Here is a 57,671-nt window from a genome sequence, read left to right as displayed (position 1 = left end):
TGTGTGATATGGAGAAGATTATTGGCTGTTAATTCAGGAAATGCGTAGCAGGATAACGTTGTTGATATGGATAAAGTTGCTGCTAGTGGGAAAGTGTGAAGCAGATAACAGGCCAGGGCAGCGGTTTATACCCGCTACCCTATGTGGAGAGTTAGCGAAGATCGGCGGCGGGCACCAATACGCGCGTTTTACCGTAGATAATGGTCAGAATCATCGGCACGCTGAAGGCGACGATAATGGCGAACACTTCATAGATAGCTTTGGATTCCGGTCCGCTGAACAGCCCCAGTTCAAAGACGTTAAGCACCGGCAGGAAGCTGTAGGTTTTGACCTCCAGCAGCCCGGTAATCGCGCCACCCAACGCCGCACCGATGCAGCCGAAGATAAACAGCATTCGATACTTCAGGTTAACGCCATATAGCGCAGGCTCGGTGATGCCGAAGAAGGCTGAGATAGATGCCGAAATTGCCAGCTGTTTGTCTTTAAGATTGCGGGCGATAAAGATGGCCCCAAATGCTGCGCCAAACTGCCCCATTACGGCGGACATAAACATCGCCATCACCGTATCGTAGCCGTTCACCTGCATGTTAATGAGCGCAATAGGGATAATGCCCCAGTGGACGCCGAAGACCACGAACAGCTGGCCGATCCCCGCCAGTAATGCGCCGGAGAGCATTGGGCTGAGGTTATAAAGCCAAGTATAACCATTAGCGATGCCGATGCCGATATAGTCGGCAATCGGGCCAATGACGGTAAACACCACAAACCCGCTAATAATCAGCGACAGGCAAGGCACAAACACCAGCGCTGCGATTTCCGGCACCCACTTTTTACACCAGCGTTCGACATAGCTCAGGAACCACACGGCAAAGATGGCCGGGATCACCGCACCGCCATATATTTTCAGCGGGAATGCGAGGCTGAAGATTTCGACATGGCTTGGCGTAGCGGCATCGGTCAGCGGGAAGATCATCGCGGCGGTCAGCGCCAGCGCGGTGAAGCGGCTGGTTTTGAATCGGTCGGCCGCGGTGACGGCGATAAACAGCGGCAGCATCACGAATACGCCGCTGGAAAGCGCGTTAAACACTACAAACAGCCAGGATTGGGTTGATATAAGCTCCATCGTTTGTAGCAGCACCACCAGCCCTTTCACCACCCCAACACCGGCCAGCACGCCAATGTACGGAGTGAAAATAGCGGAAAGGGTGGCCAGCAGGCGGTTGAACACAGACGCATTTTGCGTCTCAACCGATGCGCTTTCCTGCGCGCCCGGAAGCAGTTCGCTGAGTGCCGCGAAGATTTTCTCGACTTTTGGGCCGATAACTATCTGAAACTGACTGCCGTTGTTGACCAGCTTTACCACCTCAGAAATATCGTACAGCGCTTTTTCATCAACCTGCGCATCGTCTTTTAAATTCAAACGTAGGCGTGTCGCGCAGTGGGTTGCGTGGTCGATATTCTCCTGTCCGCCAACAGCGGTGAGGATCCTTTGTGCAACGGCTAAATATTGAGTCGCCATAACGAGGCACCTTTATCAGTAGGTAGGGTACAGGCTGTGGATCAGGCGTAATCGCCAGGTTTTGTTTTGCTTTTCACCGCGACGCCAAAATCGGTAAAGATCCGCTGCGGCAGGTTGTTGCCCTTCGCCTCGGCAATGTGATGGGCGAGGATCTGGAAGGGGATAACCATCAACAACGGCAGGACGGTTTCGGGTGTCTTCACATTCAACGCCAAGGTGTGCGGGTCGTTACTGGCTTCAGGGGTCACGGTATAGACGTATTGCGTGTGGCGCTGTTCGTATTCACGCAGCAGCGCGAGCCGCTCGCGGGCAACGCTCGGGATGTCGAGAAAGAACAGGCGATGCTGCGGATTAATTTCAAAGTACGGGCCGTGCATAAAGACTTCCATCTCGATGCCCTGCGAAGGCACCCGTACCGTTTCGGTAAACTTGGTCGCCATTTCCATACACACGCCGATAGCCGGGCCGTAGCCGATGCTGGTGAAGCGCGGAGACGCGGTTAACTCAGCCTGCCAGCGGCTAAAGAAGGCTTCCGTGGAATCGATGATTGAGCCAATCGCATTCACCGCTTCACGCAGAATTGCCAGCTCTTTTTGCTCGCGAGCATCGTCGATGGCGTTGACCGCGCGAGCGTGACGCAGGCCCATCAGCATTAATGTCAGGATGGTCGCCACATAGCCTTTGGTTACGTAGCCCACGCGCTCTTCGCCGATATCCAGCAGCACAAAGCGGTCAGCGGTAGTGGCCAGTTCACTGCGTGGCTTGCTGGTCACCCCAACCGTTTGCAGTGAAAAACGCGCTTTCAGCGTTTCCAGCGCGTGTAGCGTCGAGGTGCTTTCTCCGCTCTGGGAGATGGCAATCACCGTTTTGATAGCGGGATTATGTTTTTCAAAATGCTGATAGTGGAAAGGTTCAGCCAGCGTCAGGCGCACCGCGGAAAGGCTTTCGATGTAGTACTTGGCGCTGACGGCGGCGTTGGCGCTGGAGCCGGTTGCCAGCAGCAGCCACTCACTGTCGTCGTCAATGGCAGGAATATTCTGCGGGTAGTTATCCAGAATACGGGCAAGTGTCGCCTGCTCTTCGTGGATATAGGTCATCATGGTCGGTTTCATTACTGCCTCTCATTGCTAAAAACTGAAAACGTTTTCAGGAAAATATTATGAGAGAAGATGGGGCGTCAATTTCATGAACGGGGATCTGTGATTGAGATCTGAATATTTAATGCGCAGCTGGCCCGGCGGCCAGCCGGGAGATTAGGCCGATTCGCCGGTAATAAGCAGCGGGGTGATAGGGGAAACAGTGGGCAGCATATCCTGCAAAAGCATCATCATGTGCTGAATAACTTGTTGACCAATCTCATTATTTTTATGATCGACGGTTGTTATCCGCGGAATGAAATACTCACTGCCAGGGAAATACTCGCAGCTGGCGACGGCAATATCATCGGGCACCGACAGACCATTATCTTTCAGCGCACGGATGGCGCCCATCGCGACACGATCGTTAATCGCAAGGATTGCCTCGGGCAGCGGACGCCCGGATTTCAGCAGCTGCACCGCCGCTTCATAGCCGTGCTCTGGGTAGAAGTTGGTTGCAAAAATGGCAGCTTGTTGCTCATCAATACCGGCGGCTTTTAGCGTTTGCAGGAAGGTATTGACGCGCTGGCCGGTCATGTAAACGTGCGATGAACCGCCGACAAACGCGATGTCGCGATAGCCTTTTTCCAGCAGATGGCGGGTGATCATCGCCACGCAGTTGACCTGGTCACGCTCAAGGCAGGCGTAGTCATAGCGGGCGAGTTTACGTCCGACGACGATAACCGGCAGAGAGGTAATGAGCTTTTTGAGGCCTTGCAGGTAGCTATCCGGAACCTTCAGGTAGTCGATATTGCCGCCCAAAATGATGACGCCGTCGAGCTGGCTGTCGATGATAGTGCTGAAGATCTGGTCTTCGGCAATCACCTGGGTGGAGCCGGTGCGCTTATTCGCCGACTGGGTATCGAAGAGGATAATTTTGTATCCAGCCTGCAGACAGGCTTTCTCAATTTGCTCGACGAGCGTGGCGAAGTAGGGGTTAGTGATATCGGAAACCACCACGGCAAGCGTCATACTCTTGCGCGAAATCATGCTGCGCGCCATCAGATTCGGGCTGAAATGGTGCTCGTCGATGACCTTTTGGACTTTGGTTCGGGTTTTATCCGAGACCCAACTGTTGTTGTTGAGCACCCTTGAAACGGTGGCGATAGAGACGTTTGCCAGTTCAGCAATGTCTTTGATAGTGAGGTTTTTTTTCATCGGCCACCCAGGTCCTTTTGTCGACGGTAACGCTGGAATGGTACATCAGTTTGGCGGGAGGGTGAACGCTCTGTACCCAAGACGAGTACAGAGCGAGGACAGAAATTAGTGCGCTTTTACGGTTTTCACGCTTTTCTGTTTAAACATATAGCCGATGCCGAGGATGACGATCCACACCGGAATCAGCCATACAGAGATGGCCATACCCGGCGTCATCACCATGATGACCAGCACTGCCGCCATGAACACCAGGCAGACCCAGTTCCCCAACGGATAGAATATTGCCGGGAAACGCGTGGTAACGCCCTGTTGTTGTTTGGCTTTGCGGAATTTCATGTGCGCAAGGCTAATCATCGCCCAGTTGATGACCAGAGCGGAAACCACCAGCGCCATCAGCAGACCGAATGCAGATTCCGGAGCCAGATAGTTAATCAGCACGCACAGCGCGGTAACCACGGCGGAAACCAGAATGGTATTCACCGGTACGCCGCGTTTGTCGACGTTAAGCAGCGCTTTCGGCGCGTTCCCTTGTTGTGCCAGACCGAACAGCATACGGCTGTTGCAGTAAACGCAGCTGTTGTACACGGAGAGTGCTGCGGTCAGAACGACGATGTTCAGGGCGTTTGCAACAAAGGAGTCGCCCAGTTCATGGAAGATCAGCACGAACGGGCTAACGTCGGCGGTAACACGGGTCCACGGCATCAGGGAAAGCAGGATGGCCAGTGAGCCCACATAGAAAATCAGAATACGGTAGATAACCTGATTGGTGGCTTTTGGAATGCTCTGCTCTGGGTTATCCGCTTCTGCCGCGGTGATCCCGACCAGCTCCAAGCCGCCGAAGGAGAACATGATGATAGCCATCATCATCACTAGTCCGGTCCAGCCATGTGGCAGGAAGCCGCCCTGTTCCCACAGGTTACGCACGGTGGCCTGTGGCCCCGCGGTATCGCTGAACAGCAGCCACGCGCCGAACAGGATCATCGCGATAACGGCGATAACCTTGATGATGGCAAACCAGAACTCCATCTCACCGAACACTTTGACGTTGGTCAGGTTAATCGCATTGATGGCGACGAAGAAGATGGCCGCTGATGCCCAGGTTGGAATTTCCGGCCACCAGAACTGGATGTATTTACCGACCGCGGTCAGCTCAGCCATGGCAACCAGGACGTACAGCACCCAGTAGTTCCAGCCTGATGCGAAGCCTGCAAAGTTGCCCCAGTATTTATAGGCGAAGTGGCTAAAGGAGCCTGCTACCGGCTCTTCAACCACCATTTCGCCCAATTGGCGCATGATCATAAAGGCAATAAAACCGGCGATAGCGTAGCCCAGAATAATCCCTGGACCTGCCGATTGGATAACGGAGGCGCTGCCGAGAAACAGGCCTGTGCCGATAGCGCCGCCCAGAGCGATCAGCTGTATATGGCGGTTCTTAAGGCCGCGCTTAAGCTGTGCGCCTTGCTGTTGACCTTCCATTGTGAAACCTCGTGTGTGGTTATTATTGTGACGCTGTTGTGCGTATGTACTTAAGAAATTCCATTTTCCGTATTGTTTTGTTTACGAATAGCTTTTCTTAAAAAGAGGTAAGGCTCTTTCGTCATTTGCAGAATAGTGGTAAGCGCGAAGGAATGCACCTGCTTTATGAAGGGATGAAGACAGGTTGGATAAAAAGCCAACAGCTGTCACGGCGGTGTGCAAATGTTACATTAACGCCACAATGAATTATTAATCACATAAATGAATTTATATTCATTTATAGCGGAATTGAAACGCTTCAGTTTGCTTATTTTTGTTTTTATTTAGTTAATTGTACTTCTTTGTAGGTAACGTTGTTTTTTGTGCAAGGTTACAATTCTGAAACATCATTTCTGTAATGTTGTTAAAAAGTGCCGGGTTTACTGATTTCAATCAAAACCTGTATGGACAGAAGGTGAATACTTTGTTACTTTAGCGTCAAGAACATGAAATTGGTAAGACCAATTGACTTCGGGCAAATGGCTTAAGACAGGAAATCATGGCCTACAGCAAAATCCGCCAACCAAAACTCTCCGATGTGATTGAGCAGCAGCTGGAGTTTTTAATTCTTGAGGGGACATTACGCCCCGGAGAAAAACTCCCACCGGAACGCGAGCTGGCAAAACAGTTCGATGTTTCCCGTCCCTCTCTGCGTGAGGCGATTCAACGCCTCGAAGCGAAGGGCTTATTGCTGCGTCGCCAAGGTGGTGGCACTTTTGTTCAGAGCAGCCTGTGGCAGAGTTTTAGCGACCCACTGGTAGAGCTGCTCTCCGACCATCCTGAATCCCAATTTGACCTGCTTGAAACACGCCATGCGCTGGAAGGTATTGCCGCGTATTACGCTGCATTACGCAGCACGGATGAAGACAAAGTGCGTATCCGTGAACTCCACCATGCCATCGAGCTTGCCCAACAGTCTGGCGATCTTGACGGTGAATCTGATGCGGTTCTTCAGTATCAAGTTGCTGTCACCGAAGCGGCGCATAATGTGGTGTTGCTCCATCTACTAAGGTGTATGGAGCCGATGCTGGCGCAGAACGTTCGTCAAAACTTTGAATTGTTGTACGCGCGCCGCGAGATGCTGCCGCTAGTCAGCAGTCACCGTACGCGTATTTTTGAAGCGATAATCGCCGGTAAGCCTGAAGAAGCGCGTGAAGCGTCGCACAGTCACCTGGCGTTTATCGAAGAGATTCTCCTGGATCGTAGTCGTGAGGAAAGCCGTCGTGAACGCGCCTTACGCCGCCTGGAGCAACGCAAGAATTAATGATTTTTCTGGTAGAAATTTAACCAGAAGATGTTGTAAATCAAGCGCTATTTAACGCGCGGCAACTAAACGCAGAACCTGTCTTATTGTGCTCTTTCGCAAGAACACAATGGGACAGGTTCCAGATAACTCAACGTATTAGATAGATAAGGAATACCCCCATGTCAGAACGTTTACCAAATGACGTGGATCCGATCGAAACTCGCGACTGGCTACAGGCGATCGAATCGGTCATCCGTGAAGAAGGTGTTGAGCGTGCTCAGTATCTGGTCGACCAACTGCTTTCCGAAGCGCGCAAAGGCGGCGTTAAGGTAGCGGCGGGTGCAGGAGCGAGCGGTTACGTCAACACTATTGCCGTTGAAGATGAACCGGAATACCCGGGCAATCTGGAGCTGGAACGTCGTATTCGTTCTGCTATCCGCTGGAATGCCATCATGACCGTGCTGCGTGCGTCTAAAAAAGACCTCGAGCTGGGCGGCCACATGGCTTCCTTCCAGTCTTCAGCCACATTCTATGAAGTGTGCTTCAACCACTTCTTCCGCGCACGCAACGAGCAAGATGGCGGCGACCTGGTGTACTTCCAGGGTCACATCTCCCCGGGCGTATACGCACGTGCATTCTTGGAAGGCCGTCTGACCGAAGAGCAGATGAACAACTTCCGTCAGGAAGTTCACGGCAAAGGCCTGTCTTCCTATCCGCACCCGAAACTGATGCCAACCTTCTGGCAGTTCCCGACCGTTTCCATGGGTCTGGGTCCAATCGGTGCGATCTATCAGGCTAAGTTCCTGAAATATCTGGAACACCGTGGTCTGAAAGACACCTCTAAACAAACCGTTTACGCCTTCCTGGGCGATGGCGAGATGGACGAACCAGAATCCAAAGGTGCGATCACCATCGCGACCCGTGAAAAACTGGACAACCTGGTCTTCGTTATCAACTGTAACCTGCAGCGTCTGGACGGCCCGGTCACCGGTAACGGTAAGATCATTAACGAACTGGAAGGCATCTTCGCGGGCGCTGGCTGGAACGTTATCAAGGTCATCTGGGGCGGTCGTTGGGATGAGCTGCTGCGTAAAGATACCAGCGGTAAACTGATCCAACTGATGAACGAAACCGTTGACGGCGACTATCAGACCTTCAAATCCAAAGACGGCGCTTACGTTCGTGAGCACTTCTTCGGTAAATACCCAGAAACCGCTGCACTGGTTGCTGACTGGAGCGACGAGCAGATCTGGGCACTGAACCGTGGTGGTCACGATCCGAAGAAAGTCTTTGCAGCACTGAAAAAAGCACAAGATACCAAAGGCAAAGCAACCGTCATCCTGGCCCATACCATCAAAGGTTACGGCATGGGTGATACCGCTGAAGGTAAAAACATCGCTCACCAGGTTAAGAAAATGAACATGGACGGCGTACGCTACGTCCGCGATCGTTTCAATGTGCCGGTTACCGATGAGCAAGTTGAAAAACTGTCCTACATTACCTTCCCAGAAGGTTCTGAAGAACACACCTATCTGCACGCTCAGCGTCAGAAACTGCACGGTTACCTGCCGAGCCGCCAGCCGAACTTCTCTGAGAAATTAGAGATGCCAACTCTGGAAGATTTCGGCCCGCTGCTGGAAGAGCAGAACAAAGAAATTTCTACCACTATCGCGTTCGTACGTGCTCTGAACGTGATGCTGAAGAACAAGTCCATCAAAGACCGTCTGGTGCCAATCATCGCCGATGAAGCGCGTACCTTTGGTATGGAAGGTCTGTTCCGTCAGATTGGTATTTACAGCCCGAACGGCCAGCAGTACACCCCGCAGGACCGTGAGCAGGTTGCATACTACAAAGAAGACGAAAAAGGTCAGATCCTGCAGGAAGGCATCAACGAACTGGGTGCTGGCGCATCTTGGTTGGCGGCTGCGACCTCCTACAGCACCAACGATCTGCCAATGATCCCGTTCTACATCTACTACTCCATGTTCGGGTTCCAGCGTATCGGCGACCTGTGCTGGCAGGCAGGCGATCAGCAGGCTCGTGGCTTCCTGGTCGGCGGGACTTCCGGTCGTACTACCCTGAACGGTGAAGGTCTGCAGCACGAAGATGGTCACAGCCATATTCAGTCTCTGACTATCCCGAACTGTATCTCTTACGATCCGTCTTACGCGTACGAAGTTGCGGTCATCATGCATGATGGTCTGGTACGTATGTACGGTGAAGCGCAAGAGAACGTTTACTACTACATCACCACGCTGAACGAAAACTACCACATGCCGGCAATGCCAGCAGGTGCCGAGGAAGGTATCCGTAAAGGTATCTACAAACTCGAAACCGTCGCCGGTAGCAAAGGCAAAGTTCAGCTGTTGGGTTCCGGTTCTATCCTGCGTCACGTCCGTGAAGCAGCGCAGATCTTGGCGAACGACTACGGCGTGGGCTCTGACGTGTACTCCGTCACCTCCTTCACCGAACTGGCGCGTGATGGTCAAGACTGTGAGCGCTGGAACATGCTGCACCCAATGGAAACCCCGCGCGTTCCGTACATCGCTCAGGTGATGAACGACGCTCCAGCGGTAGCTTCCACTGACTACATGAAACTGTTTGCTGAGCAGGTTCGTACTTATGTACCGGCAGATGACTACCGCGTACTGGGTACCGACGGCTTTGGCCGCTCTGACAGCCGTGAAAACCTGCGTCACCACTTCGAAGTTGATGCTTCTTACGTGGTTGTAGCGGCACTGGGCGAACTGGCTAAACGTGGCGAAATCGATAAGAAAGTGGTTGCGGAAGCCATCACTAAATTCAATATCGATGCAGAAAAAGTTAACCCGCGTCTGGCGTAAGAGGTAAAAGAAACATGGCTATCGAAATCAATGTACCGGACATCGGGGCTGATGAAGTTGAAATCACCGAGATCCTGGTCAAAGTAGGCGACACCGTTTCCGCTGAACAGTCGCTGATCACCGTAGAAGGCGACAAAGCCTCTATGGAAGTTCCGTCTCCTCAGGCTGGCGTCGTTAAAGAGATCAAAGTCTCTGTCGGCGACAAAACCGAGACCGGCAAACTGATCATGATTTTCGATTCCGCCGACGGTGCAGCAGCTGCTGCACCTGCCAAGGCAGAAGAGAAGAAAGAAGCGGCTCCGGCAGCAGCACCTGCTGCGGCAGCGGCGAAAGAAGTTAACGTGCCGGACATCGGCGGTGACGAAGTTGAAGTCACTGAGATCATGGTTAAAGTTGGCGATACCGTTGCTGAAGAACAGTCCCTGATCACTGTAGAAGGCGATAAAGCCTCTATGGAAGTTCCGGCACCGTTTGCGGGCGTGGTTAAAGAGATCAAAATCAACACCGGCGACAAAGTGTCTACCGGCTCGCTGATCATGGTCTTCGAAGTAGCAGGCGCTGCGCCTGCTGCGGCACCAGCTCAGGCTGCGGCTCCTGCACCAGCAGCTGCTGGCGGCGCGAAAGACGTTAACGTTCCGGATATCGGCGGCGATGAAGTTGAAGTGACCGAAGTGATGGTGAAAGTGGGCGACAAAGTTGCCGCTGAACAGTCACTGATCACCGTCGAAGGCGACAAAGCTTCTATGGAAGTTCCGGCACCGTTCGCGGGCACCGTAAAAGAGATCAAAATCAGCACCGGCGACAAAGTGTCTACCGGCTCTCTGATCATGGTCTTCGAAGTAGAAGGCGCTGCACCTGCTGCGGCTCCGGCTGCTGCACCGGCACCTGCTGCTAGCGCACCGGCTCCAGCCGCGAAAGCTGCAGCTCCTGCTCCGGCGGCTAAAGCGGAAGGTAAATCTGAGTTCGCTGAGAACGACGCTTATGTTCACGCGACTCCGCTGATCCGCCGTCTGGCGCGCGAATTCGGTGTGAACCTGGCGAAAGTGAAAGGTTCCGGCCGTAAAGGCCGTATCCTGCGCGAAGACGTTCAGGCTTACGTGAAAGACGCTATCAAGCGTGCTGAAACTGCACCAACCGCAGCCGCTGGCGGCGGTCTGCCAGGCATGCTGCCATGGCCGAAAGTGGACTTCAGCAAGTTTGGTGAAATCGAAGAAGTGGAACTGGGTCGTATCCAGAAAATCTCTGGTGCTAACCTGAGCCGTAACTGGGTGATGATCCCGCACGTTACCCACTTCGACAAAACCGATATCACCGATCTGGAAGCGTTCCGTAAAGCTCAGAACGACGAAGCGGCTAAGCGTAAACTGGACGTGAAATTCACCCCAGTGGTCTTCATCATGAAAGCCGTTGCTGCAGCCCTTGAGCAGATGCCACGCTTCAACAGCTCCCTGTCTGAAGATGCACAGCGTCTGACGCTGAAGAAATACATCAACATCGGTGTTGCGGTTGATACGCCAAATGGTCTGGTTGTTCCAGTCTTCAAAGACGTGAACAAGAAGAGCATTACCGAGCTGTCTCGTGAACTGATGGCGATCTCTAAGAAAGCGCGTGATGGCAAGCTGACCGCGGGCGAAATGCAGGGCGGTTGCTTCACTATCTCTAGCCTCGGTGGTATCGGGACGACTCACTTCGCGCCAATCGTTAACGCGCCAGAAGTGGCTATCCTCGGTGTTTCCAAGTCTGCGATGGAGCCAGTGTGGAACGGTAAAGAGTTCACTCCGCGTCTGATGATGCCGATGTCTCTCTCCTTCGACCACCGCGTAATCGACGGTGCTGATGGTGCGCGTTTCATCACCATCATCAACAACATGTTGAGCGACATTCGCCGTCTGGTGATGTAACAAAAAAGCCGGCCTGACGGCCGGCTTTTTTCTGGTAACCTTGAGCTTGTTTCGGGTTATCAGCAACAAAGGACAAAATCGTTTGCCGTTTGTTGTTTAAAAATTGTTAACAATTTTGTAAAATACACGCGGATAGAACGTCCCGGTGGACATGGGCGTAATAACATAAGCGTCAGACCCGCCGGATATAAATGATAGAGGTCATGATGAGTACTGAAATTAAAACTCAGGTCGTGGTACTTGGGGCAGGTCCTGCGGGCTACTCTGCTGCATTCCGTTGCGCTGATTTAGGTCTGGAAACCGTAATCGTAGAACGTTACAGCACCCTCGGTGGTGTTTGTCTGAACGTTGGCTGTATCCCTTCTAAAGCACTGTTGCACGTTGCAAAAGTTATCGAAGAAGCCAAATCACTGGCTGACCACGGTATCGTCTTCGGCGAGCCGAAAACCGATATCGACAAAATTCGTACCTGGAAAGAGAAAGTTATCACTCAGCTGACCGGTGGTCTGGCGGGTATGGCCAAAGGCCGTAAAGTGAAAGTGGTAAACGGTCTGGGTAAATTCACCGGGGCAAACACCCTGGAAGTGGAAGGCGAGAACGGTAAAACCGTGATCAACTTCGACAACGCTATCATCGCGGCGGGTTCCCGTCCGATTGAACTGCCATTCATTCCGCATGAAGATCCACGCGTATGGGACTCCACAGACGCACTGGAACTCAAAGAAGTGCCAAAACGCCTGCTGGTTATGGGCGGTGGCATTATCGGTCTGGAAATGGGTACCGTGTACCATGCGCTGGGTTCAGAGATTGACGTGGTTGAAATGTTCGACCAGGTTATCCCGGCTGCAGACAAAGACATCGTTAAAGTCTTCACCAAACGTATCAGCAAGAAATTCAACCTGATGCTGGAAACCAAAGTGACCGCTGTTGAAGCAAAAGCAGACGGTATCTATGTTTCTATGGAAGGCAAAAAAGCGCCAGTTGAAGCACAGCGTTACGACGCGGTACTGGTCGCGATTGGTCGTGTGCCAAACGGTAAAAACCTCGATGCAGGCAAAGCCGGCGTTGAAGTTGACGACCGTGGCTTCATCCACGTCGACAAACAGCTGCGTACCAACGTACCGCACATCTTTGCTATCGGCGATATCGTCGGTCAGCCAATGCTGGCGCACAAAGGTGTTCACGAAGGTCACGTTGCTGCTGAAGTTATCGCAGGCCAGAAACACTACTTTGATCCGAAAGTGATTCCATCCATTGCGTATACCGATCCAGAAGTTGCCTGGGTTGGTCTGACCGAGAAAGAAGCGAAAGAGAAAGGCATTAGCTACGAAACCGCCACCTTCCCGTGGGCTGCTTCTGGCCGTGCTATCGCTTCCGACTGTGCAGATGGCGTCACCAAACTGATCTTCGACAAAGAATCTCACCGTGTTATCGGTGGTGCGATTGTCGGCACCAACGGCGGCGAGCTGCTGGGTGAAATCGGTCTGGCTATCGAAATGGGCTGTGATGCTGAAGATATCGCGCTGACCATCCACGCTCACCCGACTCTGCACGAGTCTGTGGGCCTGGCAGCAGAAATCTTTGAAGGTAGCATTACCGACCTGCCGAACGCGAAAGCGAAGAAGAAGTAATTCTGCGCAACGTTGCCGGATGGCGACGCAAGCGTCTTATCCGGCCTACAAATATCGAGTAGGCCTGATAAGCAAAGCGCCATCAGGCAAATAAAAAGCGGCTAGTCAGCCGCTTTTTTTACGCCCTCTATTCCGCGAGTTGCCACGGTGCTTGCGCGTCAAAGCGGGTCATTGCCGCGATTTTGTCCGTCGTTTGCTCACCGAAATCGGCCTGGTAGACCTTATCATTCTGGCTGACCATAAAACTCATCACCCCCGTTTGCCCCCATTCAACCGGCCATGCCAGCAGGGCCACTTCACCTTTATCGCCGTTGGTGATAATACGGAAATGGTAACCATGGTAGCCTTCACCTGGTACGGCTGGAGCGAAGTTTGGCCCCAGTGGACTTGGCGCTTCACCCGGTACGATGGGCCAGTAGAGACCGTCTTTTTGGCCCTCGGTGCTGATGATTTTCTGCGCCCAGCGGTGGTTTAGCTGGTAATAATCCTGCTGTGCGTCAACGTACGCGTGCATGGCTTGAATGGCGGAGAGCTCATTGCGGCCAATGGCGCGGGTCTGAATTTCATCCTCCCCGGCGGCGATATTGAACGCCCAGCCTGTGCTGCTTCGTTCCATTGGGATTGGCAACCGCCAGTTATCGTTGCCAACATCCAGCCAGGCGGTATCGGACTGTTTCACGATGCGGTGGCCAAGCTGCCAGTCGCGTAGGAAGCGAGCTACCGCCTCTGGGTCGACCCCATCGGGGGGCAAAAACTGCTGCCAGTTTTCGCCTAAAAGATTATTCAGCGCGGCATCGTCTTTGTGGCTAATGGCATTCGCCAACTCGCTGGCTGCTTGTTCTGGACTAGAGAATGTTTGCTGCGCCAGTGCCATCAGTGGCGACATCGCCAGCGCCAGCAGGGCCATCTGTATCTGCTTTTTCATTCGAATATTCCTTAGCGTCGACGTAGCTCATGGTGTCCGGAGCGTTCGCCATCAAGGCCTGAGGCATGGCGGCTTTGTAACCCACGAGACTGCTGTGCCTGCCATGACGGTGCCCGGCTTTCATTACCGCTGAAGGCATTATTGCGTTGTCCTCTCTCGCGGTTTAGCTGCGCACCGCGCTGGTCCGTTATCTTCTGCTTCAGGTGTGGCGTTTGCGCATGGTCACGATGCTGCGTTGTGGCCGAATGTGACTGCTGCCGAACCTGCTGTGCTGCGGCGTGAGCTTGTGCAGTGTGTGCAGGGGTGTCGTAACCGCGGAAGTTATCCCGCTGCACGGTTTTGTTGAGCTGCTGTGAAGCCGCGTGGCGCTGGGCGTCACGCGAACCTAACGCGCTGGCATTACCGCCGTTTTGCGTGCGCTGATGAAGCTTATCCATTGCCGCCTGCCGCTGGCTATCGCGGTTTGGCTGTGAGTGAGCGGCTGCGCTTAATCCTCCCGCGACATCGGTGGGATGCGCGCCAGCAAGCGTCGGCGCAGAGTGTGTCGCGCTTAATCCCCCTGCAACATCGGTCCGGTGATAGCGCTGCGCAACGTTGTTATTAGGGTAAGGCACATTGCCGCGATAGGCGGGGTTATGCTGCCAATCCAGCGTCTTACCGCTGATATTTTGTCGCGTTATCTGGTTGAAATTATTTACATTAATGTTGATGTTATCGCCATTGTGCTGGTAGCCGTTGCCATGATAATCGTCATCGTGGTGGTGATGATCGTCATCATCCCAATCGATATTGCTGAAAATGGCGTAGGTTGTCGCCACGCCTAGGCTGTAGCCGAAGCCGCGCACGAAGCTATCGGCAAACTGTTGCCCCGGTGGAGGCGGAAGGTAGACCGGTGGTGCGGCGGTGTACGGCCAACTGTTGCCGTAAACGACCGACGGGTTGTAGTTAGGAACATAGACCACTTCCGGGGTTGCAGGCTCGATCTTAATGACCGTGGGCGCGCTACTGGTGCTGGAGACTGAACCCGCTTCCGCGGTGCGTTTAGTGGTCGTTACCGTTTGCTGGGGCGTGGATTTCAGCGAGCCGGTTTTCTGCGCCAACTGACGCAGATTTTGCACCGCATCCATCACATCCTGCGGCTGCGCTAGGAAGGCGTTACCCAGATTTTCTACCCATTGCGGATCTTCGCCCATCATTCCGGTGAGCTGCGGGAAAGCCACCAGCGATTTCACGCTGGCATCCCAAGGTTGATCGGCCACCGCTTTGATCGCTGCATCCCCTTGCTGCGTTGGATTATCCTTTGACCATTGCACCGCCTGGGCGACGCTGGCGGGGTAGGTTGACGCCATCAGCACCTGTGACAGCAGTGGGTCAGGGTAAAGGGCAATGGGAGCAACCCACTGGGTGATTTGCGCGGTGGTGTAAGTGGGCGCGGCAACGACTGGCGGCGCTGCTGGCACAGATACCGGCGCGGGAGCCGCAACGGCTGCCGCCACTTCTGCTACTGCTGGCTCGCGGCTTTTGACATACAGCGTGCCTGCGGCCGCCAGCAGCCCGGCGCTGCATAGCAACGCGATATAGTGAGGCTTAATAGGCAAATTCATGGTGGATCTCCAAGAACAATACAGTCCGTATCAGAGAGTCGGATTTCCGCGAGTATAAAGAGGCTGTTGTCTATTTTTTGATTAAAGCAGGGAATTGACGACTTGTAGGACATTCTTACCGCTGCTTACACACGAGCGGGGGAGGGCGATAGTAGCGGAATCTGCTGGAACTTGCGCGATGCGCGCCCGCTTGCTCGTAATACTTTCATAACAAAATGCGGATTTCCCTTGCTGGTGTCTGGTTTAATTCCGCCGTTAAAAGGCTTTTTTTAAACTGATATATCAACATTAACGATTCAGCAAATATTTAATGTTGCTTTTTTGTAAACGGATTAACACCCTCCAGAAATCCTGCTATGCTGGCCCTCGCGGCATCGGGCTTTTACCCTACAAACTGCTGTCTCACAGGAGCGTGAAGAGATCGCCGACCGCATATGACAATGAGAGCGAGGAGATACCGTCGTGCTAAAAGAATATCGTGAGCACGTAGCTGAGCGTGCCGCCGAAGGGATTGTTGCCAAACCCCTAGATGCAACCCAAATGGCCGGCTTGGTTGAGCTGCTGAAGAATCCGCCTGCTGGCGAAGAAGAATTCCTGTTAGACCTGTTAATCAATCGCGTACCGCCGGGCGTTGACGAAGCCGCCTATGTTAAAGCGGGCTTCCTCGCTGCCGTCGCGAAAGGCGAAGCTACCTCCCCGTTGGTCTCTCCAGAAAAAGCCGTTGAACTGTTAGGCACTATGCAGGGTGGTTACAACATCCATCCGCTGATTGACGCTCTGGACGATGCCAAACTGGCACCAATTGCTGCGAAAGCGCTGTCTCAGACGCTGCTGATGTTTGACAACTTCTATGACGTAGAAGAGAAAGCCAAAGCGGGCAACACCTTTGCCAAACAGGTTATCCAATCCTGGGCCGATGCTGAATGGTTCCTGAACCGTCCTGCGCTGGCGGAAAAAATTACCGTTACCGTCTTCAAAGTCACCGGTGAAACCAACACCGATGACCTGTCTCCGGCGCCTGATGCGTGGTCTCGTCCGGATATCCCACTGCACGCGCTGGCGATGCTGAAAAACGCCCGTGAAGGCATTGACCCGGATCAGCCGGGCGTTGTGGGTCCAATTAAGCAGATCGAGGCGTTGCAGCAAAAAGGTTTCCCGCTGGCCTACGTGGGCGACGTTGTGGGGACCGGTTCTTCCCGTAAGTCCGCGACGAACTCCGTACTGTGGTTCATGGGCGACGATATTCCTCACGTGCCAAACAAACGCGGCGGCGGCCTGTGTCTCGGTGGTAAAATTGCACCTATCTTCTTCAACACCATGGAAGATGCGGGCGCATTGCCAATCGAAGTTGACGTGAACAAGCTGAACATGGGCGACGTGATTGACGTTTACCCGTTCAAGGGCGAAGTGCGTAATCACGGAACCAACGAACTGCTGGCGACCTTCGAACTCAAAACCGACGTGCTGATCGACGAAGTGCGCGCCGGTGGCCGTATTCCGCTGATTATCGGCCGTGGCCTGACCACCAAAGCGCGCGAAGCGCTGGGTCTGCCGCACAGTGAGGTATTCCGTCAGGCGAAAGACGTGGCGGAAAGCAGCCGCGGCTTCTCTCTGGCACAAAAAATGGTTGGCCGCGCGTGCGGCGTAACCGGTATTCGTCCGGGCGCTTACTGCGAACCGAAGATGACCTCCGTAGGTTCTCAGGATACCACCGGTCCAATGACCCGTGACGAACTGAAAGACCTGGCGTGTCTGGGCTTCTCTTCAGATTTGGTCATGCAGTCATTCTGTCACACTGCCGCCTATCCGAAGCCGGTTGACGTCACCACGCACCACACGCTGCCAGACTTCATTATGAACCGTGGCGGCGTCTCGCTGCGTCCGGGTGATGGCGTTATCCACTCTTGGCTGAACCGCATGCTGCTGCCGGATACCGTGGGTACCGGTGGTGACTCCCATACCCGTTTCCCAATCGGCATTTCCTTCCCGGCGGGTTCTGGTCTGGTGGCGTTTGCTGCGGCGACCGGCGTTATGCCGCTCGACATGCCGGAATCCGTACTGGTGCGCTTTAAAGGCAAAATGCAGCCGGGTATCACCCTGCGTGACTTGGTCCATGCGATCCCGCTGTACGCGATTCGCCAAGGCCTGCTGACCGTTGAGAAGAAAGGTAAGAAAAACATCTTCTCCGGCCGTATCTTGGAAATTGAAGGTCTGCCGGATCTGAAAGTAGAGCAGGCGTTTGAACTGACCGACGCCTCCGCCGAACGTTCTGCGGCAGGCTGCACCATCAAGCTGAACCAGGCGCCTATCACCGAGTACCTAACCTCTAACATCGTTCTGCTGAAGTGGATGATTGCCGAAGGTTACGGCGATCGTCGTACGCTGGAACGTCGCGTGCAGGGCATGGAAAAATGGCTGGCGGATCCGCAGTTGCTGGAAGCCGACGCTGACGCAGAGTATGCGGCGGTGATCGACATCGATCTAGCGGATATCAAAGAGCCAATTCTGTGTGCGCCAAACGATCCGGACGACGCACGTCTGCTCTCTGATGTACAGGGCGAGAAGATCGACGAAGTCTTTATCGGTTCTTGCATGACCAACATCGGTCACTTCCGTGCTGCCGGTAAACTGCTGGATACCCATAAAGGCCAGCTGCCAACGCGTCTGTGGGTGGCTCCGCCAACCCGTATGGATGCCACGCAGCTGACCGAAGAAGGCTACTACAGCATCTTTGGTAAAAGCGGTGCGCGTATTGAAATCCCTGGCTGTTCCCTGTGTATGGGTAACCAGGCGCGCGTTGCTGACGGTGCGACGGTGGTTTCCACCTCAACCCGTAACTTCCCGAACCGTTTAGGTACCGGTGCGAACGTCTTCCTGGCTTCAGCCGAACTGGCTGCGGTTGCCGCGCTTATTGGCAAACTGCCGACGCCGGATGAGTACCAGACCTTTGTTGCTCAAGTGGATAAGACCGCAGTAGATACCTACCGTTATCTGAACTTCGACCAGCTGACTCAGTACACTGAGAAAGCGGACGGCGTGATTTTCCAGACCGCGGTATAACCAATGCCACCCTCTCCCTGCGGGAGAGGGGCTGGTAGCATAAAGGGTGAGAGTGAAGACTCTCACCCTTTTTATTTTCCATTCCTCCCGCCGCTACGCTTTTTTTATTCCCCCATACTGCGATAATTACCTATAGGTACAATGCAGCGGTGACGCATTGCCTTTGTTGAGGAATAGATCATGGAATACGAATTTCTGCGCGACGTTACCGGAGGGGTAAAAGTACGAATGTCGATGGGCCACGAGGTGGTCGGTCACTGGTTTAATGAAGAGGTCAAAGACAACCTCTCACTACTGGATGAAGTAGAGCAGGCTGCAGGTACCGTAAAAGGCAGCGAACGTTCATGGCAGCGCACCGGGCATGAATATACCCTGTGGCTGGATGGCGAAGAAGTGATGGTTCGCGCTAATCAGCTGGAGTTTACCGGCGATGAAATGGAAGACGGAATGAACTACTACGACGAAGAGAGCTTAGCGCTCTGCGGCGTGGAGGACTTCTTACAGGTGATTGCGGCGTATCGCGAATTTTTGCAACAGCGGTAATGGATGCGGAGCCTTGGGGCTCCGCACTGCGCTTTATTTCACGTAGGCCAGCAGGCTTAACGAATCGCGCGCCAGCGCTTTACATTTCTTCGCCGTCGGGATGCCAATACCGCTGAGATCGCGGTAGCTGTCTTCACCGAGAGACTTCATGTTAAATGTATCGTAGTTGCTGAGATCCCACTGATTTTGCTGAGCAAAAAAGACCAGTGCACGACGAATTTGGGTGTTGGGTAAATTCTGGTAGCCACAGTCGTTTTTCAGGAACACAAATACCGCCGTTAAATCGGCCATATCTTCCGCTTCAGACTCGCTTAATGCATAACTCGAGCTGGACATCGCCAACAGCGATCCAAGCAGCACCGTTCGGAAAAACATCTTCATTTCTTCTACCTTACATCGTCGATATTCAACGTTAACATACTTCCCAACGGGACGGGGAGCATTATTCACCGCTTTATGCTTGACCTTCCTGCAGGGGTAGGGTTTAAGCTCAATTAATCACCAGAAGCCGAAAAGGATGTAACGATGCATCGTCGTGATTTTATCAAATTAGGTGCCGCCATCGGCGTCGCCAGCGCCTTGCCTCTGTGGAGTCGAGCGGTATTCGCCGCCGAGCGTCCCAGCTTACTGATTCCACCATTGCTCACCGCTGATGCGAATAACCAAATCCTGCTCAACGTACAGGCCGGAAAGACCGCGTTTGCCGGGAAAATGGCAACCACTTGGGGATATAACGGTAATCTGCTCGGTCCGGCGATTCGTCTGCAACAATGGAAGCAGACCACGGTAAAAATTCAAAACAACCTTGCGGAAGAGACCACCGTGCACTGGCATGGCCTAGAAGTGCCGGGCGATGTTGATGGCGGGCCACAGGGCGTGATTAAACCCGGCGACAGCCGCACGGTCACCTTCACACCCACCCAGCGTGCCGCAACATGCTGGTTCCATCCGCATCAGCACGGCAAAACCGGGCGACAGGTGGCGATGGGGCTTGCAGGGCTAGTGCTGATTGATGACGAAGACAGCCTCAAAATGATGCTGCCAAAGCAGTGGGGTATCGACGATATTCCGGTGATTATGCAGGATAAAAAATTCACCCCGGCGGGAGAAATTGATTATCAGCTCGACATCATGAGCGCGGCAGTGGGTTGGTTTGGCGATACGTTGCTGACCAATGGCACGCCGTACCCGCAGCATGCTCCGCCGCGCGGCTGGCTGCGCCTGCGTTTGCTGAACGGCTGTAACGCGCGTTCGCTGACGCTGGCCGCTAGCGATAAACGCTCGCTGTATGTTGTCGCCAGCGATGGGGGTTTCTTACCGCAGCCGGTTGAGGTCAACGAACTGCCGATGCTAATGGGCGAACGTTTTGAAGTGCTGGTGGATGTGCGTGATGGCAAACCGTTTGATCTGATAACGCTGCCGGTGACCCAGATGGGCATGGCAATTGCGCCATTCGATAAGGCTGTGCCGGTGCTGCGCGTCCAGCCGGTTGGCGTTCCGGGTTCTGGTACGCTGCCGGACTCGCTGGTCTCCATGCCTGCGCTGCCGTCGCTGGACGGGCTGACCGAGCGTAAGCTGCAGCTGTCGATGGATCCGATGCTCGACATGATGGGCATGCAGGCGTTGATGAAGAAATACGGCAAACAGGCGATGGGCGGCATGATGGATCATGGTGGAATGATGGACCACGGTGGGATGAATATGGACCACGGCGCGATGGACAATATGCATCATGGCGGCGGGGCGTTTGATTTCCATAATGCCAACCGTATCAACGGCAAAGCGTTCGACATGGACGTGCCGATGTTTGCTGCTGCGAAAGGCCAGTATGAACGCTGGGTGATTTCCGGTGAGGGCGACATGATGCTGCATCCGTTCCATATTCACGGTACCCAGTTCCGCATATTGCGTGAAAATGGTCAGGCACCGGCGGCACATCGTTCAGGCTGGAAGGACACGGTACGGGTTGAAGGCGGTATCAGTGAAGTGCTGGTGAAGTTTGACCACGAGGCGTCGAAAGAGCAGGCCTATATGGCGCACTGCCATCTGTTGGAGCATGAAGACACCGGCATGATGCTTGGGTTTACGGTATAAAAATGCCGGATGGCGCTACGCTTATCCAGCCTACAGATCGACACCCGTAGGCCGGATAAGGCGCTAGCCGCCATCCGGCACATAACATCGCAACACCGGTAGGCCGGATAAGGCGCTAGCCGCCATCCGGCGCATCACCTTACTTCGCGTCGTCCGGCAACGCGTAGGCCACGATATAGTCGCCCATTTTGGTACCAAACGAACCATGACCGCCTGCGGAAATGACCACATACTGCTTGCCATTCACTTCATAGGTCATCGGCGTTGCCTGGCCACCGGCCGGTAGACGTCCCTGCCACAGTTTCTCACCGTTGCTCATGTTGAACGCACGCAGATAGTTATCCGCAGTGCCCGCGATGAACAGCACGTTACCGGCAGTAGAAATTGGGCCACCCAACATCGGCATCCCCATATTGAACGGCAGCGGAATCGGCATTGGGAATGGCAGGCTATCCTGCGGGGTACCCAGACGTTTTTTCCACACCACTTCGTTGGTTTTCAGATCCAGCGCGGAAATGTAACCCCAGGCCGGCTGTTTGCACGGCAGGCCAAACGGTGACAGGAAGGCGTTCAGCGTGACGCCGAACGGCACACCGTACTGGGGTTGAATGCCGGACTCAGTGCCGCTGGATTTCGCGTCTTTCGGCGGTTCCATCGGGTTGCCTGGGCCACGAGGGATCAGCTTCGACACAAACGGCAGCGCCATTGGGTTGGCGATCGCCACCTGACGGTTAGGGTCAACCGAGATGCCGCCCCATTCAAACATCCCCAAGTTACCCGGGAACACCAGCGTGCCTTTCTCAGACGGCGGTGTGAAGATGCCTTCATAGCGCATCTGGTGGAACATCACGCGGCACACCAGTTGGTCAAACATGGTGGCGCCCCACATGTCCGCGCCGGTTAAATCTTTCTTCGGACGGAAGCTCAGGTCAGAGAACGGCTGGGTTTTGCTGACGTAGTCGCCTTTCGCCGCACCCTGTGGAACGGGTTTTTCTGGAGCCGGAACCACCAGCTCGCCGTTACGACGATCCAGCACGAAAATGTTGCCGGTTTTCGCCGGGGCATAGACCACCGGTACGGTTTTACCGTCAACGGTGATATCCGCCAGGGTCGGCTGAGACGGCATATCCATATCCCACAGGTCGTGGTGAACGGTCTGATAGCTCCACACCAGCTTACCGGTCGTCGCATTCAGCGCCACAATCGAACTGGCGTAGCGTTCCTGCTCCGGTGTGCGATTGCCACCCCAGATATCCGGCGTGGTCACGCCCATCGGCAGATAGACCAGATCCAGTTTCGCATCATAGGCAGCAGGTGCCCACGAGTTCGGTGAGTTCAGGCTGTAATGGTGCTCGTCACCCGGAATAAGATTTGGGTCTTTAGCACCGGGATCGAATGCCCACAGCAGCTTCCCGGTGTTGATATCAAAACCACGAATCACGCCAGACGGCTCGCGGGTTGAGAAGTTGTCGGTAACCGCACCGGCAATCACAATCACCTTATCAGTGACGATAGGCGGTGAGGTTGGCTCGTACATACCCGGCGTCGTGACCGGCATATTGGTTTGCAGATTGAGGATGCCTTTGTTAGCAAAGGACTCGCACGGCTTACCGGTATCGGCGTTCAGCGCAAACAGACGACCATCGTTCACCGGCAGAATGATGCGGCGTGGACAATCGGCTACCACGTCCGGTGACGCGGTCTCCGCCGTGGCTTCATGGTAAGACACGCCGCGACAGGTTACATGCTGGAAGCTAGGGTCTGTGCCCAGTTGCGGGTCAAAGTGCCATTTCTCTTTACCGGTCGCCGCATCGAGCGCAAATACGCGCTGGTGGGCGGTACACAGGTAAAGCATATTGCCGATCTTGATCGGCGTAACCTCGTTGGTGATTTCGCCCGGATCGTTCGGCTGCTTCAGGTCGCCGGTGCGGAACACCCACGCTTCCTTCAGGTTGTGAACGTTATCGGCGTTGATTTGCTTGAGCGGGGAGAAGCGCTGGCCTTCTTGGTTACGCCCATACGCCGGCCAGTCCTGATCGGCGACTGGCGAAATAGGCTCAGCAGGCGTCGCATCGGCGCTCAGCGTGCCGTTAACCTCCTGTGGGTCGTTGAATCCGGCCCAGGTGAGGATACCGGCGCTTATCACCAGTGCGACCAGCAGAGCAGCAACGGCGCCGCTGGAAGGCACAGCTAGGCGCTGCCAGACGAACGGCAAAATCAGCCACACGCCGAAGATGACCAGCACGTCGCTACGCGGCGTGAGCGCCCAGAAGTCGAAGCCGACTTCCCACACGCCCCAGATCATCGTGACCAGCAGCAGTGCGGCATATAGCCACAGCGCCGAGCGTTTAGCGCGCCACAGCATCGTGGTAATGCCCAGCATCACCAGACCGGCGATAGGGTAGTACCAAGAGCCACCGATGGCGACCAGCCAGATGCCGCCGATTAACAAATACAGCCCGCAGAATGCCGCGAAGAGGGCCGTTAGCCTCACGAGTAAACGTGATTGTTGATGTTTTGTTTCAGCCATAGAAAGGGTGCCCGTTAGTTTGTTAATTATTGCTTTCATTTCATTATAGGATTTAACAAGTGTGATCGAAATCACAAAATGAGCTTTATTATCGAATTAGCCGCCCGATCCGTTTTGCTGGTATACTTTCTCGCTTGCTGATCAACCCGTTAGCTCTGGGTTAACGGGTTGAGTGATTTACATTTAAAATCATGTGGTTAGTTAAATGAAACATACTGTTGAAGTGATGATCCCGGAAGCGGAGATCAAAGCGCGTATCGCCGAATTAGGTCGTCTGATTAACGAGCGCTATCAAGATAGCGGCAGTGAAATGGTGTTAGTGGGTTTGCTGCGCGGCTCGTTCATGTTCATGGCTGACCTGTGCCGTGAAGTGCAAGTTCCACACGAAGTCGATTTTATGACGGCATCTAGCTATGGCAGCGGTATGTCCACTACCCGCGACGTGAAAATCCTCAAGGATCTCGACGAAGACATTCGTGGCAAAGACGTGCTGATCGTTGAAGACATTATCGACTCGGGCAACACCCTGTCGAAAGTGCGTGAAATTCTGGGTCTGCGTGAGCCGAAGTCGCTGGCAATCTGCACGCTGCTCGATAAACCGTCCCGCCGTGAAGTTGATGTGCCGGTTGAGTTTATCGGCTTCTCCATTCCTGACGAGTTTGTGGTCGGTTATGGTATCGACTATGCACAGCGTTATCGTCATTTGCCGTACGTGGGCAAAGTGGTTCTGTTAGACGAGTAAGGTGCTGGAGCGCCTGATGGCGCATGCTTGTAGGCCGGGTAAGGCGTAGCCGCCACCCGGCAATGCCTTTGCTACTTATGATTGACGTGTTTTAACTTGAGGTTGGAAATCCCGTGGCGGTAACGTTGCTCCAGGGTTTCTCGGCTGGTGGCGGTCACATCGAGATCGCGCAGTAGGCCGTCGTGAATACCGTAAGCCCAACCGTGAATCATCACCTTCTGGCCGCGCTTCCACGCTGATTGCATGATGGTGGAGTGGCCCAAGTTATATACCTGTTCCATCACGTTCAATTCGCAAAGCGTATCAAGGCGACGTTCTGGCGGCATCTCGCCAAGCAATGAGCTATGTTTGAACCAGATATCGCGAATATGCAGCAGCCAGTTATCGATTAACCCGAGTTCAGGATTTTCTATCGCTGCTTGAACACCGCCACAGCCGTAGTGGCCGCAAATAATAATGTGTTCAACTTCCAGCACATCAACGGCATACTGCACCACGGAAAGGCAGTTGAGGTCGGTGTGGATAACCAGGTTTGCCACATTACGGTGAACAAACAGTTCACCAGGTTCAAGACCGGTCAAACGTTCGGCGGGAACGCGGCTGTCAGAACACCCAATCCATAAAAAGCGCGGTTTTTGCGCTTGCGACAGCTTCTCAAAAAATCCGGGATCCTCTTCTATCAGCATCTTTGACCATAGTGCGTTGTTGCTGATAAGTGTATCTATGTCGTTCATGGAGGCTGTAACCCAGTAAATTGCGTTGGGCTAATATAGGGCAACTCCTGATTTATTAAAACCTAATATCAAGTATCAGAATGTAAGGTAAGCAAAAATCTATGACCATTGCACTGGAATTAGAGCAACTGACAAAGACCTACCCCGGCGGCGTTCAGGCGCTGCGTGGGATAGATTTAAAAGTTGAAGCCGGCGATTTTTATGCGCTTTTGGGGCCAAACGGCGCGGGTAAATCGACCACCATCGGCATTATCAGCTCGCTGGTAAATAAATCCTCAGGACGCGTGAGCGTCTTTGGCTATGACCTACAAAAAGATGTGGTTAACGCCAAACGCCAGCTCGGGCTCGTGCCGCAGGAATTTAACTTCAACCCGTTTGAAACCGTGCAACAAATCGTGGTCAATCAGGCGGGTTATTACGGCGTTGAATATAAAGAAGCGATGATTCGCAGCGAAAAGTACCTCAAACAGCTCGATTTGTGGGAAAAACGCAACGAACGCGCGCGGATGCTGTCCGGTGGGATGAAGCGCCGTCTGATGATTGCCCGTGCGCTGATGCACGAGCCAAAATTGCTGATCCTCGATGAGCCGACGGCGGGCGTCGACATTGAACTGCGCCGTTCAATGTGGGGCTTCCTCAAAGATCTCAACGATAAAGGCACCACCATTATCCTCACCACCCACTATCTGGAAGAGGCAGAAATGCTGTGCCGCAATATCGGCATCATCCAGCGCGGTGAGCTGGTGGAAAACACCTCAATGAAGAACCTGCTTTCCAAACTGAAGTCAGAGACCTTTATTCTCGACTTGGCGCCGAAAAGCCCGCTGCCGCAGTTGGAAGGCTACCGGTACAGTCTGGTGGATACCTCAACGTTGGAAGTGGAAGTGCTGCGCGAGCAGGGGATTAATAGCGTCTTCTCCCAACTGAGCGCACAGGGCGTTCAGGTGCTGAGTATGCGTAACAAAGCGAACCGTCTGGAAGAGCTGTTTGTTTCGCTGGTTAATGAAAAAGGAGATCGCGCATGACGCATCTTTACTGGGTCGCGCTGAAAAGCATCTGGGCGAAAGAGATCCACCGGTTTATGCGTATCTGGATCCAGACGCTGGTGCCGCCTGTCATCACCATGACGCTGTATTTTATTATTTTCGGTAACCTGATTGGCTCCCGTATCGGGGAAATGCACGGCTTTACCTACATGCAGTTTATCGTGCCGGGTCTGATCATGATGGCGGTGATTACCAACGCCTATGCCAACGTGGCATCGTCGTTTTTCAGCGCTAAGTTCCAGCGCAATATTGAAGAGCTGCTGGTGGCACCGGTGCCGACGCACGTGATCATCGCCGGGTTTGTTGGCGGCGGTGTGGCTCGTGGGCTGTGTGTTGGCGTGCTGGTTACCGCCATCTCGTTGTTCTTTGTGCCATTTCAGGTACATTCGTGGGTGTTTGTTGCGCTGACACTGGTACTGACGGCAGTGTTGTTCTCATTGGCGGGGCTGTTGAATGCGGTCTTCGCCAAGACCTTTGATGACATCAGCCTGATCCCGACCTTCGTGTTGACGCCGCTGACCTACCTTGGCGGCGTGTTCTATTCGCTGACCCTGTTGCCGCCGTTCTGGCAGGCGCTGTCGCATCTGAACCCGATTGTCTACATGATCAGTGGATTCCGTTACGGTTTCCTTGGCATTAGCGATGTGCCGCTGCTGACGACCGTCGGCGTGCTGGTGGTGTTTATCGCGGCCTTCTATCTGCTTTGCTGGTACTTAATTCAGCGTGGACGCGGACTGCGTAGCTAAATCTGCTGCATTTCCCGGCAGGTGAAATCTGCCGGGAAGCATTTTATGACAGTCATCACTCCCCTCAATAGATTGCTCCGCTAAACTACTTGCCTGCTAAGGAGGCAAGCTATGTTGGGTTGGGTCATTTCCTGCCACGACGACCAAGCACAGGAATTGCTGGATCGTCTGGAAAAAAAGTATGGACCGCTGCCGCAGTGTCGGGCGGTTAACTATTGGCGTGGACTGAGCGCAAACATGCTCAGCCGTATGATGTGCGAAGCATTACACCAGACTGACTCTGGTGACGGCGTTATCTTTCTTACCGATAGCGCGGGCGCTGCCCCCTACCGCGTGGCATCGTTGATGAGCCACAAACAAAGCGGCTGTGAAGTCATCGCCGGTATCCATTATTCATTGATTGAGCAAATGGTTCCGTTGCGGGAATCCATGAGCAGCAGCGAGTTTCGCCAACGAATTGTTGAGCTGGGAACCCCCGGAGTGACCAGTCTTTGGCATCAGCAGCAGAAAAATCCGCCCTTCGTACTACTCCATGATTTGTATGAGAATTAAACGTTGGTATTGATGCGGCTTTTGTTAGAATAGTCTTGTCGGTTCCCGCTTTGGTTATTGCTCATGGCTATACGCGCTGTTGTTTTGTTTTTGTTGTTCCTCTCCGGCGGTGCCGTTGCCGCTTTGCCTATGCATTACATGCAAACCACCGAAGATGCGACGGTCTGGGCGCGCATTGGCAATAAAACCATGACGGTGGGAAATCTGCGCGCCGGGCAAATCATCGCCATTGAGCCCGACGTGGAGGATTATTACACCTTCAACTTTGGTTTCGGCAAAGGCTTTATCGATAAAGGCCACCTTGAGCCGGTACAGGGCCGTCAGCGGGTAGAAGATGGGCTGGGCGACTTGAATAAGCCGCTCAGCAATCAGAACTTAATCACCTGGAAAGATACGCCGGTTTATAACGCACCGGACATTAGCAGCGCGCCGTTTGGCACGTTGGCGGAAAACCTGCGCTACCCGGTGTTAAACCGCCTCAAAGACCACCTCAACCAAACTTGGTATCAAATCCGAATTGGCGATCGGCTGGCCTATATCAGCGCGCTGGACGCTCAGCCGGATAACGGCATCCCGATATTGACCTACCATCATATTCTGCGTGATGAAGAAAATACCCGTTTTCGGCATACCTCCACGACCACTTCGGTGCGCGCTTTCAGCAACCAGATGACCTGGCTACGTGATATGGGCTACACCACGTTGACCATGTATCAGTTGGAGGATTATCTACACAACCGCACCAACCTACCGGCGCGCGCGGTGGTGATTACCTTCGACGACGGTTTGAAATCGGTGAGTCGCTATGCTTGGCCGATACTAAAGCAGTACGGAATGAAGGCGACGGCGTTTATTATTTCGTCACGTATCAAGCGCCATCCGCAAAAGTGGGCGCCAAAATCGCTGCAGTTTATGAGTATTTCTGAACTGGAAGAGATTAAAGATGTATTCGACTTCCAGTCGCATACCCACTTCCTGCATCGGGTCGATGGCTACCGTCGCCCCATTTTGTTAAGCCGCAGCTACCACAATATTTTGTTTGATTTTGAACGCTCGCGAAGGGCATTGGCGCAGTTTAATCCGCATGTGCTGTATCTTTCTTATCCCTTTGGTGGTTATAACGCCACGGCGGTGAAAGCGGCGGGGGATGCCGGTTTTCATCTGGCGGTGACCACGGTAAAAGGGAAAGTGAAGCCGGGTGATAATCCGATGCTGCTCAAACGGTTGTATATTCTGAGGACGGATTCGCTGGAGACGATGGCGCGGTTAGTCAGTAACCAGCCGCAGGGGTAGAAGCTGGCGCTCGGCTATGCCAAGCGCCAGTGGGTATCAGGCAACCTGAACCGGAATGGCTTTCGCAGTACGTTTCATTTCGTTGTCGCCTTCAAAGTAGGCAACGTTCGGGCGCCAGCTGCGTGCTTCTTCGTCAGACATGGTGACGAAGCTGGCGATGATAACGATATCACCGACATCAGCGTTGTGTGCTGCTGCACCGTTGACGGAGATGATTTTAGAACCACGTTCCGCCGCAATGGCGTAGGTTGAGAAGCGTTTGCCGTTGTTAACGTTCCAGATATCAATGGCTTCGTTTTCCAGGATCCCCGCGGCGTCAAGGAAGTCCTGATCGATGGCGCAGGAACCTTCATAGTGCAGGTCAGACTGCGTGACCTTAACGCGGTGGAGTTTGCCCTGCAGCATAGTGCGAATCATAGCGTCTACCTTTAATTCTTAACGGAAACAAAGCAGTCAGCGACTGCCTTGAGAAATTTCGCAGGCAGTATTGCCCGATTTAAACGAGGTGTCCATCTGCGATTTTGCCAGCTGGCGAGAATTGCGTATCGTCACGCATATCGCTCTGCAAACGCTGTCGGCTGATGGCACCGGCGTTAGAGTTCTACGCTTTGATTATCAATCAAACGCGCCTTACCAAGCCAAGCGGCCATCAGGATAACCGCACGTTTGCTGTTTTCCGTCAGGTCGAGCAGGGTATCTGCATCGCGAATTTGGATGTCGTCCGCGCGGAAGCCTTTTTCGTTCAGCGCCTGTGCTGCCAAGGTAATCATTTCATCTTGGTCGCGCTCGCCGGCCTTCAGCTTCTCCGCCACGCTGTTCAGCACTTTATACAACCCCGGCGCGATCTTGCGTTGTTCTGCCGTCAAATAGCCGTTACGTGAGCTTAGCGCCAGACCGTCTTTGGCCCGAATAATCGGCACGCCGACGATCTCGATGTCATAGCCCATATCAGCGACCATCTTGCGCAGCAACGCTAATTGCTGGAAGTCTTTTTCACCAAAGCAGGCAATGTCGGGTTGGATCAGGTTGAAGAGCTTACTGACAATCGTGGAGACGCCACGGAAGTGACCCGGGCGGCTGGCGCCCTCCAGCATGGTCGAAAGACCCGGAACATCCACGAAGGTGTGGCTTTCGGTACCCTGCGGATAAATTTCGGCAACGGACGGCGCGAAGACGTAATCGACCTTACGCTTATTGAGCTTTTCACAGTCTTCTTGCAGCGTTCGCGGATAGTTAGCTAAATCCTCGGCGCGGTCGAACTGCATCGGGTTAACGAAAATACTCACGACCACGACGTCAGCGCGGGTCTTCGCTTCTTCAACCAGCGTCATATGACCGTCGTGCAGGTTGCCCATGGTCGGAACCAGCGCGACGCGCTTGCCTTCCTGACGCAGACGACGAATATGCTGACGCAGCAGCGGTAGGGTTTCGATAATTAACACAACAAGACTCCTTCAATACGATGCCTGATGGCGCTTCGCTTATCAGGCCTACGCGAGCGGTTTGTAGGCCGGATAAGACGCGTAGCGTCGCCATCCGGCGTAATGATGTACAGGCGAATAAATTAATGGAAACTGTGTTCTTCGCCCGGATATGCACCGGACTCGACTTCCGCCATATACTGCCGCACTGCGGCACGCATGTCGCCCGCTTCGGCGAGGAAATTTTTGGCGAATTTAGGAATGTGACCACCGGTGATGCCGAAAGCGTCGTGCATCACGAGGATCTGCCCATCGGTGACGTTGCCGGCACCGATACCAATCACCGGAATCGACAGCGCTTCAGTGACGCGTTTTGCCAACTCAACCGGCACACACTCCAGCACCAGCAGCTGTGCGCCAGCCGCTTCTAACGCCAGCGCATCATCCAGCAGCACTTGGCCCGCATCGCCGCGTCCCTGAACTTTGTAACCGCCAAAAATATTGACCGATTGCGGCGTTAGCCCCAGATGACCACATACCGGGACGGCGCGGTCGGTCAGCATTTTCACCGTATCAACCAGCCAAGCACCACCTTCAATTTTGACCATGTTGGCACCCGCACGCATCACCGCTGCCGCGTTTTCAAACGCCTGCTCTGGCGTGGCGTAAGCCATAAACGGAAGATCGGACAGCAGCAAGCAGAGAGGTGCCCCGCGGCGTACGGCGTGGGTGTGGTAGGCGATGTCTTCAACGGTCACCGGCAACGTGGAATCGTGTCCTTGGACGGTCATGCCCAGCGAGTCACCCACTAACATGACATTAATGCCTTCATCGGCAAACAGCTTCGCAAAGCTATAGTCATAAGCGGTAATGGTCGCAAAGCGCTTCTTTTCCTGCTTACATTTTTGTAGTAAGGCGATGGTAGTTGGTTTCATCGGGACCCCTGATTAGACAATAAGAATTTCCGCATTGTAGGGGATGATGACCGCGGGTGTTAGTGCTTTATGGCGAAGTAGGGCAGGGATTACCCCTGCCCAGTTGCATCAAGGGTAAGTGATGGTAAAGGTGCCGGTAGCCATAAATTCGCCTGCAACAATCGGTTGCTCACCGTCTTGCTTCATTCGGGCTTTGAAATCAAGTTTATGTACTGCACCATTTTGAATAATCGCCGAGAGCGTTGCTTCTGAATAGGATGGGCTATCGGCCTGCATTAAATCCTGATAGGCAGCCCCGCCGGGCACCATAAGCGTATTGCCGCTGATAATGTTGCTTTGGCCTGTTATCTGCACGCCCACGCCGCTGGCGAGTGCCTGCCCCTCAGTGGTTAACTTATTGGCTAACAAACTTTTGTCGGAGATGCCGACGTTGCTGGATGAGAGCTTCACCGCGATAAATTTGGTTTGCATGCAGCCGGTGAGCAAAATAGCGAAAGGAACGTTAGCGACGTTATCATTTATTAGCTGACCGGTGGTGTATCTGCCCATATCAATGGTATTCGGCGCGCCGCTGGTGCCAGTGACAACGGAGCCATAGCAGGTCGGGGGGGAAATATAGAGTTTGGAGCTGATGTTAATCGTCCAGTAACTGCCGTCTCCACTTGCGTTTTCCAGTCGAATGCCAGCGTCAGAGAAGGGGGCGTTTGGCAGCACGCCCGACGTCGCAAAAGTTACCGGCGCGGTAATTGAGTGCTCGTTAAAACTAAACGTATTGTCGGTGTAAAAATTGACCTGAATCTGAAAAATCATCCCGCCGATAAGCCTATTAAAACCATTGCCACAATAGGCCCATTGGGTGTCGCCAACAATATCCTGTTTTCCTGAGGGAAGATAAAATGAATTAGGAGCAAAGGTGGTATAGGCACCTCTTACACTGACGATATTGACATCGAAATATAACCCCTGATGGCTGGTTTTATAGAGCTGGTGGCCGCTATACGTCGGGCCAGCCACCAGGTTATGGGTGAAACGTAGGGTCTCGCCAATGGTGCCGCTTGGGCCATTTTTACAATAGAGACCACCTTGAGAGTCAAAATTAATCGGCGGCAGGTTAACGCCGGTACTGGCGAGCGAAGTATTGGTTCGGAACACCATATTTGTGCTCTGAAAAGGCATCAGCAGCAAGCTGAATGATGCGGGGTTGTTGGCGTTGCTGCCATCCAGCGCACCCAGCATCAGATAGATTGCCTGCGCGGAAAACGAGGTCATCACGGTCGCCAGCATGGTCAGGCTCAGAAGCAGTTTTTTCAGTTTATTCATAGGAAACATCCACAATCACTTTGCTCTGGATTAGCCCAGGGGTCACGGCGCTGCCGCTGCTGATTTTTTGCATTCGCGAATAGAAGCGCCACTCCGAGCCATCCAGCGTGCTGGCATCAATGGGGAAGATTGCGCGGGATGCGCCATGACTATCCAGAACATTGAAGCGCTCGGCGTCATCTTGGGCGGAAAAAATGACGACGCCTACGTTTTTCGCGCCATAACTCTGATTGACAATATCGTTGGCGAAAACCTGTTGGTTATCGGCGGGGAGTTGGCCGCTACTTGGGTGAAAATCCATTTTTAGCTGTGATTTCGCGTTACCGTCTGATGCGCACTCAACAACACGGATAGCAAAAGTCACGCCGCCAGGATAATCATCATTGGCGGTGACGGTATCGGAAAAATAATCCAGTTTTTGGGTGCCGAGATTAACAAATGCATTGCTGATTTCGGTTTTGCAGGTGTTATTGATAATGGTTGCAGTCATATCAACATCGGTATCGGCGCAAAGTACCGCAGAAAACAACCACGCCACGCTACCCGCAGCAATGGAAGAGGAAATGTTTCGCCGTCTCATTATCTTTCATCCTTAAAGATTATTCGTAGGTGATGTTGAAGGTTGCCGGGGACTTAAACTGGCCCGCGACGACTTGTGTGCGTTGTTTACCGGGTGTTACGACTAGGCGGGCGCTCAGTGGGTAATCGACTGTGGCCGTGCCGCTGGCCGTGGAGATGTTCACTTGTTGCGTATTGCGATTGGCACAATTGAATTGCACGCTACCGCCACTTTGCGGCGTGTTCGTCGTCCAGACCTCAACGGCGACATTCGCTGCCGCAATATCCTGTTCTAAACTGGGGATAAAACCGTTGGCAAAGTCTGGGGAGTTCCCCGTGGTGCCCGCACAACCGATTCCTTTTGGCAACAGCGTGATGTTCGCTTTGCGGCCCGGTACGCCTACGCAATCGGTAAATTGCAGCTTAAACGTTTTGACTTTATTACCTAGCTCAGAGGTGTAGACGTCGCCGAAAGCGACTTCGGAGATAATACTGTTTCCGCTATCACGTAACGTTGCCGTACAGGTGCCGACGGTGATATCGCTGGTGACGTTAAGCGTTATGTGGGGAGTCGCTTTCATCTCCGCATGTGATGAGAAGCTCAGCCCCTCTACAATCCACATTGCGCATAGCGCCAGGCGAGCGATTGTTTGATTCATTCGATTCATCCCTGATCACTGATAGATGAAGTTAAATATCACTTGCGCGTCGAAGGAACCCGCTGACCCGCTGCCGGGTGTGGTTTCACGCAAGGCCGCGGTCATTTCGAGCCCGGAGGTGAACTCTTCGCTTGTCCATGTTAGGGCGGTCGTATTATCGGGTTTGATAAATCCGCTATCGTCGCTGCCGCGGCGTTTAAATCCGATGCCGATATTTGCCGCAGGCGTCCCACGAGTTGAGGTGTTGTTGACCAGATTTCCAGAAACTGACGCAGCCTGGATTTTGGTTATGATGCCAGTGGTATAGCTGCTGCATTCATCATGTACAAACTTAAAGTCGGCTTGTGCGGCGGCATCGCCTTTGATAATTTTATCCAGCCCGACGCTGGGAATCGTTAATGTGTATGTGTCATCAGAACCGCCTGTTAACTGCGAACCGTTCAGTGATTGCAGCGTAATAAGACATGTGTTTTCCACAATCTGGGCTTTAAAATCGATATCAATATTTTGCGCAATGCCCATGTGCGGGAATAACAGATATAACGAGCCCCAAAAAACGCTAAAGACTCTTAGTTTCATTGTGCCCCCTGGCCGGATGTCGATTTACAGATCACATTGTTGAGCAGCAGCATTTTGCTTTGGCCGATGGTCAACGGCGTTTCAGGGAAACGGTACTCTGCTCGGCACTGTTTTTGTTGGCTCTTCTCATTCCAGCGCAGCGTCAGTTCCCCCTGCGGACCAATGCCGCGGACAAATGCCTGCCCGCCTTGCCCTACGGTGCCAATTGACTGCCCGTTTTCGGACACGTCGGCGGCAAAAGGTAGCGGCAAGCCATCGTCGCGCGTGATATTGATAACGGCGGCGAGGCGCTGATCGGTTTCAAAGTTGCTAAAGATAACGGCGCCATTGCCCGGAATAACGGTGGTGCTGGTGCTCTTTAGCTCCACATCGTCTTCCATATTATCTATATTGAGCGACACCTGATTTTCATGGTAAGCACTGAGCGCAGAGGCGGCGCCATATCCCCAGCGATCAATGGTGTTATTGCCATAGTTAATGCGTGCGCCTTTCGCTCCAGGGGCTTTGACCAGTACCAGCGTATCGTTATCGCTAAAGTTGTCATTCGTGAAGGTCAAACCGCCACGATGCAAAATAAATCCGCCATCGGTACTCAAAGAGTACTGCCGGTTTTGCTCGTTATTGGCCGATGCCGAGCCTGAAAGACTTCCCCATGGGGATTCATAGCTGGCGTAGCCACCGACGGAACTCAGGTTTTTATCCTGATTTTGGATGGCATAACTGGTGTTCAGGCTGTAGCTCACCGTATTGTCTTCACTTCCACCATTGCTACTGAGATTAAATTGGTGATTGCCTTTCATATCGCTATTCATCTGGGCATCAACGGAGCGGAATCCCGAGCGAGGAGTTGCGCCGCCAGTGAAATTATTCAACGGGATGCTGAAGCTCAGGTAAACCGCGTCGTCCTTTTGGCCTGACTCATTCCAAGTACGTTGAACGCTAACGGTATAACTTCCCCAAGACACGCCTTTGCTGTAGCCCATGCTGTAGTCGCTACGGCTATGGTCATCCTGCCAGTAATCTGACCAACTACCTGATAAATAAAAAGAACCGTAATCTGTGTTATCAATTTTCAGCGGTTGGTTGATACTGACCGTAAACTGGTTTCTCAGGCGAGAGTAGTTGTTCATCGTATTTTTCGATGACCCGTTGGAAGTGTTGCGTGCATCGTCAATCAGCGTGAGCGCATCATTTAAGCCGAGGTAATCTTGTGTTGAATAGCGGTAGGCCGCCAAGTTTAGCGACGTATCGGTTGGGCCAAATAATTTGTTCCAGCTTAAGCGATAGCTTTGCCCCTGATAGGTTTTATCGTCCGGAATATCGGTTTTCGAATGGGTAACATCCAGTGCAAACGCTCCCATTGGCGTATTCAGACCGACACCGAGTAAACCTGCCAGGTAATTATCGTCCGTCATCTGAATACCGGTGTAGCCGGTCAGGAAGTTGTTAAGACCATAATAAAACGAGCCCTGGATGAGATTAGGTTCATGGCGCAGCTGATTGTTAACCACCTTTCCCGCTGAAATATCCCAACGGCCAATGCCCGGACGCTGCATCTGGATAACGGAGGAGAAGGGCTGGGTGAAGGTATGCTTTGAATGATCGGCTTCTTCCACGGTGACGACCAGGTCGTTGCCGTAGCCTGAAGGCGTCAGATCATCAATCACAAATGCGCCAGGCGGCACCGTTGCTTCATAGATTTTGTAGCCGCCCTGCGTCACGGTCACTTTGGCATTGGTATTCGCCACGCCGCGGATAATCGGCGAAAAACCGGCCAGCGCTGAGGGGAGCATACGCGCATCACTATACAGACGCGCACCCCTGATACTAACGGAGTCGAACGTTTCCCCGGTAGTGTAAGATTCGCCAAGTATCAGCTGTGAGCGCAGTGTGGAAAGATCACGCTGCAGGTAGCGGTTTTGAAAATCGAACGCGCTTTGACCGTCGCTATTCCAGCTATAGTTACCGCGAGCGCGCAGACGCCAGGCACCTAGGTTGATCCCTGCATTTAGCCCGGAATAGATGCTATCCGAATGACTCTCTCCTGTATTGCTATGGTAGGCGTTGGCACTGTAAGAGAGCAGTGCGGCGTTAATGCCTTCATCCCAAAGCGAGGGATCGATATCGTCATGATATTTTTTAACTAACCAAGCCTGTGGTACCTGAATGTTTAATTGTTGATCGCCATTATTGTAACTTAGCGTGGCGCCTTCAATAAGACGTGGAAGATTAAGGCAATCCTCATTTTCGCCATCACGCTTAAGTAAGATGGCGTTTTCATCAATGTGCTCAGGAAGACGAATATGCAGCTGCGCCAGATTTTTACGCGTCAGGCAGGCATGCGCTGTTTTTCCTCCGGTATCAACAAAAGGGATGCTCAGACCCGCCGCAGAGGCGTCATTAACGGTGGTATTAACGTCGTATATCCCTGCTGGTGTTGGGTTACCCTCAGAAAATCTGCTGATATCGATGCTCGATGCCGCGCCTCCCATCAGGAATGAGCTGTCGTATTCAATATTTTCGGCCGCACTCACCCCTTGCCCCCAGATGCAGGTAATTAATGCTGCACCAAGCGTTGTCCTTGGAAAAATCGATTCTTTAGGCGACATAAGCATCCTTGCTTGAATAGAAACCATAAAAATTAATTAATGCGGGCCTCTCCATGGCTGATGCCGCCGTAATCATTAATGGTGGAATAAACTATTTTTGCACCTGCTGGGGTTCCGGACAGGCCCTGGATGTTAAACGTCGTGTTTACGCCGGGTGCGGCCATTGTGGCAGCAATGGCATAGCTCCGGCCGTTTGCTTGCAGCTTCGCGTCATTGAAAGAAACGTGATAAACGGTTGGGTTGGTGACTCGCACAATGGTATGACCCTGACTATTTTCCAGTTTCCATTTTAGTTTAGCGGGAGCCTCAGCCGGGTTTCCCGGCAGCCCCTGTGGGCGCCAGAACAACTTAATGCGTGTGCGAAAAGCGAGTTGCAGTAAATTTTGATTTTTTTCGTTGTCTTTGATTTTTGGTGGTACTTCGAGCACGTTGAACCAAAATACGCTTTCTTTGTCATTAGGTAGCGTGGTGCTGCCGGTAAACATAATTTTTACCGTCTGACCCTGTTTAGATTCTATCCTTGAGACCGGCGGTGTAGAGATAAAAGGAACTTTGATGGTTCCTGGGTCAGCGTTGTCATCACCCGTATCCAGCCAGTTTTGTACCAGCAGTGGGCTGGCCCCTTTATTTTCAAGGCGAACGCTAACGTTTTTCTGCCCTTCCGGATAAATAACGCGAGTGCCAGAAATTACGATATCTGCGTGCGCGAATGGGCTAATCAACCCCAAAATGAACGGTAAGATAGAAAATCCATTTTCCAAATATTTTTTCATATGCACTCCGATGCATTCTAAAATAAAACTTTTTCTCTCTAAGTATTAAAATTCAACACGATAAAAAATTGGGCTTGTAGTATTTGCTATCTAAGCATGATGGGGGCAGGTAAAGTGTGTTAATATATTAAGTATCCACCTCTGGCAAATTTCTGCCAGAAGCAGATACCTGATAATGTGATGTGTAACTTTATCTCAATGAGTAGATACTGCAGCTAAAAATTTTAGCTAATGAAATAAAGCATTAATGATGTTACTCGTAAGATAAAGAATAAACGGCATTAGAGGAAACAAAGCCTGCCTTAACCGCGTCTGAGCTATTCGCTTTTACATAAGAAACCTGGAAATTATAGGTTGCTATTTTGCTAGTAGTATCGAGCGTTTGGGTATGTACATCGGCTGGGTTGTTCAGTTTAACCTGAACCGGTGTACCTAAAGTCACATCGTGAATGGCAAGGTTGACGCCTTTAGCCGCTTCAATACCCGCTGATACAACATTCTCGTTGTTATCCAGCGTTCCTTTGCTGTTAGCGTAGGAAGGTGAGCCCATAACCAGATTAACTTTGGTATCTTCGCCAGTCGCTTTACTACAATCAACAAGAATAGAAAAATCGGCCGGCTTTGCACCGACAGCAGCAGCCTGAACCTCAGAAGTGATATCATCGACTTTAGCTTTATCCAAGGTAACGACAGACGTACCGGATACGGTGGCAGCACCATTAGACTTCAGCGTGGTTGCGCAAGTGCCCGCTTCTACCATGCCTTGAAAATCAATCTGGCCACCGTCTTCAAAAGCCATAACCGATCCAGAAGCCAAAACAAGACTAGCGGCGAGAAGTGTTTTTTTCATTGAGCATATCCTTATTAATAACATGATGTACATAAGCCTGTTCCAAGGCTGGTAAGTAATTTTATATATAGATTAGTTTTTTTCTTATGCTGTGTAAAATCACCAGAATTAATTTTTTTTAACGCTCGTATAATTTTTATATTGGAAATATCAATTATATTTGCTGGGTGTATGGATTGGGTTTTTTTTTGCACTTATATTGCGTTTTACATATTAAATATGAATTGATTTATCAGTAAAAACACGTGCATTAATTTTTCTTAATTATGAATTTAAAAAAATTAAAAAATACGAAGCAAGCTGAAATTGTCTTCAGCATGATAGATGCGTTTGTAACATAGAGTCTATATTATTAGGCTATTTTTCCCAGCGCAATGGCTCGGGAAAGCGTTTTTGATGTATCAGGTGTTTAAGGGATGAACCATCCGGAAAAGATAACGTTGGCGCAATCTCAAACAGTGGCCACAGCATAAAACCTCGATTTTTCATATCGTAATGCGGCACGGTTAAGCGTGGAGTATTAATAACTTCGTTACCGAACAGCATAATATCGAGATCTAGCGTGCGTGGCCCCCAGCGTTCTGCCTTGCGTACGCGGCCCTGCTGCAGTTCGATGTGCTGGGTATGGTTGAGCAGCGCTTCCGGCGAGAGCGTAGTCTCCAGCGCCACGGCAGCGTTTAGATAATCGGGCTGATCCTGCGGGCCTAGCGGTGGAGTCCGGTAAAAAGAAGATACCGCGACAAGGCGCGTTTGCGGGATTTCACCCAGCGCCTTGACGGCAGCATTGACCTGCTCAAGTGGTGAGGCGAGGTTGCTGCCTAATGCGATATAAACCAGCGTCACGCGCTGCCTTCACGGCGTGGCGCACGTTTACGTGGGCGACGATGACGACGGCGGTTATCCGGCTCTTCATCCAGCTCATTGAGCATGTCTTTTTGCGCCGGCGGCGCCAGTACCTGGAACTCGCTCCACCATTCGGTCAGGCTTTGCAGTTCACGATTATTTTCGGCTTCAGCACGCAGTGCCAGCAGGTCGTAAGCGGCGCGGAATTTAGGATGTTCCATCAGCTTCCAAGCGCGTTTACCCTGACGGCGAGACATACGCAGCTGCAATTGCCAGATGTCACGTACCAGCGCAGTAATGCGTTTCGGAATGGCCAGCGAACGGCAGGCTTCATCCAGCACGTCGTTCATCGCCAGCGCGAAGGCGTCGTGATAGGTAAGGCCGCTTTCTTGGGTAATTTTCTGCGCCATTTCCAGCAGCGGATACCAGAACATCGCTGCAAACAGGAACGCCGGGTTAACGCGCATATCGTTATGAATGCGGTTATCGGTGTTCTTCAGCACCTGCGCAATGATGCGCTCCATCGGGCTGTCGCCCTCTTCGGTGAAGTAGCGGGTGATGGTCGGGAACAGTGGCTGGAACAGATTGTATTCACGCAGCAGCTTATACGTTTCATAACCGTAGCCCGCCTGCAGCAGTTTGAGCGCTTCTTCAAACAGACGCGCCGGCGGCACATCGTTCATCAGCATTGCCAGACGTGGAATAGGCTCGGCGGTTTCCGGGCTGATACGCATGCTCAGCTTGGCGGCGAAACGCACGGCGCGCAGCATCCGCACCGGATCTTCGCGGTAGCGGGTTTCCGGGGAGCCAATCAGACGAATCACACCATCTGACAGATCCTGCATGCCGCCTACGTAGTCGCGGACGGAAAAGTCGGCCACGCTGTAATAGAGACTGTTGATAGTAAAGTCACGGCGCTGGGCATCGTCTTCGATGGAACCGAAGATGTTGTCGCGCAGCAGCATGCCGTTTTGCCCACGCTGTGAGGTGGTACGGTCAGACTGACCCTCTTCGTGATGACCACGGAAAGTGGCCACCTCAATAATCTCCGGGCCGAACATGACGTGGGCCAAACGGAAACGGCGACCAACCAAGCGGCAGTTACGGAACAGCTTACGCACCTGATCGGGCGTCGCGCTGGTGGTCACATCGAAATCTTTCGGTTTTTTGCCTAAAAGCAGGTCGCGGACACCGCCGCCAACGAGGTAGGCCTCGTAGCCTGATTTATTCAGACGATAAAGAACCTTGAGGGCGTTCTCGCTAATATCTTTGCGGGAAATAGCGTGCTGCTCGCGCGGAATCACGGTCATAGAAAGTTTTGCGACGGCGTTTTCAGCCTCGCTCTCCTCACGGCTTAGCACCTTGCGGCAGAAATTAGCGACTCGGGTAAAAATGGTGCACCTCGGTAATATCAGTATCCAGGACAAAAAAATAGCGGCTAATCATAGCTCAGCATAACGCATTTGAGAATGGCGGATTGATCTTCGCCGTCTCAGGCACGGTGGAAAGCGACCACATATTGACCGCATTTTGCAATAATTCCGCCGTATTGAGATCCTGCCATTGTGCTGGCGTATCCTGGCCCAAAAAGTGTAGCGCCTGAATAAGCACCGGGCGCGGATCGCCGCTTGGAAGAGCAGGTGCATGATTTTGCTTGGAAAGCTTAGCACCTTCTGCCGTCAATGCCAGCGGCAAATGAATATAGTCAGGGGCCTGCCAGCCGAACTGCTGGTAGAGCGAAATTTGCCGGACGGTGGGCTCAATTAAATCTGCACCGCGCACAATTTCGGTCACCCCCTGAAAATGGTCATCGACCACCACGGCCAGGTTATAGGCGAACAATCCATCGCGACGGTGAATAATAAAATCTTCCCGGGCTAGGCGTTCGTCGGCCTGTAGGGTGCCGCGCAGCGTGTCGTGAAATGCGGTGACGGGATGCAATTGACGCAGACGTAAGGCGGCATTTTCCGGGCCATGATGAAGGTCACGGCAATGCCCATCGTAGGTGCCACCAACGCTTTGGATACGCGCTCGTGTACAGGTACAGAAATAGCACAAGTCCTGCTCTTTCAGCCAAGCTAACGCTTCACGGTAGGCGTCATGACGTTGAGACTGCCATAGAATGTCGCCATCCCAGTGCAGGCCGTAATGTTCCAGTTGATGCAAAATGGTGGTTGCAGCACCGGGAACTTCACGAGGGGGATCGATATCTTCAATGCGGACTCGCCAAATGCCCTGCTGGGCGCGAGCGCGTAGATAGCTGCCAAGTGCGGCAATCAGCGAACCAAAATGCAGTTCACCGGAAGGTGAGGGGGCGAAACGCCCGATATAAGGTTGTGGTGACATGGCTTATTGCAATAAAACAACAAGGCGGGAAGTGACTCCCGCCTTGAAGATAGAGTGTTAGCGTTCTCTTAACCTGCCATCTGCTTTTCGCGGATTTCTGCCAGCGTTTTGCAGTCAATGCACAGGTCGGCCGTTGGGCGCGCTTCCAGACGACGAATACCAATTTCAACACCACAGGATTCGCAGTAGCCGAAATCTTCATCTTCGACTTTCTTCAACGTCTTCTCGATCTTTTTGATCAGCTTACGTTCACGATCGCGGTTACGCAGCTCAAGGCTGAACTCTTCTTCCTGCGCGGCACGGTCTACCGGGTCAGGGAAGTTTGCAGCTTCGTCCTGCATATGTGTAACGGTGCGATCGACTTCATCCCTAAGTTGATTACGCCATGCTTCAAGAATACGTCGGAAGTGCGATAGCTGGGCTTCGTTCATATACTCTTCGCCCGGTTTCACCTGGTACGGCTCCACCCCAGCGATGGACAGAATACTCAGGGACGATGTTTTACGGTTTTGCCCTTCTTGCATGTTGTTTCTCCTTAACACGCACTATCGATCCCCGTGTTCGGGGGAAAAATCAGGCCGCTATAAATAGCAGATGCTTTTCCGGATGGCAATTATCTAAACGTAACACTTGACAATGCTGTGAGGAAAAGCGTATTTGCGCCGCAGCCCGAACACTTTCTATGCAAATTCACCCGTGGTCAACGAAACGGGTAACGGCGATATCAGAGTCATATTATCGGCAGAAAGTTCCGCTTTATAAGCCAAAATCTCCACCCCCTTTATGTGTGCCTCATTCAATAGCTTTGCGTATCGTGCATCAATATGGTGTGCAGGAGAGAAATATTCAATGGTTGAATGCAAGATTGCAAACAGTAAAACGGCGCGCTCTCCGTCCGCCACAACACCCATCAGCTCGCGTAAATGCTTCTGACCCCGCACCGTGACAGCGTCGGGGAAATAACCCAATTCATTTTCAGCAAGCGTTACCGACTTCACTTCAATATAGCATCTCGGGCGATCATCTGCCTGTAACATGATATCAATCCTGCTGTTTTCCTCACCGTATTTCACTTCACTTTTCAGCGTGTTGTAGCCGGTGAGTTCAGGAATATTTCCCGCCTCGATTGCTTCTTTTGCTAGAGCATTCGCTCTTAGCGTGTTGACGCAGATAAATGCGCCATTTTGTGTTTGGGTGAGCTCCCAGGTATGCGGATATTTGCGTTTAGTGTTTTGCGATGTTGAATACCACACGGTATCGCCTGGCGTGGCACAACCGGTCATCGCGCCGGTATTTGGACAGTGCAGAGTGAAGATTTCACCTGTGGGTGTAACCACATCGGCAAGAAAGCGTTTATAGCGTTTAATTAACGTGGCGGACTGGAGCGGTGGCGTAAATTGCATCGGATTTCCTTAGAGCCTATTTATTGCTGAGCGTCCAGCGCTGTAATGGCGTATATCGCGTGCGCCCTGCGCTATAACGCGATTCGTACAGAACAAACTCCGTCACCGGAAAGTCCCAGTGAAAGCCGGGGGCGGGGATTGCCACCGCCTGACCGGCGTTGCGCAGCAACGTAAGATGGGGATGAAACGGCTGCGGGCTCTGATAGCACCCGCTGCGGGCGGCCTGTGCACGAAGCATGTTGGCGAGCTGCAGCAACCCGCGCGGCGGTTGGCGAGTACCGAGCCACACCACGCGAGAACGCAGCCACTGCCCGGCATCATCAAGCTGCAGCGTGAAGTCCGGCTGATGGATGCGTCCAGCCATCGATGCCAGCGCGCGCTGTTTTTCCGCACTGACTTCGCCGAGAAACGCCAACGTGATGTGCATATTGGCGGCAGCCACCGGTACACCAGCGTCGGCGGGAAAGTTATCCGCTCGCCATTGCACCAGCTGTTTGCGGATTTTCGCCGGGATCTCAATGGCGAAAAACAGTCTTTTTGACTCAGACATCATGGGTACTCGGTTATGAATTGACGCGATGCTACAATGTCCGCCGTTTAATGTTAACCCCTGGAGCCATTCGTGTCCCTGTTGCCGGTCGCAAGTATCCTTCCTGAACTGCTTCTCGCCTTACGACAATCCCCACAGGTGTTGCTTAATGCGCCGACAGGGGCCGGTAAGTCGACCTGGCTGCCGCTGCAAATTTTACGTGATGGCGCAATCGAAGGTCGTATTCTGCTGCTGGAGCCGCGTCGGCTGGCGGCGCGCAACGTGGCCCAGCGTCTGGCTGAACTGCTGGGCGAGAAACCGGGCGAGACGGTGGGCTACCGAATGCGTGCTGAAACCTGCGTTAGCTCCGCGACGCGCTTGGAAGTGGTGACTGAAGGGATCTTGACTCGCATGATCCAGCACGATCCTGAACTTTCCGGCGTAGGTCTGGTGATCCTCGATGAATTCCACGAACGCAGTCTGCAGGCGGATCTCGCGCTGGCGCTTTTGCTGGACGTACAACAGGGGCTTCGCGATGACCTGAAGCTGCTTATCATGTCAGCGACGTTGGATAACGACAAACTCCAGCAGTTGCTGCCGCAGGCTCCGACGATTATCTCCCTGGGCCGCGCCTTCCCGGTTGAACGCCGATACCAGTCACTGCCGCCGCATCAGCGCTTTGACGAAGCGGTCGCTATCGCAACGGCCGAGCTTTTGCGTACTGAGCCGGGTTCACTACTGCTGTTTTTGCCCGGCGTGGGCGAGATCCAACGGGTACAGAACTTTCTCGCGGAACGCGTGGCTGACGATGTGCTGCTCTGCCCTTTATATGGCGCGCTGTCGCTCGCAGAACAGCGCCAGGCAATTCTTCCGCCGCCGCCGGGCAAACGCAAAGTGGTGCTAGCGACCAATATCGCGGAAACCAGCCTGACCATTGAAGGTATTCGGTTGGTGGTGGATTGCGCTCAGGAGCGCGTCGCACGCTTTGACGTCCGTAGCGGGCTGACGCGTCTGCTTACGCAACGTATCAGCCAAGCGTCGATGACCCAGCGTGCGGGACGCGCTGGGCGGCTGGAGCCGGGCGTGTGTGTCCATCTGCTGGCAAAAGAGCAGGCAGAGCGGGCGACGGCGCAAAGCGATGCCGAAATTTTACAAAGCGATCTTTCGTCGCTGTTGCTTGAACTATTGCAGTGGGGATGCGCCGACCCGACGCAGCTCAACTGGCTGGATCAACCGCCTGTTGCCAATCTCGCGGCGGCGCGTCGATTGTTGACGCAACTGGCGGCGCTGGCCGATGGGCGTTTGACGGCCAAAGGGCAGAAAATGGCCTCGTTGGGCAACGATCCGCGACTGGCGGCAATGCTGGTGGCGGCGCAGACCGATGATGAAGTGGCAACGGCAGCGCGGCTGGCTGCCATTCTCGAAGAGCCACCGCGCGGCGCCAATCATGATCTGCTCCAAGCATTTTCCCGCCCGCAGGGGCAGTGGCAGGTGCGTAGCCAGCAGCTCTACAAGCGTCTAAATCGCCGCGCAGGGCAGGTTGACAGCGATGCCATTCCGGCACTGTTGGCGCAGGGGTTCCCCGACCGTATCGCTCGTCGGCGTGGACAAGAAGGGCGCTACCAGCTGGCAAACGGGATGGGGGCGATGCTGGATGCAGACGACGCTTTAAATCGTCATGAATGGCTGATTGCCCCGCTGCTGTTACAGGGCAATGCTTCACCGGATGCTCGCATTTTGCAGGCCTGCGCGCTAGATATCGATGCGCTCATTGGCCGCTGCCCTCAATTGCTTCAACAATCTGACACGATTGAGTGGGATGATGAGCGAGGCACGCTAAAGGCGCTACGCCGCAGTCAGATTGGTCAGCTAACCTTAAGCGTTCGTCCGCTGGCGAAACTCTCAGAGAGCGAGCTTCATCAGGCGATGCTGACCGGTATTCGCGAGAAAGGATTAAGCGTACTCGACTGGACGAGCGCCGCGCAGCAGCTACGCTTGCGTTTACAGTGCGCTGCGCGCTGGCTGCCGGAAGAGGCATGGTCTGCGGTAGACGATGCTACGCTGCTTGATGAGCTGGAAAACTGGCTGTTGCCGCATATGACCGGCGTTCACTCTTTGCGTGGGCTGAAATCGGTGGATATTTACCAAGCGCTGCGCGATCGGCTGCCGTGGTCATTACAACAACGTCTGGAGAGTTCTTTGCCAACTCATTACACTGTGCCGACGGGAAGCCGAATTGCCATTCGCTATGATGAAGATAATCCTCCCGCGCTGGCGGTGCGGATGCAGGAAATGTTTGGTGAAGCCAGTACCCCGACTATCGCCCAAGGGCGCGTGGCATTGGTACTGGAGCTACTTTCACCCGCGCAGCGGCCACTGCAGATCACCCGTGATTTAAGCGCGTTCTGGCAAGGGGCGTACCGCGAGGTGCAAAAAGAGATGAAAGGGCGTTATCCGAAGCACGTCTGGCCGGACGATCCGGCGAACACCGCGCCCACGCGGCGGACGAAAAAGTATTCATGATTTTCCCCCTCTCCCTGTGGGAGAGGGCCGGGGTGAGGGCATCAGCGTGTACGTTTCCCCCTCACCCTAACCCTCTCCCTCAAGGGAGAGGGGATTGATCGAGCGGAAAATTGAGAGATATCTTCTTCTGTCACAGGACCGAAGAATTGAAAATCAGGCCTTTATGCCTGAATGTTGCGGAGAGAAAGCATGGCGGGGAATGACCGCGAGCCGATTGGACGAAAAGGTAAGCCTGCACGTCCGGCGAAACAAAAGGTAAGCCGTCGACAGCTCAGAGATGATGAGTATGACGACGATTATGATGACGATGACTACGAAGAGGAAAAACCGCGTTCGCGTAAAGGCGGCGGTAAAGGGGGAAAACCACGCGGCAAACACCGTTGGTTCTGGTTCCTGCTCAAACTCGGCATCGTCTTTGCGGTATTGATGGCCATTTATGGCGTCTACTTGGATCAAAAAATCCGCAGCCGTATCGACGGTAAAGTCTGGCAGCTTCCTGCGGCGGTATATGGCCGTATGGTTAACCTCGAGCCAGACATGACCATCAGCAAAAATGAGATGGTTCAGTTGCTGACGGCGACCCAGTATCGTCAAGTGACGGCGATGACGCGGCCGGGTGAGTTTACCGTGCAGGCCAACAGCATTGAGATGATCCGCCGCCCGTTTGATTTCCCGGACAGCAAAGAAGGGCAGGTGCGCGCGCGTCTGACCTTTGATGGCAATCATCTGGAAACCATCGAGAACATGGACAGCAACCGCCAGTTCGGTTTCTTCCGTCTCGACCCGCGCCTGATCACCATGATGTCCTCGCCAAACGGCGAACAGCGTCTGTTTGTTCCGCGCAACGGTTTCCCTGATTTGTTGGTCGATACGCTTATTGCCACCGAAGATAGGCACTTCTACGAGCATGATGGCATCAGCTTCTTCTCGATTGGTCGTGCCGTGCTGGCGAACCTGACTGCGGGTCGTACGGTGCAGGGGGCAAGTACGCTGACCCAGCAGTTGGTGAAAAACCTGTTCCTCTCCAGCGAGCGTTCTTACTGGCGTAAAGCGAATGAAGCGTACATGGCGCTTATCGTCGATGCGCGTTACAGCAAAGACCGTATTCTTGAGCTGTACATGAATGAGGTGTACCTCGGTCAGAGCGGCGACAATGAAATTCGCGGCTTCCCGCTGGCGAGCCTCTATTACTTTGGCCGCCCGGTCGAAGAGCTGAGTCTCGATCAGCAGGCATTGCTGGTGGGAATGGTGAAAGGGGCGTCGGTTTATAATCCGTGGCGTAACCCGAAACTGGCTCTGGAACGTCGCAACTTGGTGCTGCGCCTGCTGCAACAGCAGAAGGTTATCGACCAAGAGCTCTACGACATGCTGAGCGCCCGTCCGTTAGGCGTACAGCCGCGTGGCGGGGTGATTTCACCGCAGCCTGCGTTTATGCAGATGGTACGCCAGGAGCTACAGGCGAAGCTTGGCGACAAGGTGAAAGATCTTTCCGGCGTGAAAATCTTCACCACCTTTGACTCGGTGGCGCAGGATGCGGCAGAGAAAGCGGCAACCGAAGGCATTCCGGTGCTGAAGAAACAGCGCAAGCTGAGCGATCTGGAAACCGCGATGGTGGTCGTTGACCGCTTCAGTGGCGAAGTGCGCGCGATGGTCGGCGGTGCGGAACCACAGTTTGCCGGTTACAACCGCGCGATGCAGGCGCGTCGTTCGATTGGTTCTCTGGCAAAACCGGCGACCTATCTGACGGCATTAAGCCAGCCTAATCAGTATCGCCTGAACACCTGGATTGCCGATGCGCCGATTGCCCTGCGTCAGCCAAACGGCCAGGTGTGGTCACCGCAGAACGACGATCGCCGTTACAGCGGTCAGGTGATGTTGGTGGATGCGTTGACGCGTTCTATGAACGTGCCGACCGTCAACCTCGGGATGGCGCTGGGTCTGCCAGCGGTGACCGATACTTGGCAGAAACTGGGGGCGCCGAAAGATCAGCTTAACGCCGTTCCAGCTATGCTGCTGGGGGCGCTGAACCTGACGCCTATCGAAGTGGCACAGGCGTTCCAGACTATCGCCAGCGGCGGTAACCGCGCACCGCTGTCGGCGCTGCGTTCGGTGATTGCTGAAGACGGCACGGTACTGTATCAAAGCTTCCCGCAGGCCGAGCGTGCTGTTCCGGCGCAGGCGGCGTACATGACGCTATGGACGATGCAGCAGGTTGTTCAGCGCGGTACGGGTCGTCAATTGGGCGCGAAATATCCGAATCTGCATTTGGCCGGGAAAACCGGGACCACCAACAATAACGTCGATACTTGGTTTGCCGGGATTGACGGGCGTGAAGTGGTGATTACGTGGGTAGGTCGCGATAACAACCAGCCAACCAAGCTGTACGGTGCGAGCGGGGCGATGTCTATCTATCAGCGCTATCTGGCGAGCGAATCGCCGATTGCGTTGGATCTGACGGCGCCTGAAGATATCGTCAACATGGGCGTTGATGATAACGGCAACTTTATCTGCGGCGGCGGTGGCGTACGTATGCTGCCGGTCTGGACGACCGATCCGGATGCGCTCTGCCAGCAAAGCCAGCAGCAGATTGAACAGCAGCAGTCAGCGAATCCGTTTGATTCTTCTTCCTCACAGCCTCAGCAGCAGCAACAGCAGCAGCCGGCGCAGCAACAAGAGAAGAAGGATAGTGATGGCGTCGCTGGCTGGATTAAGGATATGTTCGGCGGGAATTAATGCCCGCCGCCGTTGCTGCGGTTAGTTATAGGTAAACGTCAGGGTCCCAGAGGCATTAGCCTTGCCTGCGGTCACGGTCTCTGCCGTCTGGAAATACTGGGCGGTAAATGTCAACTCGTTGCTGGCAAGCGCGCCTCCGGGGCTATTTGGTGCTCCGAAGATTTGATAGGGCACCGCTCCCTCACCATCCGAGGTGGCGAATGTTCGTTGAGACAAAAATATCTGCTGCGGGGTATTCAGATGCAATATCCCGACGTTAGATAAAATCAACTGAACGCCTACGCCGGTGGCGGCGCCTTCTTCTTGGGTCAGAGCGATAACGTCGTTATTATGATTGTAGCCGCTGGCGGGCGTAGCGTTCAGGCTGATTGCGACATTGGTGCCGGGTTCGCAGGCAAGCGTCATTTTCTGTGCCGCCCCCGTGCCTGATATCGCATTGCCGTAGGATTTAAAGAGTGAAATGCTCTTGTGGCCCATATCAAACTTTAGGCTACTGGTGCTAGCGGTGCAGCCCATGGGAGTGAGTTGTAGGGTTGTGTCCCCAGACATGTTGACGTTTATTGCACTTGACTGTGAACTGGATCGGCTATCGTTAATTTTGAGGGTGGCGAGCGTACCTGAAAAACGCAAGCTACTGTTTGAGGGTACTTGTCCTCCTAGGCTTATTAATTTCAGCCGATATGAAGGGGTAAAATCAACGTTATCAGCAAAGTCGAAGATGCCATCGTTTGTCCTACCAAGAGAAAATGAAGTGCTCTCAACATAGGCCGTGACATCTACCGACTTGTCGTGTAGTCCATTCGTCCAGACGATATTCGGCGTGACAGAAAGTTGTATGCCGATATTGGGGACAGCGGTTTGGTATATCTGATCGCTACCGCCTGTGGTAATGATACCGCTCGTGGTGGCATCGCTGCTCCAGGTTAAGTGGCCTGTTACGTCTCCCTTACAGTCCTGGATGTGGCCTTTTGTACTGCGCTTTTCTCCGCTGTCGTACAGTACGGTGCCGGAGGTGTAGCTTCCGGCTTTGAGCAGTATTTGTGCGGGGAGCGTGATATTGGTAGACGACAGTGAGCTAGTCCCACACCCCCAGCTATAGCCCGGAATCATCAACGCTAGCAGAAATAACTCGAATACTTTCATCAACTTCTCCCTTATTTGTAACTAACGTTAAAGGTGACGGTGGTACTGAATTGTCCCCCGGTGACATCGCCATACGGGGTGTACAGGCGCGCTATCATTTTAAACGTATTGCTGTCTGCATCCTTGATAAACGGGAATTCGTAAGCGTCGCCGTTCCCCAGTGGGGCAAATGTCTGGCCTCCTTCAGTAGACGTAAACAGTTGCAGACCGACGCCGCCAGCGGCGCTCTCACCGCTGATTTTATTTTTATAAATCATCGTGTACGTTGCATCGTAGGGATCGCCACTGAAGGTTATTGTGGCGGAGGCGATGTTGTCGGTACATCCCGAAAATTGCAGTGAAACTAATGTGTAGGGGCCGTTACCGCCGGGTCTTCCTTTGAGGTACTGTGTGCCAATTGTACCGAGATTGATGTTGTCCGATGGCAGAACAGCCACATTGCACGAAACCGCGTCAATGGTACCTGTGACATCAAAAAACACCGTGCTGCTTTCGTCATACGCCTGCGCGGATGCGCAGATAAACAGCAGCGCACAGAGTAAAATGTGGTTTTGTTTCATCGTTGTTTTCCCGTAGAACCCAAGTTGATAGGGTTACTGACATTCCGCCTTCGCCACGATGATGTCATCGGCAAGCGCTTGAATGGAGAAGTCATAGGTCGCATAGCATTGCTGATAGCTCTCTTTTCCCCAGCGGACAGCAATCGCGCCTTTTTCTGCCAGCCCCGCCAGATAGACCTGTCCATCATCACCCACGATGCTCGTTTGCGGGTCGCCAACTCTGTCGTCGTTTTCCATCGACCTGTTTGAGACAACCGCGCCGAAGGGGACGTATTTACCCCGGTAATGCAGGGTGAGCATGGCGCGATAACCCACGACAGCGGCGTAGCTAACTTTGACTATCGCACCGCGTGTTGGGACGACGGTCTTCGCCACATTATCCACTTCAGCATTGCTTTGCTGCTGGGTTTCATCGAGTGCGACGCTGTTTTGATGATAGGAACGGGCGTACGGCACAATGGCGTAGCCTGAGGCATCGGTGGTGACGTTGGTTTGTCCTCGCACCGCAATACCTTTGACGCCTGAGGTTTCTACCAGTACCGCTTGGTCGCTCAATGTGCGACCAAGGGTCAGTCCGCCAGCGTGGAGGAGCATGCCGCCGCGTAGGCCATAGTTGTAATGAGTACTGTAATTGTCGTAGCCATAACCGGCGGTGATTTCGCCCTGAGAGCCTTGGTACCCCATGTTCAGGTTACCAGAGGTACTTTTATCTTGAGTGTCATACCCTTCTTGAGCGCTCCAGCTCAATGAGCGATCCTCAAATGCCGTGCCGTTGAGCCCGATGCTGTGCGTGGCGTTACCGCTGCGGCTATCGTTCAGGCTGTACTGTGCACTTATATCGCTGCCGAACGGAATGCTGACTGTGAGTGAAATCACACTGTCGCTGGTGGGTTTCTCGTTGTCACCGCTAGGCGCGTTGCGGTTATACGAATAGTTTAAAAAGTACGAAATATTGCCCCAGGTATTGCTGTAGCCCGCGCTTAGCGAATCCATGCTCGAGCTGTCCCAATAGGAGGTGTTGATCAGGGACAACGATATGGAACCCAACTGTTCGAAAAACTGCGAAATTGAAACATCAAAACGGTTACGTGGGCGACCTGATAGGTAGTAGATGGAACTGTCGGTCACTGAGCTATTGATGAAGTCTTGAAATGAATAGTAGCCACTGGTGGAATAGCGGTATCCGGCTACCGAGAAGTTTGTCCCGGTCTGGACAACGTTTTTACTGTAACGCAGACGTAATGACTGGCCGCTGCTGGTGTTTTTTTTGCTTACGTCATTGGTACGCTCTTCAATATCAGCCCAGGCTTGCGAGATGTCGAAGGAAAGCGCGCCGATTTCCCCAAGGTTGAAGCCAGAGCCGAGCAATAGGTTGGTATAGCTGTCTTCTGCCTGCTGAAAACCGCCGTAGAGGGTGATATTGTTGGTCGCTCCCCAAGCAGCAGAAGATTGGATAAAACGATAATCTTTGGTGCTGACGTTACTGGCGGATTTGGTTTTCCCGCTGTTGAAAGCATAGTTAAACCGTCCCTCGCGCTGTAATACCGCGAGGGCGGCATAGGGCACCACAAAGCTTTGCTGACTGCCGTCAGACTCTTTCACCACTACGGTCAAATCGCCGGCGCTGCCGGTCGGGTAGAGATCGGTAATTTCAAAAGCACCGGGTGGGACGGTGGTTTTATAGATATTGTTGCCGTTCTGATATACGGTGACGTCCGCTGTACTCCTTGCTACACCGCGGATCGTTGGTGCAAAGCCCTGCATACTGTCTGGCTGCATCTCGTCATCGGAGTTGAGTTGTACCCCGGTGAAACTAACGCTATCAAATATGCCAGACGTGGTGTATGTCTGGCCTATCATTAGTTGGCTTTTCAGGAAGGTCACGTCGCGGGCAATATAGCTGTAGACCGATTCCCACTGATTTCCACTGTCGTCGTGGTTTAAGGTACTGTAGTTACGTAAACGCCAGCGGCCTAGGTTTAACCCAGGTTGCAGGCTGATAAACTGGCTATCGCTATTCCCTTCGCCGTTTCGCGAGGAGCTGGATTGTCCTGAAATATTGTAGTTCAGCAGTGCAGCGTTGATGCCGTCCTGCCACTGCTTTTCTGGCACATAACCTTGAGGGCGGTTTAGCAATGCCACTTGTGGGAACGTGAGGTCGATGCGCTGGTGTTCGAGCGCGACGTTTACCTCAGACCCCGGAATGGCAGACAGTAGGGCACAGTCGGATTCGGCGACAAACAGCGTCGAGTAATCCTCGACTTTGACACCCCAGTCAACTAAGTGCTGACGATCAAAACAGGGTTGGACCGTACTGTCCTGATTGTCACGCACTTTCTTAAAGGTCAACTTTCCGGTGTCGATATAGTGTCCGTTAACGTAGATATCCAGCGTGTAATCACCAGGGGTCACTGAGTCGCTGGATATCCATGACAGATCAACCGCTGTCGCGTTGGTTTCGGTTGTTTCAAGTAGATGAGGGTTAAAATACTCCTCAGCATTGACCCGAAACACGGCAACAGGTAAGCAGAAAAGTAAAATAACCGTTCTGCGTTTAACGAACGGAAGCGTTGTATTGGTTATCGGACATGCCATAATCATTGATAACACTCCATGTTACCTGTTGTTTTCCTGACGAGCCAAATCCCGTTGGTAGAGGAATAGTGAGATCTCTATTAGGTGCGACAAACCAGCCACCCGGAATATCCTTGCCGCCATAGTTGATTCGCGAAAAATTGATATAATAAGATGAAGTGTTTTTTACTCTGATTGCTCCATCTTCCTTGTACCATTGCAGTTGTGCAGCAACTTTCTCTGGCGAAGAGTTTTTTAATGATTCGGGGCGATAGATAAATTTAATTCTTGAATTAATGGCGAACTGCACTACGTTTTCGCTTTCTTTCGGCGCATTTTCCAATGCGGGAATGCCTTTGATATTTAGCCAGAACATCGATTCACGATCTTCAGGCAATGGACTCCCTGTACGTACAATACGCACAAATCCCTGCCCACCTGCTTTTAACTTAAATAGCGGTGGCGTAATGACAAAGGTATCCTTTGATGGAGATGAAGCGTCGACAGGTGATAGCCACGATTGCACAATATTGGTTGTCTTATCTTTGTTCTCGACACCAATACTGGTATTTTTTTTCGCACCGTCAAAAATAACTCGCGTGGCCTCAACGACAACGCTGGCATGAGTGGTACTGATGAAAAGGAGTAACAGCAAGCAATAATACTTTCGCATATGCAGTACCTGTAAAACGAAAACGACCTGTAGGTAATCCCGTTAGGTTATTCTGTCTATTGAGTTCGGATTGTCAGGACAGCGCGTGAAAAAACTCAGTCGATTTTCGTTTTAATTTCCAGCGCTGCCTGTAGTTACTTGAACTGTCAAAAATAATCTTGCCTGTTGAGAGACGCCAGCCTCTCGCAATGTGACAGATTAGTAATAGGTAACGTTATAAGTGACGGTGCTGGTTACGCCACCTTTACCTACAGTACCGACTTTAGCCATTTTGACTACGTAAGGCACAATCGCAGCACCGCTGGAAATATCAATTTCGCTGCCTTCTGTGTGACTTTTCACCGCCTTACCAGACGCGCCGCTGCTCCCCTCGTAAATGGCGATGGCAACGCCCGTTGCGGCTCCGGCATTTTTAAAGTAATCAGGATTGGTAGTATCGGTATCGCCGTCAATGGTGATTTTGGCTTTTGTGGGTACACCTTCACCGGTGGTAGGGCAGCCTGTTAAGTCAATTTTGAAATCTTTAGCCGCGCTGAAGGAGTTGGCCTCAAGGTCGGTCTTGGAGACGCTACCCATCTCAACCGTTGTGGTACCGCCATCAAGTGCTACCGAACAGGTTGCATCCAGTACCGTACCATTAAAGGTGATGGTGTTAGCTGCTTGCGCTGCGCCCACACTGCCAGCAGCAACAAGTCCGGCAATTAATGTTAATTTTATGTCCATGCGAATAATATCCTATATAAATATTAGTTAGTTATGTACGTTAAGGATTCCTTAAGCGAGACAGAATGCCAAAGTTACATAAACCAACTGATTAACACTCGGTGGATTAATCATTGGTATTAATATTAATGCTAGCTCATCATTCCGTTGAATGGTTTATTACGTTGAATAATTTGCCACTATGGAATATGAATTATATTTAATACCCCTGATCAACAAAATATCGTATCACAGGAAAATAATAGGGGCAATATTTCTGCTAGCGATCGTAATACAACAACTTGGTAGCTATTTATCATGGTGGTGTTTCATGAGGGGGGTATTTCTTGAATGTTTGTTTTTAATTCCCCCCCCCATTTCTTACATTGACTATTTTGTATTGTTTTAGTTTTATTAATATTGCAATGAAGTAAAAATAATGGATTAATATAAAAATAGATGTTATTGGTGTTGTTGATGATTGCAATATATTAATTAACACGGTGAATGTTTATGGGTGCTATATTGCCATTAATATAAGATAAAACGTTGGTTATTTTAATTATCCCTCTTGTGGATAATGGTATGAGATTTTTATGAACGTACTTATGGGGTCGTGGGAATGTTCAAAAGATATTATCGGCTGATTGATTTTTTTATCCACTGAAGAGTGCCTGCAATGAGTAATTATATTGCTTAAGCCGATATCAATAATGTAGTCATATCTATAAACAATACATTTTAACGCACACGATCTGGTTGGCCTGAGATAGCGTTAGCATTGTTAGGCATGGTGCGCTAGTTGGCGGCACAAGCAACTTATCAGGTCTACATCAACATGGGAGAGCATTCATCCATACAGGCAATCTGTGTTAAATTTTTAACCCTTTCTTTTCATCTGGTTATTTCTTAACCCCTTAGTTTTAGTAGGGTCGCGTATTGCTTGCTATAGCAACAGCGTTTCGAATATCATTCCTGTGGTTATAATAATAATTCTCGTTTACGTTATCATTCACTTTCATCAGAGATATACCAATGGCGCGTCTTAAAACTGCTCAGCCAATCCACTCGCTGCGTAAAATCGCAGTCGTAGTCGCCACGGCGGTTAGCGGCATGTCTGTTTACGCACAGGCTGCAGAAAAACCTAAAGAAGAAACCATCACCGTTACCGCGGCTCCTACGACCCAAGAAAGTGCTTGGGGCCCGGCAGCAACGATTGCTGCAAAACACTCGGCAACGGCAACCAAAACGGATACTCCGATTGAGAAGACGCCACAGTCTGTTTCGGTGATTACCCGTCAAGAGATGGATATTCGTCAGCCAACGACTGTGAAGGATGCGATGGCCTATACGCCAAGCGTCTTCTCCACTCGTGGTAGCTCTTCTACTTATGATGTTGTTTCCATTCGTGGTTTCACAGCACCTACCACCGTTAATACCAACCAATATCTGGATGGTATGAAGCTTCAGGGTAATAACTACTCTGAAATTTCGATGGACCCTTATTTCTTGGAACGCGTTGAAGTTATGCGCGGGCCAACTTCTGTGCTGTACGGTAACAGCAACCCGGGCGGTATTGTCAGCATGGTCAGCAAGCGTCCGACCACTGAACCGCTGCGTGAAATCCAGTTCAAAATGGGCACGGATAACCTCTGGCAGACCGGTTTTGACTTCAGCGATGCTATTGATGACGATGGCGTCTGGTCCTACCGCCTGACCGGTTTAGGCCGCAGTCAGGATGCCCAGCAGGATATGGTTAAATCCAGCCGTTACGCCGTTGCGCCTTCCTTTAGCTGGCGCCCGGATGATAAAACCAACTTCACTTTCCTGAGCAACTTCCAAAGCGATCCGGATGCGGGTTACTACGGTTGGCTGCCGCGTGAAGGTACCGTGGTACCGTACGTTGATGCCAACGGCAACTCACACAAGCTGCCGACCGATTTCAACGAAGGTGAAAGAGATAACAAGATGCAGCGTCGCCAGCAGATGGTGGGCTACAACTTCTCGCACGAATTTAATGACACCTTCACCGTGCGCCAGAATCTGCGCTATGACCAAGTGAAAACGCTTTACCGTTCTGTCTACGGCTTTGGCTACGATGGCGCTGGTAATATCAACCGTAACTACGTTCGTTCTGACGAAGATCTCAACACCTTCACCGTCGATACTCAGTTGCAATCCAACTTTGCCACCGGTGATGTTGGCCATACGCTGCTGACTGGCGTCGATTACTCGCGTATGCGTAACGACATTGATGCGCTGTACGGTTCCGCTGATTCTCTGAATATGCTGAATCCGCAGTACGGCAATGCGAACATTAACGTGAGCGGTCCGTATGCTAAATACCAGGTTCTGAACCGTATGGAGCAGACCGGCCTGTACGCGCAGGATCAGATGGAATGGGACAAATGGGTGCTGACGCTGGGCGGTCGCTATGACTACGCTAAGACCTCAACCCTGACCCGTACCACTGGGACAGAAGCCATGAACCACGATCAGCAGTTCACCTGGCGTGGCGGTATTAACTACCTGTTCGATAACGGTATTACTCCATACTTCAGCTACAGCGAATCTTTCGAACCGACTTCTGGCTCCACCAAAGAAGGCAAGCCGTTCGATCCATCTCGTGGCAAGCAGTATGAAACGGGCGTGAAATACGTACCGAAGGATATGCCGGTTGTGTTGACGGCAGCGATCTACCAGCTGACCAAAAACAAGAACCTGACCTCCGATCCGAACGACGCTACCGGCCTGTACAGTGTACAGACGGGTGAAATTCGTTCTCGTGGTCTGGAACTGGAAGCGAAAGCGGCAGTTAACGAAAATATCAACATCACAGCTGCCTACAGCTATAACGATGCTGAATATACCGAAGACACCATCTTTAAAGGCAAGCGTCCGGCAGAGGTTCCGCGTAATCAGGCTTCTCTGTGGACCGACTATACCTTCTACGATACCGTGCTTAGCGGTCTGACCTTCGGCGCGGGTGTGCGTTATACCGGTTCAACCGTCAGCTACTACAAAAATGACACGACAACCGGCAAGAAAAACGAATCGTTTAACGTAGGCGACTACACCGTGGCTGATGCGATGGTGAAATACGATCTGGGCCGCTTCGGC

The 57,671-nt window shown here is 52.6% G+C and carries 45 protein-coding genes (1 of these 45 only partly in view); 15 read left to right on the top strand and 30 right to left on the bottom strand.

The window, feature by feature from the left end:
• Window positions 1-151: 151 nt before the first annotated feature.
• From AB4K05_RS16665 to aroP, 4 genes are all read right to left on the bottom strand, one after another.
• Entirely contained in the window at window positions 152-1,519 is a 1,368-nt protein-coding gene (locus AB4K05_RS16665; protein WP_368481059.1) for a PTS transporter subunit EIIC, read from the bottom strand.
• 41 nt (window positions 1,520-1,560) lie between these two features.
• Entirely contained in the window at window positions 1,561-2,631 is a 1,071-nt protein-coding gene (locus AB4K05_RS16660) for an SIS domain-containing protein (protein WP_368481058.1), read from the bottom strand.
• Window positions 2,632-2,772: 141 nt separating this feature from the next.
• Complete coding sequence (locus AB4K05_RS16655; protein WP_368481057.1) at window positions 2,773-3,813, bottom strand: LacI family DNA-binding transcriptional regulator; 1,041 nt, start codon at window positions 3,811-3,813, stop codon at window positions 2,773-2,775.
• Window positions 3,814-3,918: 105 nt separating this feature from the next.
• Window positions 3,919-5,289 carry an aromatic amino acid transporter AroP gene (gene aroP, locus AB4K05_RS16650; RefSeq protein ID WP_368481056.1) on the bottom strand — a complete coding sequence of 457 codons (1,371 nt, stop codon included), beginning with the start codon at window positions 5,287-5,289 and terminating at the stop codon, window positions 3,919-3,921.
• Window positions 5,290-5,827: 538 nt separating this feature from the next.
• Between aroP and pdhR the strand changes: the two genes are divergently transcribed.
• From pdhR to lpdA, 4 genes are all read left to right on the top strand, one after another.
• Window positions 5,828-6,592, top strand: a complete 765-nt coding sequence (gene pdhR, locus AB4K05_RS16645; RefSeq protein WP_368481055.1) for a pyruvate dehydrogenase complex transcriptional repressor PdhR — start codon at window positions 5,828-5,830, stop codon at window positions 6,590-6,592.
• A gap of 161 nt (window positions 6,593-6,753) precedes the next feature.
• On the top strand, window positions 6,754-9,417 hold the full coding sequence (aceE, locus tag AB4K05_RS16640) for a pyruvate dehydrogenase (acetyl-transferring), homodimeric type (protein ID WP_368481054.1): 2,664 nt from the start codon (window positions 6,754-6,756) through the stop codon (window positions 9,415-9,417).
• A 14-nt stretch (window positions 9,418-9,431) separates the two neighbouring features.
• Window positions 9,432-11,318, top strand: a complete 1,887-nt coding sequence (gene aceF / locus AB4K05_RS16635) for a pyruvate dehydrogenase complex dihydrolipoyllysine-residue acetyltransferase (protein WP_368481053.1) — start codon at window positions 9,432-9,434, stop codon at window positions 11,316-11,318.
• Window positions 11,319-11,524: 206 nt separating this feature from the next.
• Window positions 11,525-12,949: a dihydrolipoyl dehydrogenase gene (lpdA, locus tag AB4K05_RS16630; RefSeq protein ID WP_368481261.1), complete on the top strand. Its 1,425-nt coding sequence runs from the start codon at window positions 11,525-11,527 to the stop codon at window positions 12,947-12,949.
• Window positions 12,950-13,076: 127 nt separating this feature from the next.
• Here lpdA and AB4K05_RS16625 read toward each other — a convergent pair whose 3' ends face one another.
• Together AB4K05_RS16625 and AB4K05_RS16620 are read right to left on the bottom strand one after the other, a co-directional pair.
• Entirely contained in the window at window positions 13,077-13,874 is a 798-nt protein-coding gene (locus tag AB4K05_RS16625; protein ID WP_368481052.1) for a DUF2950 family protein, read from the bottom strand.
• An 11-nt stretch (window positions 13,875-13,885) separates the two neighbouring features.
• Window positions 13,886-15,478 (bottom strand): DUF3300 domain-containing protein, encoded by a 1,593-nt coding sequence (locus AB4K05_RS16620; RefSeq protein ID WP_368481051.1) that lies wholly within the window; start codon window positions 15,476-15,478, stop codon window positions 13,886-13,888.
• A gap of 462 nt (window positions 15,479-15,940) precedes the next feature.
• Here AB4K05_RS16620 and acnB point away from each other — a divergent pair, with 462 nt between their 5' ends.
• Both acnB and yacL read left to right on the top strand, forming a co-directional pair.
• Window positions 15,941-18,538: a bifunctional aconitate hydratase 2/2-methylisocitrate dehydratase gene (acnB, locus tag AB4K05_RS16615; protein ID WP_368481050.1), complete on the top strand. Its 2,598-nt coding sequence runs from the start codon at window positions 15,941-15,943 to the stop codon at window positions 18,536-18,538.
• A gap of 180 nt (window positions 18,539-18,718) precedes the next feature.
• Window positions 18,719-19,081, top strand: coding sequence for a protein YacL (gene yacL, locus AB4K05_RS16610; RefSeq protein WP_368481049.1), 363 nt, complete (start codon window positions 18,719-18,721; stop codon window positions 19,079-19,081).
• Window positions 19,082-19,114: 33 nt separating this feature from the next.
• Here yacL and AB4K05_RS16605 read toward each other — a convergent pair whose 3' ends face one another.
• On the bottom strand, window positions 19,115-19,462 hold the full coding sequence (locus AB4K05_RS16605) for a YacC family pilotin-like protein (protein ID WP_368481048.1): 348 nt from the start codon (window positions 19,460-19,462) through the stop codon (window positions 19,115-19,117).
• Between the two features lie 144 nt (window positions 19,463-19,606).
• On the opposite strand from AB4K05_RS16605, the gene cueO reads away from it, so the two are divergent.
• Window positions 19,607-21,175, top strand: a complete 1,569-nt coding sequence (gene cueO / locus AB4K05_RS16600; RefSeq protein WP_368481047.1) for a multicopper oxidase CueO — start codon at window positions 19,607-19,609, stop codon at window positions 21,173-21,175.
• 139 nt (window positions 21,176-21,314) lie between these two features.
• On the opposite strand, the gene AB4K05_RS16595 is transcribed toward cueO, so the two are convergent.
• On the bottom strand, window positions 21,315-23,705 hold the full coding sequence (locus AB4K05_RS16595; RefSeq protein ID WP_368481046.1) for a glucose/quinate/shikimate family membrane-bound PQQ-dependent dehydrogenase: 2,391 nt from the start codon (window positions 23,703-23,705) through the stop codon (window positions 21,315-21,317).
• 205 nt (window positions 23,706-23,910) lie between these two features.
• Between AB4K05_RS16595 and hpt the strand changes: the two genes are divergently transcribed.
• Window positions 23,911-24,447, top strand: coding sequence for a hypoxanthine phosphoribosyltransferase (hpt, locus tag AB4K05_RS16590; protein ID WP_368481045.1), 537 nt, complete (start codon window positions 23,911-23,913; stop codon window positions 24,445-24,447).
• Between the two features lie 71 nt (window positions 24,448-24,518).
• On the opposite strand, the gene can is transcribed toward hpt, so the two are convergent.
• Window positions 24,519-25,181, bottom strand: a complete 663-nt coding sequence (gene can / locus AB4K05_RS16585) for a carbonate dehydratase (protein ID WP_368481044.1) — start codon at window positions 25,179-25,181, stop codon at window positions 24,519-24,521.
• A gap of 101 nt (window positions 25,182-25,282) precedes the next feature.
• On the opposite strand from can, the gene AB4K05_RS16580 reads away from it, so the two are divergent.
• From AB4K05_RS16580 to AB4K05_RS16565, 4 genes are all read left to right on the top strand, one after another.
• A complete protein-coding gene (locus tag AB4K05_RS16580; protein WP_368481043.1) occupies window positions 25,283-26,206 on the top strand; it encodes an ABC transporter ATP-binding protein in 924 nt (307 codons plus the stop codon).
• Window positions 26,203-26,973, top strand: a complete 771-nt coding sequence (locus tag AB4K05_RS16575; RefSeq protein WP_368481042.1) for an ABC transporter permease — start codon at window positions 26,203-26,205, stop codon at window positions 26,971-26,973. The genes AB4K05_RS16580 and AB4K05_RS16575 overlap by 4 nt, the downstream gene beginning before the upstream one ends.
• Window positions 26,974-27,084: 111 nt before the next feature.
• Complete coding sequence (locus tag AB4K05_RS16570) at window positions 27,085-27,525, top strand: PTS sugar transporter subunit IIA (RefSeq protein ID WP_368481041.1); 441 nt, start codon at window positions 27,085-27,087, stop codon at window positions 27,523-27,525.
• Between the two features lie 63 nt (window positions 27,526-27,588).
• A complete protein-coding gene (locus AB4K05_RS16565) occupies window positions 27,589-28,818 on the top strand; it encodes a polysaccharide deacetylase family protein (RefSeq protein WP_368481040.1) in 1,230 nt (409 codons plus the stop codon).
• 36 nt (window positions 28,819-28,854) lie between these two features.
• On the opposite strand, the gene panD is transcribed toward AB4K05_RS16565, so the two are convergent.
• The 16 genes from panD to thpR all read right to left on the bottom strand — a co-directional run bounded on the left by panD (window position 28,855) and on the right by thpR (window position 43,664).
• A complete protein-coding gene (gene panD, locus AB4K05_RS16560; RefSeq protein ID WP_368481039.1) occupies window positions 28,855-29,235 on the bottom strand; it encodes an aspartate 1-decarboxylase in 381 nt (126 codons plus the stop codon).
• Between the two features lie 176 nt (window positions 29,236-29,411).
• Window positions 29,412-30,260 (bottom strand): pantoate--beta-alanine ligase, encoded by an 849-nt coding sequence (panC, locus tag AB4K05_RS16555; RefSeq protein WP_368481038.1) that lies wholly within the window; start codon window positions 30,258-30,260, stop codon window positions 29,412-29,414.
• Window positions 30,261-30,382: 122 nt separating this feature from the next.
• Entirely contained in the window at window positions 30,383-31,174 is a 792-nt protein-coding gene (gene panB / locus AB4K05_RS16550; protein ID WP_368481037.1) for a 3-methyl-2-oxobutanoate hydroxymethyltransferase, read from the bottom strand.
• Between the two features lie 108 nt (window positions 31,175-31,282).
• Window positions 31,283-32,494: a fimbrial protein gene (locus tag AB4K05_RS16545; protein WP_368481036.1), complete on the bottom strand. Its 1,212-nt coding sequence runs from the start codon at window positions 32,492-32,494 to the stop codon at window positions 31,283-31,285.
• Entirely contained in the window at window positions 32,487-33,074 is a 588-nt protein-coding gene (locus tag AB4K05_RS16540) for a fimbrial-like protein (RefSeq protein WP_368481035.1), read from the bottom strand. Before AB4K05_RS16540 ends, AB4K05_RS16545 begins: the two co-directional genes overlap by 8 nt.
• Window positions 33,075-33,093: 19 nt before the next feature.
• Window positions 33,094-33,711 carry a fimbrial protein gene (locus AB4K05_RS16535; RefSeq protein ID WP_368481034.1) on the bottom strand — a complete coding sequence of 206 codons (618 nt, stop codon included), beginning with the start codon at window positions 33,709-33,711 and terminating at the stop codon, window positions 33,094-33,096.
• Window positions 33,712-33,726: 15 nt separating this feature from the next.
• Complete coding sequence (locus AB4K05_RS16530) at window positions 33,727-34,233, bottom strand: fimbrial protein (RefSeq protein ID WP_368481033.1); 507 nt, start codon at window positions 34,231-34,233, stop codon at window positions 33,727-33,729.
• 53 nt (window positions 34,234-34,286) lie between these two features.
• Complete coding sequence (locus AB4K05_RS16525; protein ID WP_368481032.1) at window positions 34,287-36,899, bottom strand: outer membrane usher protein; 2,613 nt, start codon at window positions 36,897-36,899, stop codon at window positions 34,287-34,289.
• A gap of 32 nt (window positions 36,900-36,931) precedes the next feature.
• Window positions 36,932-37,672, bottom strand: coding sequence for a fimbrial chaperone (locus AB4K05_RS16520; RefSeq protein ID WP_368481031.1), 741 nt, complete (start codon window positions 37,670-37,672; stop codon window positions 36,932-36,934).
• A 253-nt stretch (window positions 37,673-37,925) separates the two neighbouring features.
• On the bottom strand, window positions 37,926-38,522 hold the full coding sequence (locus AB4K05_RS16515; RefSeq protein WP_368481030.1) for a fimbrial protein: 597 nt from the start codon (window positions 38,520-38,522) through the stop codon (window positions 37,926-37,928).
• A gap of 357 nt (window positions 38,523-38,879) precedes the next feature.
• Window positions 38,880-39,365, bottom strand: coding sequence for a 2-amino-4-hydroxy-6-hydroxymethyldihydropteridine diphosphokinase (folK, locus tag AB4K05_RS16510; protein ID WP_368481029.1), 486 nt, complete (start codon window positions 39,363-39,365; stop codon window positions 38,880-38,882).
• The gene (gene pcnB / locus AB4K05_RS16505; RefSeq protein ID WP_368481260.1) at window positions 39,362-40,759 is read right to left on the bottom strand and encodes a polynucleotide adenylyltransferase PcnB; all 1,398 of its coding nucleotides are present in this window, start codon (window positions 40,757-40,759) and stop codon (window positions 39,362-39,364) included. The genes folK and pcnB overlap by 4 nt, the downstream gene beginning before the upstream one ends.
• A 55-nt stretch (window positions 40,760-40,814) precedes the next feature.
• Window positions 40,815-41,711, bottom strand: coding sequence for a tRNA glutamyl-Q(34) synthetase GluQRS (gluQRS, locus tag AB4K05_RS16500; protein WP_368481028.1), 897 nt, complete (start codon window positions 41,709-41,711; stop codon window positions 40,815-40,817).
• 68 nt (window positions 41,712-41,779) lie between these two features.
• A complete protein-coding gene (gene dksA / locus AB4K05_RS16495; RefSeq protein WP_368481027.1) occupies window positions 41,780-42,235 on the bottom strand; it encodes an RNA polymerase-binding protein DksA in 456 nt (151 codons plus the stop codon).
• Window positions 42,236-42,391: 156 nt separating this feature from the next.
• Window positions 42,392-43,114 carry a DNA/RNA nuclease SfsA gene (gene sfsA, locus AB4K05_RS16490; RefSeq protein ID WP_368481026.1) on the bottom strand — a complete coding sequence of 241 codons (723 nt, stop codon included), beginning with the start codon at window positions 43,112-43,114 and terminating at the stop codon, window positions 42,392-42,394.
• 16 nt (window positions 43,115-43,130) lie between these two features.
• Window positions 43,131-43,664: an RNA 2',3'-cyclic phosphodiesterase gene (thpR, locus tag AB4K05_RS16485; RefSeq protein ID WP_368481259.1), complete on the bottom strand. Its 534-nt coding sequence runs from the start codon at window positions 43,662-43,664 to the stop codon at window positions 43,131-43,133.
• A 72-nt stretch (window positions 43,665-43,736) separates the two neighbouring features.
• On the opposite strand from thpR, the gene hrpB reads away from it, so the two are divergent.
• Together hrpB and mrcB are read left to right on the top strand one after the other, a co-directional pair.
• Entirely contained in the window at window positions 43,737-46,166 is a 2,430-nt protein-coding gene (gene hrpB, locus AB4K05_RS16480; RefSeq protein ID WP_368481025.1) for an ATP-dependent helicase HrpB, read from the top strand.
• A gap of 189 nt (window positions 46,167-46,355) precedes the next feature.
• Window positions 46,356-48,899 carry a bifunctional glycosyl transferase/transpeptidase gene (gene mrcB / locus AB4K05_RS16475; protein WP_368481024.1) on the top strand — a complete coding sequence of 848 codons (2,544 nt, stop codon included), beginning with the start codon at window positions 46,356-46,358 and terminating at the stop codon, window positions 48,897-48,899.
• A gap of 21 nt (window positions 48,900-48,920) precedes the next feature.
• Here the strand turns inward: mrcB and AB4K05_RS16470 are convergent, their stop codons facing one another.
• The 5 genes from AB4K05_RS16470 to AB4K05_RS16450 form a co-directional block, all read right to left on the bottom strand.
• The gene (locus AB4K05_RS16470) at window positions 48,921-50,042 is read right to left on the bottom strand and encodes a fimbrial protein (RefSeq protein WP_368481023.1); all 1,122 of its coding nucleotides are present in this window, start codon (window positions 50,040-50,042) and stop codon (window positions 48,921-48,923) included.
• Between the two features lie 11 nt (window positions 50,043-50,053).
• On the bottom strand, window positions 50,054-50,602 hold the full coding sequence (locus AB4K05_RS16465; RefSeq protein WP_368481022.1) for a fimbrial protein: 549 nt from the start codon (window positions 50,600-50,602) through the stop codon (window positions 50,054-50,056).
• A 33-nt stretch (window positions 50,603-50,635) separates the two neighbouring features.
• A complete protein-coding gene (locus AB4K05_RS16460) occupies window positions 50,636-53,203 on the bottom strand; it encodes a fimbria/pilus outer membrane usher protein (RefSeq protein ID WP_368481021.1) in 2,568 nt (855 codons plus the stop codon).
• Window positions 53,157-53,849: a fimbria/pilus periplasmic chaperone gene (locus tag AB4K05_RS16455; protein WP_368481020.1), complete on the bottom strand. Its 693-nt coding sequence runs from the start codon at window positions 53,847-53,849 to the stop codon at window positions 53,157-53,159. Before AB4K05_RS16455 ends, AB4K05_RS16460 begins: the two co-directional genes overlap by 47 nt.
• A gap of 198 nt (window positions 53,850-54,047) precedes the next feature.
• On the bottom strand, window positions 54,048-54,572 hold the full coding sequence (locus AB4K05_RS16450) for a fimbrial protein (protein ID WP_368481019.1): 525 nt from the start codon (window positions 54,570-54,572) through the stop codon (window positions 54,048-54,050).
• A gap of 1,014 nt (window positions 54,573-55,586) precedes the next feature.
• On the opposite strand from AB4K05_RS16450, the gene fhuA reads away from it, so the two are divergent.
• Window positions 55,587-57,671, top strand: partial view of a ferrichrome porin FhuA gene (gene fhuA, locus AB4K05_RS16445; protein ID WP_368481018.1) — the 5' portion only. Its footprint extends 135 nt past the window's final position; 2,085 of the gene's 2,220 nt are visible here — the first part of the coding sequence; it begins with the start codon at window positions 55,587-55,589; the stop codon falls past the right edge of the window.

It is taken from the genome of Kluyvera sp. STS39-E, from assembly GCF_040932435.1.
Lineage (GTDB): Bacteria > Pseudomonadota > Gammaproteobacteria > Enterobacterales > Enterobacteriaceae > Kluyvera.
This window is presented reverse-complemented; position numbering and strand designations above follow the sequence as displayed.

Coding starts and splice junctions, on each gene's coding strand:
- AB4K05_RS16625 (WP_368481052.1), bottom strand. CDS start 13,874: ATGAAAAAGCAGATACAGATGGCCCTGCTGGCGCTGGCGATGTCGCCA.
- AB4K05_RS16570 (WP_368481041.1), top strand. CDS start 27,085: ATGTTGGGTTGGGTCATTTCCTGCCACGACGACCAAGCACAGGAATTG.
- AB4K05_RS16540 (WP_368481035.1), bottom strand. CDS start 33,074: ATGAGACGGCGAAACATTTCCTCTTCCATTGCTGCGGGTAGCGTGGCG.
- AB4K05_RS16520 (WP_368481031.1), bottom strand. CDS start 37,672: ATGAAAAAATATTTGGAAAATGGATTTTCTATCTTACCGTTCATTTTG.
- dksA (WP_368481027.1), bottom strand. CDS start 42,235: ATGCAAGAAGGGCAAAACCGTAAAACATCGTCCCTGAGTATTCTGTCC.
- hpt (WP_368481045.1), top strand. CDS start 23,911: ATGAAACATACTGTTGAAGTGATGATCCCGGAAGCGGAGATCAAAGCG.
- panB (WP_368481037.1), bottom strand. CDS start 31,174: ATGAAACCAACTACCATCGCCTTACTACAAAAATGTAAGCAGGAAAAG.
- sfsA (WP_368481026.1), bottom strand. CDS start 43,114: ATGCAATTTACGCCACCGCTCCAGTCCGCCACGTTAATTAAACGCTAT.
- AB4K05_RS16465 (WP_368481022.1), bottom strand. CDS start 50,602: ATGAAACAAAACCACATTTTACTCTGTGCGCTGCTGTTTATCTGCGCA.
- AB4K05_RS16655 (WP_368481057.1), bottom strand. CDS start 3,813: ATGAAAAAAAACCTCACTATCAAAGACATTGCTGAACTGGCAAACGTC.
- AB4K05_RS16620 (WP_368481051.1), bottom strand. CDS start 15,478: ATGAATTTGCCTATTAAGCCTCACTATATCGCGTTGCTATGCAGCGCC.
- thpR (WP_368481259.1), bottom strand. CDS start 43,664: ATGTCTGAGTCAAAAAGACTGTTTTTCGCCATTGAGATCCCGGCGAAA.
- AB4K05_RS16575 (WP_368481042.1), top strand. CDS start 26,203: ATGACGCATCTTTACTGGGTCGCGCTGAAAAGCATCTGGGCGAAAGAG.
- aroP (WP_368481056.1), bottom strand. CDS start 5,289: ATGGAAGGTCAACAGCAAGGCGCACAGCTTAAGCGCGGCCTTAAGAAC.
- aceE (WP_368481054.1), top strand. CDS start 6,754: ATGTCAGAACGTTTACCAAATGACGTGGATCCGATCGAAACTCGCGAC.
- AB4K05_RS16665 (WP_368481059.1), bottom strand. CDS start 1,519: ATGGCGACTCAATATTTAGCCGTTGCACAAAGGATCCTCACCGCTGTT.
- AB4K05_RS16535 (WP_368481034.1), bottom strand. CDS start 33,711: ATGAATCAAACAATCGCTCGCCTGGCGCTATGCGCAATGTGGATTGTA.
- AB4K05_RS16530 (WP_368481033.1), bottom strand. CDS start 34,233: ATGGGCATTGCGCAAAATATTGATATCGATTTTAAAGCCCAGATTGTG.
- aceF (WP_368481053.1), top strand. CDS start 9,432: ATGGCTATCGAAATCAATGTACCGGACATCGGGGCTGATGAAGTTGAA.
- AB4K05_RS16455 (WP_368481020.1), bottom strand. CDS start 53,849: ATGCGAAAGTATTATTGCTTGCTGTTACTCCTTTTCATCAGTACCACT.
- gluQRS (WP_368481028.1), bottom strand. CDS start 41,711: ATGTCACCACAACCTTATATCGGGCGTTTCGCCCCCTCACCTTCCGGT.
- mrcB (WP_368481024.1), top strand. CDS start 46,356: ATGGCGGGGAATGACCGCGAGCCGATTGGACGAAAAGGTAAGCCTGCA.
- AB4K05_RS16595 (WP_368481046.1), bottom strand. CDS start 23,705: ATGGCTGAAACAAAACATCAACAATCACGTTTACTCGTGAGGCTAACG.
- AB4K05_RS16450 (WP_368481019.1), bottom strand. CDS start 54,572: ATGGACATAAAATTAACATTAATTGCCGGACTTGTTGCTGCTGGCAGT.
- panD (WP_368481039.1), bottom strand. CDS start 29,235: ATGATTCGCACTATGCTGCAGGGCAAACTCCACCGCGTTAAGGTCACG.
- AB4K05_RS16660 (WP_368481058.1), bottom strand. CDS start 2,631: ATGAAACCGACCATGATGACCTATATCCACGAAGAGCAGGCGACACTT.
- AB4K05_RS16515 (WP_368481030.1), bottom strand. CDS start 38,522: ATGAAAAAAACACTTCTCGCCGCTAGTCTTGTTTTGGCTTCTGGATCG.
- AB4K05_RS16565 (WP_368481040.1), top strand. CDS start 27,589: ATGGCTATACGCGCTGTTGTTTTGTTTTTGTTGTTCCTCTCCGGCGGT.
- AB4K05_RS16460 (WP_368481021.1), bottom strand. CDS start 53,203: ATGATTATGGCATGTCCGATAACCAATACAACGCTTCCGTTCGTTAAA.
- AB4K05_RS16525 (WP_368481032.1), bottom strand. CDS start 36,899: ATGTCGCCTAAAGAATCGATTTTTCCAAGGACAACGCTTGGTGCAGCA.
- lpdA (WP_368481261.1), top strand. CDS start 11,525: ATGAGTACTGAAATTAAAACTCAGGTCGTGGTACTTGGGGCAGGTCCT.
- AB4K05_RS16605 (WP_368481048.1), bottom strand. CDS start 19,462: ATGAAGATGTTTTTCCGAACGGTGCTGCTTGGATCGCTGTTGGCGATG.
- AB4K05_RS16545 (WP_368481036.1), bottom strand. CDS start 32,494: ATGAATAAACTGAAAAAACTGCTTCTGAGCCTGACCATGCTGGCGACC.
- pdhR (WP_368481055.1), top strand. CDS start 5,828: ATGGCCTACAGCAAAATCCGCCAACCAAAACTCTCCGATGTGATTGAG.
- can (WP_368481044.1), bottom strand. CDS start 25,181: ATGAACGACATAGATACACTTATCAGCAACAACGCACTATGGTCAAAG.
- cueO (WP_368481047.1), top strand. CDS start 19,607: ATGCATCGTCGTGATTTTATCAAATTAGGTGCCGCCATCGGCGTCGCC.
- AB4K05_RS16470 (WP_368481023.1), bottom strand. CDS start 50,042: ATGAAAGTATTCGAGTTATTTCTGCTAGCGTTGATGATTCCGGGCTAT.
- AB4K05_RS16580 (WP_368481043.1), top strand. CDS start 25,283: ATGACCATTGCACTGGAATTAGAGCAACTGACAAAGACCTACCCCGGC.
- yacL (WP_368481049.1), top strand. CDS start 18,719: ATGGAATACGAATTTCTGCGCGACGTTACCGGAGGGGTAAAAGTACGA.